This window comes from Aquabacterium sp. T101 (assembly GCF_057219775.1).
Genome location: NZ_JBXVVZ010000001.1, coordinates 1 through 55,514 on the forward strand (window position 1 = coordinate 1; position 55,514 = coordinate 55,514).

Below are 55,514 nucleotides of genomic sequence, written 5' to 3' on the forward strand. Positions count from 1 at the left end.
CTTCGTGTGAGACTTCACTCTGGTGGCTCCTTCGGTTGCTTGTGAGGCAACCCGCATGCTCGCGCATGCGGGTCGAAGGAGCCGCCACCTCAGCTCATGCGTTCAACAGACTCCGGGACATCGCCCGCATGGGTGGGGCTGTCCCTGGATGGCCCTGTCCTTGGCCTGTCGATGTTGCCGGTGCTGACTGAACTGCCGGCGACTCCCATGGCGGTTCCGGCCGCAGCAGAGGTTCCGGCTGCCGGCTGGATCCAGCTCGATGACTTGGGGTCACTCGACCGCATGCTGCTGCACGCTTGGCGCTTGTCGCGAGCCCTGCCTAACCAACTTGAAGTGCGCTACACGGAACTGCTGGCGACTGTATCTGCCACTGAGCGCGAGGCGACGGTCCGCCAGCGCGTCGGGCAGGACCTGTTTCGAGATGGCCTGCTGACCCTTTGGCGTGGCCGTTGCGCTATCTCGGGCCTGGATGTTCCGGAGCTCTTGCGCGCCAGCCATGCCAAGCCTTGGGCAGCCAGCACTGATGCCGAACGCCTCGATGTATACAACGGACTGCTGTTGGCGGCGCACCTGGATGCTGCGTTCGATTGCGGGCTCATCACTGTTGATCCTGAAGGCACCGTCGTGCTTTCAGCTGCTCTATCTAGCGAAGCTGTGAAGCTGCTCGGACTTGAAGGAACGGCACATGTGAACCTATCCGCGAGACACAAGCCGTATCTCTCCTGGCATCGACAGCACGTGTTCGATCAGTAGATGTGCACTGCCTACGCCAGGCAGAGGCCTACCGTCCCAATCGCCTGAATGAATTGCCGCATGTATGTAATTGGCCTTGATCCGGGCGGGTCTCTGAGCTTCGGTTGGGCCGTCATGGAGTTTGGTTCGTCCAAACTTGTCTCGTTGAAGACGGGGACGAGTTCGACCGCGCGTGATGCCGTTGCCGACGCTTGGCTGCATCTAGGTGGTGAGCTCTGTGCTGTTGGGATCGACGCGCCACTCTTTTGGACCCAGTACGGTGACAGGCAGGTCGACCTCACCGTTCGGCGCATGGTCAAGAAAGCCGGCGGCCATTCGGCAACCGTCAGCCACATCAACTCATTGCGCGGAGCCTGCCTGGTTCAGGGGGTGTTGGCTGCCGTCGAGGTGAAGAAGCGAGAGCCCTCGCTGTTGGTCACTGAAGCCCATCCGAAAGCGCTCCTCCGGGTCTCCTCTGCACCAAAGCGCTTCATTGACATGGTTCCACATCGCTACGGTAACGATCATGAGTACGACGCCGCCGTTGCTGGCTTTTCTGCGTGGGCGGCCTTTACGAGGATGGATGGCTGGCACGACCTCGCCACAACTGAAAGGAATCCGTTCTTTCCAGTGGGGGCAAGTGTTCAATACTGGTTTCCGCGTGAGCTAGCCCAGTTGGGCGAGGATCATTGAGGATTGTGGGTGCCGATTGCCTGGAGGGTCGAATGACCGCTCACTGCCGGTTGATGGCATTTGCGGCCGTGTACCGTTACGGCTGTGGCAGCGCTTCCTTGCGATCCTTGTGCCGATAGCGCGGATGCATGTGACCGCCGTAGACCAAGGAATCGGTGGATAGCGGACGCCGGGTCGGAGCAGTGGGCGCGAGTTTGGGATGTCGCCCAACTGACTGGCTGAAGACACGATTCGCACAGACCTCGTAGGGTGACGAAGTACGCCCCAGGCGCTGCTGAAGCCCATCACATGGAGTCCGACGCCCGATGACTGCTTGCACTGGTCCTCCTGTGCTGGTGTCGCATCTGGCTCATCTGGTGAGCTTCTGGGTGCCTAGGCTGGCGCGCACGACTGAACTGGTCAGTCGCCTGCGACGAGCTGCGGGCACGATGGTCAAGGACCCGTCCAACCGTAGAGGCCACCGCTGAGGAGTCTGCATGCCCGCACCCACCCCCCGCTACCTCACCAAGTCGCGATTCACGCTCGCCGTCGAATGCCCGACCAAGCTCTTCTACACGGGCAAGAAGCACTACGCCAACACCAAGCTCGACGACGAGTTCCTGGCTGCGCTGGCCGAGGGCGGGTTCCAGGTGGGCGAGCTGGCCAAGGTGATGCATCCGGGCGGCGTGGAGGTCACGGCTGCGGGCAACGCGGAGGCCCTGGCGCAGACGGCGCAGCTGCTGCAGCAGCACACCGTCACGCTGTACGAGGCGGCCATTGCCCACGGGCCGTTCCTGGTGCGTGTGGACGTGCTGCGCAAGGTCGGCAACGCGGTGGATCTCATCGAGGTCAAGGCCAAGTCGTTTGACTCCCGCAACCCGCATGCCTTTCGGCTCAAGCGCGGGGGCATCGACAAGGCCATGCTGCCCTACCTGCTGGACGTGGCTTTCCAGCGCTATGTGCTCGGGCTCGCGCATCCGGATTGGACCGTGCGGTCTTTCCTGATGATGGCGGACACCTCCAAGGTGGCCACCGTGCCCGGGCTGAACCAGCGCTTTCGCATCCAGCGCTCAGGTAGTTCCCGCCAGCGGGTGATCGTGCGGCCGGGCACCACGGCGGACACGATCGGCGAGCCGGTGCTCACCGCCGTGTGCGTGGACGAGTACGTGGCCGAGCTGCTGCGCGCGCCGCTGGGTGCCGCCGGCAGCACCAAAACGCTGGACGAGCTGGCCACGCACTGGGCGCAGCACTACGTGGCGGACCGCAAGATCGCGCCCGACTTGGCAGGCCGCTGCGCGAAGTGCGAGTTCCGGTCCGACGGCACCCACGGGCTCGCCAGCGGGTTTCACGAATGCTGGCAGCAGGCCATGGGATGGCCCCGCGAGGTGCTGGACCAGGGCACCGTGCTCGACATCTGGGGCTTCCGCCGCCGCGACGAGCTGATTGGGCAGGGCATCGTCCGCCTGGCCGACGTGAAGGCGGAGGACATCCGCGTCAAGGAAGGGGATGACGGCCTGTCCCCGTCCCAGCGGCAATGGATGCAGGTGAGCGGCCAGTGGCCCGGCGGTGGCGAGTTCTATCTCGACCGCGACCTGATGCGGGCCCAGATGGCCACCTGGGCCTACCCGCTGCACTTCATCGACTTCGAAACCGCCCGGGTCGCGCTGCCGTTCTACGCGGGGCAGGGGCCCTACGCCAACATCGCGTTCCAGTTCTCGCACCACCGCGTCGACGCGGACGGCACCGTCACCCACGCGAGCGAATACCTCAGCCTGGAGCGTGGCGTGTCGCCGAACTACGAGTTCGTGCGCCAGCTGCGGGCGGCCGTGGGCCCGGCCGGCACCATCTTCATGTGGACGCCGCACGAGAACACCACCCTGCGGGCGATCCTGCAGGAGCTGGAGGCTGACCCCCAGCCGCCGGCCGATGCCGACGTGCTGCGCACCTTTTTGCTGGACATCACGCGCGAGCCCGGCGTGCGCGAGGGCCGGCGGGCGATGGATGACCTGTGCGAACTGGCCAAGCGCGCCTTCTTCCATCCGGCCACGAAGGCCAGCTCGTCGCTGAAGAAGGTGCTGCCGGCGGTGCTGGCATCGTCGGCCTACCTGCGGGCCCGCTATCAGCTGCCGATCTACGGTGCCGCGGGCGGCATCGCCAGCAGGAACTTCCAGAACTGGGTGTGGTGGCAGCCCGGCCCCCACGGGCCGGTGAACCCCTACGACCTGCTGCCCCCCGTGTTCAGCGACATCCCGCAGGAGCTGCTGCAAAACCTGGACTCCGACGAAGACATGCAGCTCGCCGAAGGCGGCGCCGCCACCACCGCCTGGGCGAGGACGCAGTTCGAGGAGACCGACACACTGGAGGTGGACCGCATCCGCGCCGCGCTGCTGCGGTACTGCGAGCTGGACACGCTGGCGATGGTGATGGTGTACGAGGCGTGGCGGGATTGGCTTAAAGGCTCTTAGGCAAGTCGAGTCGCCGCCGGCTCGACGGACACGATCCGAAGGTGAAGATCGCTGCTGCCGCCACCCCACCGTCTGAGTCTTGGAGACGGCAGTGCCCGGCCGGAACAGGCCCATGCGGGCTCGCGGCGGCTATCCTTCCGCTCGTGCATCGCTCCTGCTCCCAGGCCGTCTCCCCCGGCCCTCATTCGCTCGCGCAGCGGCCACGGCGTAGCCAGTCCCCGGGCCGCCAGCGCGGCTTCGCCGCCCTGATGCTGACGATGCTCGTGCTGATGCTGGTGCTGGTGCCGGCCATGTGGCTGTACCAGTCCGCCGCCGACCGCCAGCGGGTGCTCGACGCGCAGGTGCGGGCGATGCTCAAGGCCGCACCGCGGCCCGCTCCGGCGGCGCCGGCGCCCGCGCCGCCGGCCGAGGCCGCGTCGGGCAACGGCGCGGGTTCGGGCGAAGCGCCGGCTCAGAGCCGGTAGATCCGCACCGCGTTGCCGCCGAGCACGGCGGCGCGTTCGTCTTGGGGCCGGTGGGCCAGCAGCTCCTGTGTGTCGTCCCACCAGCGGCCGTAGTCGGCCGCCAGTTCCAGCACCGGCCAGTCGCTGCCCCACAGCACGCGCTGCGGGCCGAACACGTCCAGCAGGTGGGCGGCCCATCGCCGCGCGGCGCCGGGGGGCGGCTTGGGCCCGGCCTCGGTCAGCAGGCCGGACATCTTGCACGCGGCCTGCGTGTCCTGCGCCAGCTGGCGCAGGTCGTCGGCCCAGGGCTGCCACTGGCCCTGGGCGATGGCCGGCTTGGCGCCATGGTCCACCACCACGCGCAGCGTGGGGTGGCGCTGGCACAGCAGGAGGATTCGGTGCAGGTGCTGCGGCAGCACCAGCGCGTCGAACACCAGGCCGCAGGCGGCCATCGCCTGCAGGGCGGGGGTCAGCGCGGGCTGCAGGATCCAGTCGGCATCGGCGATGTCCTGCAGCATCGGCCGCAGGCCCTTCAGGCGCGGCCGGGCCGCGGCCAGGGCCTCGATGCGTTGCGGCGCGTCCGCGGCCAGCAGGTCCACCCAGCCGACCACGCCGCGCACGTCGTCGTGCGCGTCGGCCTGGTCCAGCAGGAAGGCCGTCTCGGCCTCGGTGGGCGCGGCCTGCACCAGCACGCCGGCCTGCACGCCCCGCGGCCGCGCCTGGGCGCGCCAGTCGTCGACGCTCACGTCGCGGTGGATCGGCGCCAGCGCCGGCGTGAGCCAGCCGTAGTCGCCGCGCGCAAGACGCCAGCAGTGGAAGTGCGCGTCGACGATCATGCCGCGGGCACCGGCGCGTCATTGGGCACCGGAGCGTTATCCGGCAGCAGGCCCTCGGCGCGCAGCTCGCGCCAGTAGTCGGCGGGGATCGGGTGCCGGGCCATGGCCACCGCGTCGTGCCATTCGGCGGCGCTGCGGGCGCCCACCACCACGGTGTCCACCGCCGGGTGCGCCAGCGGAAACTGCAGCGCCGCGGCGCGCAGCGGCACGCCATGGCGGTCGCCCACGGCCTCCAGACGCGCGGTGCGCTCCACCCATTCGCGGGCGGCCGGCGCGTAGTTGAAGCGGGCCGCCGCGCCGCTGCGCGTGCCGGTGGCCAGCAGGCCGGAATTGAACGCACCGCCCAGCGCCACGCGCACGCCGCGCGCCACGCACTCGGGCAGCAACCGGGGCAGGGCGCTGTGGTCGAGCAGGCTGTAGCGCCCGGCCAGCAGCAGCACGTCGAGGTCGGCCTCGCGCAGCACGTCGCACACGATGTTCACGTCGTTGACGCCCAGGCCCACGGCGCGGATCGTGCCTTCGCGGCGCAGCGCGTGCAGCGCGGGCAGGGCCTCGTCGATCACCTGGCGGCGCACGGCGTCGGCGTTGGCGCCGTGGGTCAGGGCGTCGCAATCGTGCACGTAGGCCACGTCCACCCGCGCCAGGCCCAGCCGCTGCAGGCTATTGTCCAGGCTGCGCTTCACGCCATCGGCGCTGTAATCCCAGTGCTGAGCGAACGGCAGCCCGCCCACGTAGCCGTGCTGCTCGCGCGGAGCGTGGCGGTCGGGCGTGAGCAACCGGCCCACCTTGGTGGACAGCACGAAGGCGTCGCGCGGCTGATCGCGCAGCGCGTCACCGACGCGGCGTTCGGACAGGCCGTGGCCGTAGTGCGGCGCGGTGTCGTAGCTGCGGCAACCCGTCTGCCACGCCGCGGCCAGCAGGGCCCGCGCGTCGGCGTCGGCCACCTCGGCGAACAGGTTGCCCAGCGGCGCGCCACCCAGGCCCAGGCGCGGGCCGGACGCCGCGCAGGGCGGGAAGTGGAATCGCGGTGGGGTGGCGGAGGCTGCCAAGGGTTTGCACGGGTGATTGCGCAGCATGCTACGACTAACATGTCAGTGTGCGCATGGGGACAACCCGAGCCCTCGTCGCGCACTTCCTGCCCGTTGCCCGCCATGCTCAAGCACATCCCGCCGCTGCTCACGCCCGACGCGCTCCACGCGCTGGCGAGCATGGGCCATGGCGACGTGCTGGCCATCGTCGACGCGCACTTCCCGGCCGCCCGCATCGCCGCGCGCGCCGGTGCGCGCCTGGTGCACCTGCCCGGCGCGGACACGCCGGCCGTGCTGCGCGCGGTGCTGGCGCTGATGCCGCTGGACGAGGCCACGTCCGAAGCCGCCTGGACCATGCAGGTCATCGGCGAGCCGGCCACCGTGCCGCCCGCCGTGGCCGAGATCCGCGCCGTGCTCGCCGCGGCCGGCGAGCGCGACGCCGGCACGCTGGAGCGCCATGCCTTCTACGACGCGGCGCAGCAGGCCTTCGCCGTGTTCCAGTGCGGCGAGGCACGCACCTACGGCAACGTGCTGCTGGCCAAGGGGGTGGTGCGATGAGCCTGTCGGGCCGCTGCCGGGCGCGCGGGCCTGAGCGCCAAGCGCGAGGGCTCGTCGGATGAGCGCGCCGCTGTCCCAGCGCGCGAAGGCGTACGAAAGCTTCCAGCAGCAGATCCTGCAGGCCAACATCCGCCCGGGCCAGTTCATCTCGCAGCGCGAGCTGGTGCAGCTGCTGGGCATGCCGCTGGGCGCCGTGCGCGAACTGATCCCGCGCCTGGAAGCCGAAGGCCTGCTGCGCACCGTGCCGCAGCGCGGCCTGCAGATCGCGCATGTCGATCTGGCGCTGATCAACAACGCGTTCCAGCTGCGCCTGATGCTCGAGCGCGAGGCCGCGGTGCGCTTCTGCAGCACCGTGTCCGACGCGGACCTGTCGGCGATCGAGGACGCGCACCTGCGCATCGTCGAGCGCGCCCGCAGGGGCCCGGTCGACGAGGCCCTGCTCACCGACGCGCAGACGGTGGACTGGGGCCTGCACGACCTGATGATCGACGCCCTGGGCAACGCCCTGGTGTCGGAAACCTACCGCGTCAACAGCCTGCGCGTGCGCCTGATCCGCCTGGAGCGCGCCATGCTGTCGGACGACGCGCTGCTGCCCGCCATGGAGGAGCACCTCTGGTTCATCGCCGCGCTCAAGCGCCGCGACGCCCAGGCGGTGGCCGCCCGCCTCACCCACCACGTCGAGAGCGCGCACCGCCGGGTGCTCGGCCTGCCGCGCCCGCCACTTCCCCAGGACACCCCATGACCACCGACTCCCAGGGCGCGCCCGGCCTGCACGGCATTTGGCCCGCCCTCATGACCCCGCTCGACGCGTCGCTCGCCATCGACCATGCGCGCTTTGCGGCGCTGGCACGCTCGCTCATCGAGCGCGGCTGCGGCGGCGTCACGCCCTTCGGCACCACCGGCGAAGGGCCGGCGTTCTCGGTGGCCGAGCGCCGCGCCGCGGTGGAAGCGCTGGTGGCCGGCGGCGTGCCCGCGTCGCGCGTGCTGGTGTCGGTGAGCTGCGTCGCGCCCACTGACACCGTGGCCCTGGTGCGTCATGCGCAGGACGTGGGCGCCTGGGGCGTGCTGCTGATGCCGCCGTTCTTCTTCAAGGGCGTGTCCGACGCCGGCATCGTGGCGGCCTACCGCTACATCCTCGACGCCACCGCCGATCGGCCGCTGCGCGTGGTGCTGTATCACATCCCCCAGGTGGCGGCGGTGGGCGTGTCGCAGGACGTGATCGCCGAGCTGATCCGCCTGTACCCGCAGCGCATCGTCGCCATCAAGGACAGCGCCTGCGACCGCGCGCACTCGGTGGCGCTGGGCCAGCGCTTCATGGCGGGCGCCGGCCCGCGCATCGGCGTGCACGTCGGCAACGAGCTGGACCTGCCCACGCTGGCCGCGCTGGGCAGCCGGGGCGCCGTCAGCGGCCTGGCCAACTTCATGCCGCGCGTGGTGCACCGCCTGGCGACCGAGCCCGACGCCAGCCGCGCGCTCGCCGACCATGCGCTGGTGCAGCGCCTGCTCACGTGGCTGGGCGGCTACGCGTTGATCCCGGCTCTCAAGGCCGTGATGGCGGCGCAGACTGGCGACACCGCGTGGCTGCGCGTGCGGCCCACCCTCGCGCCGCTGGAAGCGGCGCAGTTCGACAACTTCCGCCGAGAGCTGGCTGCGATCGGCCTGGACCCTGCCAACAACTGACCCAAAGAAGGAGACCCCCATGACCCCGAAGTTCCTGCGCCGCAGCCTCGTCGCGGCCACCGCCGCTCTGGCCACCGTGCTGGCCGCCCCGGCCGCCCTGGCCCAGAGCAAGGTCACGCTGCGCATTTCCACGCCCGCGGTGCCCGACGACTGGCACGGCAAGATGTGGACCGTGTTCAAGGACACGCTCGACAAGAGCGCGCCCGGCGAGTTCGACGTCCAGATCAACCTGAACGCGTCGCTGTTCAAGCAGGGCACCGAGCCGGCCGCCATGGCGCGCGGCAACCTGGAGCTGAGCTCGATCTCGGCCTTCGACATCGCCAAGCTGGTGCCGGAGTTCTCCATCTTCACCGCCGGCTACATCATCCGCGACCCCGACCACCAGCAGAAGGTGTTCAACGGCCCGATCGGCGAGGAGCTGTACAAGCTCGTGTCCGAGAAGATGGAAGTCACCGTGCTGTCGCCCATTTACCTCGGCACGCGCCAGGTGAACCTGCGCGAGGCGCGCAACGTGCGCACGCCGGCCGACCTCAAGGGCGTCAAGCTGCGCATGCCCGGCAGCAAGGAGTGGCTGTTCCTCGGCGAGGCGCTCGGCGCCACCGCCACGCCGCTGGCCTTCGGCGAGGTCTACCTCGGCCTCAAGACCGGCACCATCGACGGCCAGGACAACCCGCTGCCCACGGTGCGCGCGGCCAAGTTCTACGAGGTGACCAAGCAGCTCGTGCTGACCAACCACCTCGTCGACGGCATCTTCATCGCCATCTCCAACAAGAGCTGGAACGCGATGACGCCGGCCCAGCGCGACAAGGTCCGTGCCGCCGCCCGCGCCGCCGCCGCGTTCAACAACGACAACCGCATCAAGGAAGAGGCGCAGATCGTCGACTTCTTCAAGCAGCAGGGCCTGCAGGTGACCACGCCCGACGTGGAAGCCTTCCGCAAGGCGGTGCAGGCGGCCTACGCGCCGTCGGACATCGCCAAGACCTGGCCCAAGGGCCTGCTCGAGCGCATCAACAACACCCGTTAAGCGTCTCCCATGCGCCGCTGGCTCAAGGCCGGCGCCGACGCGGTCGGCGCCGGGCTCTTCGCGACCCTGTTCGTCGTCTTCCTGATCCAGATCGTGGCGCGGTTCGGCTTCGGCCGGCCGCTGCCCTGGACCGACGAGCTGGCGGTGGTGCTGTACGTGTGGGTCATCCTGTGGGCCGCGGCCTTCATGGTGCCCGCGCGCGAGCATGTGGCGTTCGACCTGCTGTACCACCTGATGGGGCCGCGCACGCGGCGCGCCATGCAGTTCACCGGCGCGCTGCTGATCGGCGTGCTGGCGGCCTGGGCCCTGCCGGGCAGCTGGGACTACGTGCGCTTCATGGGGCGTGAGGGCACGCCGGTGCTGGGCCTGCCGTTCTCCTGGGTGTACGTGCCGTTCGTCGCGCTGCTGGTGGCGCTGGTGGTTCGCAACGCCTGGCTCGCCTGGCGTCTGGTGCGCGGCGCCCCGCTGGAAGAAGCCGGCCTCACCGAGGGCCGCAGCGCATGACGCCGGGGCTTGCAGTGCTGATCGGCGTGCTGGCGCTGGGCATGCTGCTGCGCGCGCCGATCGGCTTTTCGATGCTCGCGTCGGGCATCGCCTACCTCGCGTTCAAGCGGCAGGACATGGGCCTGGCCGCCGAGCAGGTGCTCAACGGCCTGTACAACAGCTACGTGCTGCTGGCCGTGCCGCTGTTCATCCTCGCGGCCAACCTGATGAACGCCGGCACCATCAGCGAGCGCATCTTCGACTTCTGCCGCATCCTGGTGGGCCGCCTGCGCGGCGGCCTCGCGCAGGTGGACATCCTCGTCAGCGTGGTGTTCTCGGGCATGAGCGGCAGCGCCATCGCCGACGCCGCCGGGCCGGGCCTCGTCACCATCAAGCAGATGCTCAGGAAGCCCGGCTACTCGCCCGGCTTCGCGGGGGCGGTGGTGGTGGCCAGCGCCACCATCGGGCCGATCATCCCGCCGTCGATCCCGATGGTGATCTACGCGCTGGTGTCGGGCACGTCGGTGGGCGCGCTGTTCCTCGGCGGTGTGGTGCCGGGGCTGCTGATGGCGCTGGTGCTGATGATCGCGGTGCACATCATCGCGATCCGCCGCAACATGCCGCGCGACGAGCCGGTGCCGCTGTCGCAATACCCGCAGATCCTGCTGCGCGGCGCGCTGCCGCTGTCGCTGCCGGTGGTGCTGCTGGGCGGCCTGTACAGCGGCGCCTTCACGCCCACCGAGGCGGCGGCCGTGGCCGCGCTGCATGCGCTGCTGCTGGCCGGGCTGGTGTACCGCGCGCTCAGCCTGCGCACGCTGTGGGCGGTGCTGGTGGAGTCCACCCGCTCGTCGGCGGTGATCACGATGATCATCGCCGGGGCCTTCCTGCTCAGCTACGCCTTCACCGCCGAGGGCGTGCCCCAGGCGCTGGCGCAGTGGGTGTCGGGCATGCAGCTCGAAGCCTGGCAGTTCCTGCTGCTGGTGAACCTGGTGTTCCTGGTGCTCGGCTGCTTTCTCGACACGGCGGTGATGCTGCTGGTGTTCGTGCCGATGCTGCTGCCCGCGGCCAAGCTGCTGGGCATCGACCTCGTCCACTTCGGCGTCGTCGTGGTGATCAACATGATGATCGGCCTGGTGACGCCGCCGTTCGGCATGCTGCTGTTCGTCACCAACGCGCTCACCGGCATCCCCATCAAGGACATGCTGCGCGAGGGCTGGCTGTTCCTGGTGATGCTGATGGGCCTGCTGCTGCTGCTGACCCTGGTACCGGAGATCGTGCTGTGGCTGCCGCATTCCATGGGCTACGGCAAGGGCTGAGCCCCAGGCGGAGCCGATGACATGACCATCGACGTCGTCTGCGTGGCCAGCTTCAACGCCGACCTCGTGTCGCGCGTGACGCGGCCGCTGGCGCGCGGCGAGACCGTGCTGGCCTCGGGCTTCGACATCCAGCCCGGCGGCAAGGGCTCCAACGCGGCCATCGCCTGCGCGCGGCAGGGCGCCCGGGTGGCAGTGCTGGCGCGCCTGGGCGACGACGACTTCGGCCGCATGGCGCTGGCGCTGTGGGCGCGCGAGGGCGTCGACGCGTCCGCCGTGGAAGTGGCCGCGGCCGAGCGCAGCGGCGTGGCGCAGATCCTCGTCTACGACGACGGCGACAACAGCATCGCGGTGGCGCCCGGCGCCGGCGCGTCCCTGGGCGCGCGCCATGCGCAGGCGGCCGCCGCGCTGCTGCGCGGCGCCAAGGTCGTGATGGCGTCGTGCGAGGTGCCCTTCGACGCCACGCAGGCCGCTTTTGCGCTGGCGCGCGAGGGCGGGGCGGTGACGCTGCTCAACCCGGCGCCGGCGCGGCCGCTGCCGGAGGGCCTGCTCGCGCTGACCGACCTGCTCACGCCCAACGAGACCGAGCTGCAGGCGCTGGCCGGCACGGCGGACACCGAAGCCGCGGCGCAGGCGCTGCTCGCGCGCGGCCCGCGCGCCGTGCTGGCCACGCTGGGGGCGCGCGGTGTCGCGCTGTTCCAGCGCGGCCGGCCGCCGCTGCGGCTGCCCGGGCATGCCATGGCCGTGGCCGACACCATCGGCGCGGGCGACACCTTCACCGGCGCGCTGGCGGCGGCGCTGGCCCGCGGCGAGCCGATCGACACGGCCGCACGCTGGGCCAATGCGGCCGCGGCGCTGTCGGTCACGGGGCACGGCGCGATCGGCGGCATGCCGACGCGCGACGCGGTGGCGGCGCTGCTGGCGCCGCCGCCTTCTGAAACCTAGAACGAGGAGACAGCAATGGTTCGGTTCGGCAGGACAGCGGTCGCCGTGGCGGCCCTCTGGGGCGCCGCGCTGGCGGCACAGGCGCAGACGACGGTGCTGCGCTGGGGCGACGTGGTCGGCGGCACGCACCCGCAGGTGCAGATGATCGAGCGCGTGGCGGCGGAGGTGAAGACCAAGACGGGCGGCCGGGTCGAGATCCAGGGCTTCCCGGGCGGCCAGATCGGCGGCTCGCGCGACATGATCGAGGCGGTGGCCAACGGCTCGCAGCAGCTCGTCACCGAGGGCGCGGCCAACTTCGGCGCCTGGATCCCGAGCATCTCGGTGGTGGAGGCGCCCTACATCTGGCGCGACCCGCAGCACCTGATCAAGGCGCTGAACGGCCCTCTGCTGGCGCAGTACAACGACCAGCTCGTCAAGGCGCGCGGCATGCGCATCCTGGGTGCGGTGTACTACGGCACTCGCCACGTCACCACGTCGGCCAAGCCGGTGCAGTCGCTCGACGACATGAAGGGCCTGAAGCTGCGCGTGCCCGAGAACGACGTGTTCCGCGCCATGGCCGAAGCCTGGGGCGCGCGTCCGACGCCGATGAACTTCAACGAGCTGTACCTCGCGCTCAAGCAGGGCGTGGTCGACGGCCAGGAGAACCCGCTGCCGACGATCAAGTCGGGCAAGTTCCATGAGGTGCAGAAGTACATCGTGCTCACCGGCCACATCATGACGCCGCGTCTGGTGGTGGTGAACGACGCCGCCTGGCAGAAGATCGCCGCCGCCGACCGCAAGGTGGTGGAAGACGCGATGCGCTCGGCCATGAACTGGGCCGACGAGCAGATCCAGGCGCAGGAGAAGACGCTGCTCGACGAGTTCAAGGCCGCCGGCGTGACCATCGTCGCGCCGGATGTGGCCGCGTTCCGGCGCGCCACGCTCGCCGCGGTGCCGCCCAAGTTCGAGGCCAAGTGGGGCAAGGGCACCTATGAGTCCATCGCGACGATGAAGTGATGGGCGCGTCCGCCGCCCGCTGGGCCCGCGCCGCGCTGCACGGCAGCGCGGCGCTGATGTTCGCGCTGATGGTGGGCCTGGTGCTGGCCCAGGTGGTGGCGCGCAAGTTCTTCGAGCCGCTCGTGTGGAGCGAGGAACTGGCGCGCTACGTGTTCACCTGGGTCGCCTTCCTGGGCTGGGTCATCGCCACCGACCGGCGCAGCCACATCGCCATCACGCAGGGCCTGGACCATGCCGGCCCGCGGCTGCGCCGCGCGCTGCGGGCCTTCGGCGACCTCGCCACGCTGCTGTTGATGGCGCTGCTGCTGTGGCAGGGGCTTCGGCTGGTGGCCAACAACGTCGGCATCGACGCGGTGAGCCTGCCGCTGTCGATCGCGCTGGTGTATGCCGCGGTACCGCTGGCGGCCGCCGGCGTGGCCGCCGTCGTCGTGGCCCGTCGCTTCGCCCCGGCGACTCGGGAGCCCGCATGACCACCGTGATGCTGGTGATCCTGGCGCTGTGGTTCGTCTGCCTGTTCACCGGCGCGCCGATCTACGTGACGATGGCGCTGGCGGCCGCGGCCTTCGTCTTTGCGGCGGGCATCAACCCGGTGGTGGTGGCGCAGCGCCTGGCCAAGGCGGCGGACAGCTTCCCGCTGCTGGCCGCGCCCATGTACATCCTGATGGGCTCGCTGATGAACTCGGCCGGCGTCACCGAGCGCATCTTCCGCTTCGCCACGGTCTGCGTCGGCTGGTGGAAGGGCGGGCTGTGCCACGCCAACATCCTGGGCAGCGTGATCTTCGCCGGCATGAGCGGCTCGGCGGTGGCCGACGCCGGCGGCATCGGCACGATCGAGATCAAGGCCATGCGCGACGCCGGCTACGACCCGGAGACGGCCGCCGCGATCACGGCGGCGTCGGCCACCATCGGCCCGATCATCCCGCCGTCGCTGCCGATGATCATCTACGGCGTCGCAGCCGAGGCGTCCATCGGCGATCTCTTCCTCGGCGGCGTGGTGCCGGGCCTGCTGATGGCCGCCGCGCTGATGGTGATGGTGCGTGCGATCGCGATCCGCAAGGACCTGCCGCGCGCCCCGTTCCCGAGCCTCGCCGACGTCGCGCGCGCCTTCGGCGGTGCGTTCTGGGCCCTTCTGTGTCCGGTGGTGCTGTTCGGCGGCATGCTCAGCGGCGTGTTCACCGCCACCGAGTCGGCGGCGGTCGCGGCGCTGTACGCGCTGGTCGTGGGCCTGGGCTACCGCGAGTTCCGGCTGCGCGACCTGCCGCGCATCCTGGTGGACACGGTGGAAACCACCGGCGTGATGATGGCGCTGGTGATGAGCGCCGGCCTGCTCGGCTACGCGCTGTCAATCTCGCGCCTTCCACAGGAGTTCGGCGCCTGGCTCACCGGCACCATCGACTCGAAGCTGGCCTACCTGCTGCTGGTCAACGCGCTGCTGTTGGTGGTGGGGTGCTTCATGGAGGCCATCGCCGCTATCCTGATTCTGGTGCCGATCCTGGTGCCGCCGGCGATGGCGCTGGGCATCGACCCGGTCCAGTTCGGGCTGGTGGTGGTGCTCAACCTGATGATCGGCACGATCACGCCGCCGGTGGGGATCGTGCTGTTCGTCACCGCGCGCGTGTCGGGCGTGCCCTTCGAGCGCGTGTGCCGCGCCACGCTGCCGTTCCTGTGGCCGCTGCTGGCGGTGCTGGCGGCGATCACGCTGGTGCCTTCGCTCACCACGGCCCTGCCGGCGGCGCTGCGCTAGGCTTCGCGCCATGCAGCAAGCCCTGCGTGCCGCGCCGGTGGCCACGGTCGCCGTGGCCGAACTGCTCGGCACCTCGCTCTGGTTCAGCGCCAACGGCGCCGCCGACGACCTGGCGCGCGCCTGGGGCGCGACGCCGGCCGACATCGGCGTGCTCACCGCGGCGGTGCAGCTGGGCTTCATCGCCGGCACCCTGGCGCTGTCGCTCGGCGGCCTGGCCGACCGGTTCGCGGCCAGCCGCATCTTCGCGTTCTGCGCCGTCTGCGGCGCGCTGCTCAACGCCGCCTTCGCGCTGGGCGCGCAGGGCGTGGTCGACGGTGCCGTGCTGCGCTTTGGCGTCGGCCTGTGCATCGCGGGCATCTACCCGCTGGGCATGAAGCTGGTGGTGGGCTGGGCCCCCGACCGCGCCGGCGTGGCGCTGGCGTGGCTGGTGGGCATGCTCACGCTCGGCACGGCGCTGCCGCACGGCTTGCGATGGGCCGGTGCGGCGTGGCCCTGGCAGGGCGTGATCGGCGCGTCCTCGCTGCTGGCCCTGGTGGCGGCGGCCCTGGTGCTGATGCTGGGCGACGGCCCCCAGGCGCCGCGGCCGGCCGTGGCCCGCGCCCGCCCCGGCGAGGTGCTGGGCGTGTTCCGCGTGCCGGCCTTTCGCGCGTCGGCGCTCGGCTACTTCGGCCACATGTGGGAGCTGTACGCCTTCTGGACCGTGCTGCCGCTGCTGGCGGTGCGCACCGGCCTGGACGCGCGCCTGGGCGCGGGCGGCGCCTCGGCGCTGGCCTTCGCGGTGATCGCCGCCGGCGCGCTGGGCTGCGTGCTGGGCGGCCGCGCCAGCCGGCGCTGGGGCAGCGCCCGCGTGGCGGCGCTGGCACTGGCCACGTCCGGCGCGTGCTGCCTCGTCTTCGCCAGCGGGGTGCTGGCCGGTCAGCCCGCGGCGCTGCTGGCGCTGCTGCTGCTGTGGGGCGTGGCCGTGGTGGCCGACTCGCCGCAGTTTTCCGCGCTGTCGGCGCAGGCCTGCCCGCCGCGCCTGATGGGCAGCGCGCTGGCGATGCAGAACGCGATCGGCTTCGCGATCACCGTGGTGTCGATCGGCCTGGCCAGCGCGCTGATCGAGCGCTGGGGGGTCGGCGTGGCGTGGCTGCTGCTGCCCGGCCCCGTGCTCGGGCTGTGGGGCCTGGCCGCGCTGTGGCGGCCGGCCCGGCCCTGAGCCGCTGCGTCAGGCGCCCGCGGCGATGCGGCGCGCGATGGCCTCGCCCATCTCGGTGGTGGAGGCGTTGCCGCCGAGGTCGGGCGTGCGCGGGCCTTCCACCAGCACCTGCTCGATGGCGCGCACGATGGCGTCGTGCGCGGCCCGGCCGGCGCCCTGGCTTTGGGTCAGGAAGTCCAGCATCAGCGCGCCCGACCAGATCATGGCCACCGGGTTGGCGATATTGCGGCCGTAGATGTCCGGCGCCGACCCGTGCACCGGCTCGAACAGCGACGGGAAGCGGCGCTCGGGGTTCAGGCTCGCCGACGGCGCGATGCCGATGGTGCCGGTGCTGGCCGGGCCCAGGTCGGTGAGGATGTCGCCGAACAGGTTGCTCGCCACCACCACGTCGAAGCGGTTGGGCTGCAGCACGAAGCGCGCCGACAGGATGTCGATGTGCTGCTTGTCCATCGCCACGTCCGGGTAGTCGGCCGACAGCGCGTCGGCGCGCCGGTCCCACCACGGCATGCTGATCGCGATGCCGTTGCTCTTGGTGGCCACGGTGAGCTGCTTGCGCTGCCTCGAGCGCGCCAGCTCGAACGCGTAGCGCATCACGCGATCGGTGCCGAAGCGGGAGAACACCGTCTCCTGCACCACGATCTCGCGCTCGGTGCCCTCGTACATCACGCCGCCGATGGAGGTGTATTCGCCCTCGGTGTTCTCGCGCACGATCAGGTAGTCGATGTCGCCCGGCTTGCGGCCGGCCAGCGGGCAGGGCACGCCGTCGAACAGGCGCACCGGGCGCAGGTTGATGTACTGGTCGAACTCGCGCCGGAACTTGATCAGCGAGCCCCACAGCGAGATGTGGTCGGGCACCTTGGCCGGCCAGCCGACGGCGCCGAAGAAGATCGCGTCCATGCCGGTGAGCTGCGCCTTCCAGTCGTCGGGCATCATCTGGCCGGTCTTTGCGTGGTAGTCGCAGCTGGCCCAGTCGATGGGCTGCACCTGCAGGCCGAAGCCGAATCGCTCGGCGGCGGCGTGCACCGCGCGCAGGCCTTCGGGCATCACTTCCTTGCCGATGCCGTCGCCGGGGATCGCGGCGATGCGGAAGGTGGGCTTCATGGGGGCGTCTCCTCGGGGTCGTCCGGCGCGGCGGCATGCGGCGCGGGGGCCCGATGGTAAGCGGCCGTGGTGCGCGGCCGCCGCGCCGCGTGACAGGGTTGGCGCGGCTCGGCCGTTACATGCGGCGCGCCGTGCGGGCGGGCGCGCGCCGGGCTAAGGTGCGCACCATGCCGTCCGTCCAAGCCACCGCGGTCTCCGGCCTGCAGGCCGCCCAGGCGCGCCTGTCGGTGTCGGCGCACAACATCGCCAACGCCGCGACGCCGGGCTTCCGGCGCCAGCAGCTCGCGCTGTCCACCGACGCCGGCGGCGGCGTGGCCACCAGCGTGGTGCGCGCGCCCGCACCCGGTGCCGCCCTCGAACGCGACGTGGTGGACCAGCTCCAGGCACGGCACGAGTTCGCCGCCAACCTCGCCGTGTTCCGCACCGCGGACCGCATGACCGGCACCCTGCTCGACGTGCTGGGCTGACGCCGCCCGGCGCCGGGCTCCGGCGCACGCGCGCCCTATTGGGCCGCATTGGGCGGCGCACCCCGTGACAACCCGGTTGCCACTCCGCAGACCGGGGCGGACGATGGCTTCGTATCGCACGGCATGTTGCTCGTGCACCTACGGAGCCCCTTCATGACGATTCTTCGTTCCCTGGCGCTGCGACCGGCCGGCATGGTCGCGCTGTCCGGTCTGGTCGCCTGCAGTGCGCTGTACCCGGCCTCGGCCGACGAGGGCGACGCGCCCCCACAGGACACCCGCGTCGGCAAGAGCCACAAGCCCAAGGCGCCGCCGCCGCCGCCGCTGGCGTCGGGCACCGGCTACCGCAAGGGCGTGGTGGCGGTGGCCAATCCGTATGCCGCCGAAGCCGGCGCCAAGGTGCTGGAGCGCGGCGGCAACGCGGTGGACGCCGCGGTGGCGATCGCCTATGCGCTCAACGTCGTCGAGCCGCAGTCGGCCGGCGTGGGCGGCGGCGGCTTCATGATGATCCACCTCGCGCACCGGGACCGCACCTTCGTGATCGACACGCGCGAGAAGGCGCCCGCCGGCGCCACGCCGGACATGTTCGTCGGCGTGCCGAACTCCAGCCTGCAGGGCGTGGCGGTGGGCGTGCCCGGCATGGTGCGCGGCACGGCCTATGCCGTGCGCCGCTACGGCCGGCTCGACCTCGACGACGTGCTCGAGCCCGCCATCGTGCTGGCCGACCAGGGCTTCGCCGCCACGCCGCGCTATGCCGCCGTGAGCTGCAACGCGCGCTCGCAAAACTCGCCGCTCGCGGCGTCGGTGTTCTGCCCCGGCGGCGCGGCGCCGGTGGTCGGCACGCTGGTGCAGAACAAGCCGCTGGCCGAGACCTTCCGCCTGATCGCGCGGCACGGCCCGGACTGCTTCTACAAGTACATGCCCGAGAAGGGCTGCGACATCGCCAAGGGCATCGTCGAGGGCCAGAAGTTCGCCAAGCCCGGCACCCTGGGCGGCGTGGTCGTGCCGGGCAAGGGCGGCTCGATGACCTACGAGGACCTCGCCGCCTACCAGCCGGCCGAGCGCAAGCCGGTCGAGGGCACCTACCGCGGCTACCGCATCAAGGCCGCCGCGCCGCCGTCGTCCGGCGGGCACACGGTGATGCAGATGCTGAAGATGCTGGAGCGCTTCCCGATCGGCGACGCCGCGCAGGGCTACGGCTTCGGCAGCCCGCGCACGGTGAACGTGATGGCCGACGCGATGCGGCTGGCGTTCGCCGACCGCTCGATCTGGCAGGGCGACGCCGACTTCGTGCCGGTGCCGGGCAAGGGCCTGCTCGACGACACCTACACCGGCCTGCGCGGCGCGGCCATCGTGCCGGGCGCGCGCATCAACCCGAACCCGCTGCCGGGCGACCCGCGCCCCTACGAGGTGGCGGGGCTGAAGACGGGCACGCGCCTGGCCGTGGCCGAGCCGGTCACCGGCCCGGGCGAGACCACCACCCACTTCGTGGTGGCCGACCGCTGGGGCAACCTGGTGTCCTACACCAACACCATCGAGTCGTCGCACGGCATCGGCGTGTTCGCCGGCTACACGCAGGACGACGGCACGTTCAAGAGCCACGGCTTCCTGCTCAACAACGAGCTGACCGACTTCAACACCGTGCCCAGCACGAACCCGTTCACCGGCACGGTGGGCTACAACGACGTGCAGCCGGGCAAGCGGCCGCGCAGCAGCATGACCCCGGCGATGATCTTCACGCCCGACGGCAAGCCGCTGGTGGCCTACGGTTCGCCCGGCGGTGCGACCATCATCAACTCGGTGCTCAACGTCACGCTGAACCTGATCGACCACCGCATGACGCTGCAGGACGCCGTCAACGCGCCGCGCGTGTCGGTCACCAGCACGGCCAGCAGCATCGCGCGCGACAACGGCATCGCGCCGGCCGCGCCGCTGCCGCAGGCCACGGTGGACGCGCTGGTGGCGCTGGGCTACACGGTGGGCAACCCGGCGGACATCGGCTCGGTGCAGGCGGTGTTTGTCGACCCGCGCACGCGGCTGCAGTACGGCGCCGCCGACGCGCGGCGCGAAGGCACGGTGATCGGCCTGCCGCGTTGATCGAAGGGCCGGCGGGCGCCCGGGCGCCCGCTGCGCCCGCGGATCAGGGGTCGGTGGGCGGCCGCAGGCAGGGCCGCCACACCGGCCAGGTGAGCGCCAGGGTGGCCAGGCCGCAGGCCGTGCTGATCACGATGGCGACCGGCGCGCCCAGGCGCTCGGCCAGCGCGCCCACCATCAGGAAGCCGATCGGCGCCATGCCGATGCACATCGTCAGCAGGCCCATCGCTTCCATGCGGCGCGGCGGCGGTGCCGCCACGTACACCAGCGTGGTCTGCATCACCGCGAAGCCGGCCTGGGCCATGCCCACCATCAGCAGCGCCGCGCCGGCGGCCACGGGGTTGGGAGCCCAGGCGAACAGCGGCAGCAGTCCGAAGAACAGCGTCACGCCGCCGACGTAGAACCAGCCGTAGTGCGCGCGCCGCGCCTGCGACGTGAGCACCAGGGCGCCGATCAGCGACCCCACGCCGTCCATGCTGGCCAGCGCGCCGGTGCCCTGCGCGCCCAGGCCGAACTGGTCCTTGGCGATCACCGGCACGAGGCTCAGCGCAGGCCAGCCGAACAGGTTGAACACCACCGTGATCCACAGCGCGGCGCGCAGCGGTGCGCTCTCGCGCGCGGTGCGCAGGCCCGTGGCCAGCATCGCCCACACGCCGCCCGCGGCGGGCCCCGCGGGATGGGTCGGGCGGGCGCGCAGGCCCAGGGCCGCCACCAGCACCGGCAGGTAGAGCAGGGCCGCGAACAGGAACACCGCGGGCATGCCGCCGCCGGCCAGCAGCAGGCCGCCGAGCCCGGGGCCGGCCAGACGGCAGCCGTTGGTGGCCACGGTGTCCATCGCCATCGCGCGGCCCATGCGCTGCGCGCCGGCGATGTCGCCCATGAAGCCGCGCCGCATCGGGTTGTCGGCGGCCCAGACCACGCCGCCGATGAAGCTGGCCAGCGCGAGGTGCCATACCTGCAGCGCACCGGCCGCCGACACGCCGAGCAGCACCAGGGTCATCGCGAGCATGACGGCATACGACACCACCAGCGCATTGCGGCGCGACACGCGCGAGGCCAGCGCGCCCATCGCCACGCCGAACAGCGCCATCGGCAGCATGCGCAGCAGCGTCATGCTGGTGACCCACATCGCCGAGCCGGTCTGCTGGTAGGTGAACACGCCGAACACCAGCCATTCCAGCCAGCGCACCAGCGACCCGAGCAGCCCGGCCACCCACAGGCGGCGGAAGTCGCGGTCGAGGTGGATCGGCGGCCCGGCGCCGTGCCGGTCGGTGTCGTCGCTCACCCGGCCGCCTGGCTCCAGGCGCCGCTGGCGCTGCGCAGCCGCTCGCTGAGGTGGCGCGCGAGGTTGCGGTGCACCTTGGCCGCCAGCGCCGGATGCTCGCGCTCGATGCGCGCCATCGCCGGCACCGACAGCGCATGCACGGTGCTGGGCATGTCGGCCTCGGCGTTGGCGGTGCGGCCGCCGCCGTCGAGCATGGCCATCTCGCCGAAGGTCATGCCGGGCGAGAAGCTCACGAAGCGCGGGCCGCGCGTGCGCCCGACCACGCTGATCGAGCCCTGCGTCAGCACGAACAGCGCGTCGCCGGGGTCGCCCTCGGCGAACACCAGTTCGCCCGCGGCCAGGCTGCGCGGCTGCATCGCCGCGGCGAGGTGCTGCGCCTCCTGCGCGTCGAGCCCCTCGAACAGCGACGAGGCCGACAGGTCGATCGGTTCGTGGTCGGCGCCGGCATGCTCGGCCTGCAGCAGCGCCTGCTCGGCATGCTCGGTGGCATGGTCGGCGTCGAGGAAGAGACGCCACGCGCCGGTGCCGTTGGCGTCGTCGCGCAGCACGCCGTGGGCGCGCAGGGCCAGGCCATGCCGGTTGCCCGGCGTCACGCCGGCCAGCAGCAGCGTCGTGCCGAGCGCGGCGAGCCGGTCGCGCAGCCGCGCCAGGCCGACCGCGCCCGACGCGTCGAGCGCGCTGATGCGGCGCAGGTCCAGCACCAGGAACGCGGCGCCGGCGGCGACGCGCTCGCTTTCCTCCTGCAGGCGGTCGACGTTGCCGAAGAACAGCGCGCCTTCGAGTTCCAGCACCTGCACCCGGTGGCGCAGCGGGGCCAGCCGGGCCTCGGCGGCGCGCCCGCGCACGCGCCGGCTCGGCATCCGGGCCGCGGTGTACCGGGCGCGCACCAGCGACCCATGCAGTGCGCGCACGAACAGCACCATCGCCAGCAGCACGCCCACGGCCACGCCGGTGACGAAGCCGGCCACCACGGTGACGGCACACACCACGGCCACCACCAGCAGGCTCCAGGTCAGCTCGCGCTGGGTGGGGTCGTCGTCGCCCTGGCGGCGATGGCGCCACCACTGGCGCAGCCGGTCGAGCGTCCAGTCGTCCACCAGGGTCCAGGCGAGCATGACCACGATGCCCGCCACCACCGCGGTGGGCAGCTGTTCCATCAGCGGCAGGCCGAGCGTGAACACCAGTGCGAGCAGCACGCAGCCGGCCACCACCGAGCGCCAGGTGCGTCCGCCGCCGGCGTGGGTGGCCAGGGCGCGCAGCCGCATGTACACCACCGGCAGGCCGCCGAGCGCGCCCATCAGCAGGTTCACTGCGCCCATCGACATCAGCAGGCGGTTGGGGTCGGTGCGCTGGCCGAGCTTCTGGTCGACCGCGGCGACGTTGAGCACGGTCTCCAGCGCGCCGATCAGTGCCAGCAGCAAGGCGGTGACGAGCACCGACGGCGCATGGCGCCACAGCAGGTCCGACTGCGCCGCGTCGAACCACGCGCCCAGCGTCTGCACGCTCGGCAGCTCGAACTGCAGCGCGCCGATGTGCACCAGCGGCGAGGTCACGCCACGCGTCTGCAGCCACGCTTCCAGGGCCAGCACGGCCATGGCGGCGACGACCAGCGCGATCAGCGGTGCCGGCGCGCCCGGCGCCAGGTGGCGCACCACCTGTACCAGCACGGCCGTGGCCAGCGCCGTGGCCAGCGCCGCCGCACTCGCCGGCCCGAGGCTGGCCAGGGCGGTGAGGCTGTCCGCCTGCACGCCCAGCAGCGGCGGCAGCTGCGACAGCACGATCAGCGCCGCCACGCCGTTCATGAAGCCCGCCAGCACCGGCTGCGGCACGTAGCGCACGAGCTGCCCGGCACGCAGCTGACCGAGCAGCAGGTAGCACACGCCGGCCAGCGCGGTGGTGGCGCCGCTGAGCGCCAGCAGCTGCGGCAGGGCCTGCGGCCCGCTGCGCAGGGCAGGGTCCTGCAGCCAGCCCAGCACGGCAGCCCCCAGGATCAGGCAGCTGCTGGCGCTGGGCGACGCCGACGCCAGGGCCATGCGGCCGAACAGCAGCAGGGCCAGGCCTCCGATCACCACCGCCTGCACCGACGCGGCCAGGCCCACCTGCGCCGCCGAAGGCCCCAGTGCGCCATAGACGATGAAGCCGTAGCTGAGCACGAACGGCAGCATGGCCGCCGTGGCGTTGAGCGCGCCGCGCAGTTCTGACGCCCAGCCAGACAACGGCACAAACGGGGACTGGCTGGGGAGGGCGGACATGCGGGCAGGCAGGGCGGCGGGCGGTACGACCAGGGGCGCCGCAGTTTAAGGGGCCGCCTCGAAACCGTTGCGCTCTACACGAAGCGGGCGATGCCCTCGACGTCTTCCGGAAACAGCTGCCCGGCTTCGCTCATGACGACGCGACCGTCGCGACCGATCACCACCGTGACCGGCAGTCCCCTGGGCTTGGGCAGGGCGCGGGCCAGCGCCGGCGACACCCAGGCGGAGGCGAACGTGTAGCCCTTGCGCGCGAGGTGGGCCGTGGCCTCCTGCGCGGTCTTGTCGATCGACAGCCCGATCACGCGCAGACCGCGTGCGGCCTGCGTGCGCGCGAGGTGGTCCACGTGCGGCGACTGCACCGCGCAGAACGGGCACCAGCTGGCCCACCAGTACAGCACCACCACCTGGCCGGCCAGGTCGGCGGGCCGAACGGTGCGGCCGTCCAGCAGCGGGAACTCCGGCAGCGACAGCCGCGAACCCACGGGCGGGGGTGGAAGGGGCTGGGCTTCGCCGGAGGGCGCGGCCGGGGCCTGCGCCCAGGCCGCGCCGCTGCCGGACAGGCCGATGGCGCCCAGCAGCAAGGCCCGCCGGGGTGTCGACGGGCACGTCGTGGGCGCGGCATGCGCAGGCGGTCTCATGTCGCGGATGATGGCACGCCGACCTCGATCCGGCGAGCGGGGCGTGACCTATGCGCGCGTCGGGTGGGCTGCTGCCGCCTCGTCGAAGGCCTTGATCGCGCTGGCGGCATACATTAGCGACGGTCCGCCGCCCATGTAGACGGCCACGCCGAGGGTCTCGTCCACTTCCTGCCGGGTGGCGCCCAGCTTGACCAGCGCCTGGGTGTGGAAGCCGATGCAGGGGTCACAGCGAACCGCGACGCTGAGCGCGAGTGCGATCAACTCCTTGGTCTTCTTGTCGAGCACGCCGTCCGCGGTGGCCGCTCGGCCGAGCTCGCCGAAAGCCTTCATCACTTCGGGCGTGCTGGCACGCAGGCCGGCCAGCTCCGCCGAAACCGCCTGTGTCAGGCTCTTGTACGAGTCGTTGGTCAGGGGCATGAACGGCCAGCTCAGCGCGGTTCGCCCTGGCCCGCCCGCGCTGCGTCGCCGCGGATCTGGCGCAGGAAGTAGAGCAGGTAGAACACGCCCATGCCGAGCGTGATGGCGATGACGGCCAGACTCATGATGCCGACGTCGGACGTGAACAGCTCCTTGAGTGCTTGCATGGCAGGCTTTCAGTGACTGTGGAGGCCCCATTGGGCGCCCGCGTCGTGGCGGCCGGCTTGCACTGCATCAATGTTGCGGTGCGCCGAGGTCCTCGAGCAACAGGGCGGCGCCCCGCTCGCCGATCATGATGCTGGCCGCGTTGGTGTTGGACGAGACGATGCGCGGCATCACCGACGCGTCGATCACCCTCAGGCCCTCGACACCCTGCACGCGCAGGCGGGCGTCGACGACGGCCCGGTCGTCGCTGCCCATGCGACAGGTGCTGGTGGGATGGAACACGGTGCCGCCGAAGTGGCGGGCGAAGGTCTCCAGGTCGGCGCTGCCGGGCAGCTTCTCCTCGACCCATCGGCCGGCGAAGGCCGGCTGCCGGTAGATGTCGCGGCAGATCTGCAGCCCCTCGACGAGGGTGCGAACGTCCTTCGCTTCGCGCAGGTAGTTGGAGACGATCTGCGGCGCCGCGGTCGGGTCCGCGCTGCGGATGCGCACCGAGCCTGTCGACTCCGGCCGGCACTGGCACACCGACACCGTGAAGCCCGGATAGCGGTGCAGGGGCGTGCCCGGCTTGTCGACCGACAGCGGCATGACATTGAACTGGATGTCGGCGCGGCCGCTGGTGGCCTGCGACGTGCACGCGAAGCCGCCGACCTGACCCGCTCCCACGGTGAGCGGGCCGCGTGCGTCCGCCGCCCACTGCCACGCCATCCGCGCCAGCCCGATCGGGCTGCGCACCTGGTTGTTCAGCGACACCGGGTCCTTCAGGCGCACGATCGTGCGTGCCTGGTAGTGGTCCTGCAGGTTGGCGCCCACCTCGGGGCTGTCGTGCCGCACCGCGATGCCGAGCCCGCGCAGGTGATCGGCCGGGCCGACGCCGGACAGCTGCAGGATCTGGGGCGTCTGAAGGCTGCCCGCGCACAGGATCAGGTCGGACTCGCAGCGCCATTCGGTGCGCTGCCCGTCGTGAAGGCACTCGATGCCCACGGCCCGGCTGCCGTCGAAGAGCACGCGGGTGACCAGCGCACCGGTGCGCAGCGACAGGCCCGGATGCCCGAGCACCGGCCTGAGGAACGCGGTGGCCGCGCTGGAACGCCAGCGGCCGCTCAGGGTGAGCTGATAGCGGCCGACCCCGAGCGACGAGGCCCCGTTGAAGTCGGCATTGGCCGGCAGGCCGAACTGGCGTGCGGCGTCCAGCCAGGCCAGGCAGCTCGGGTCGTCGTTGCGCAGCTCGCTGACGCCGAGTTCGCCTTCGGTGCCGTGGTAGTCGTCCGCCGGGCCGTCGAATCGTTCCGAGCGACGGAAGCAGGGCAGCACCTCGCGGTAGGACCAGCCGGTCGCGCCCGCATGCGCCCAGTCGTCATAGTCCTCGTGCTGCCCGCGGATGTAGAGCAGCCCGTTGATCGAGCTCGAACCGCCGAGGATGCGGCCGCGTGGCCAGACGATGCGCCGGTCACCGGTCTCGGCCTGGGGCTCGACGTCGAACTGGCGCGAGAAGCGCGGGTCGAAGATCGAGCGGAAGTAGCCCACCGGCAGGCGCAGCCAGAGCGAGCGGTCGGGCCCGCCGGCTTCCACCAGCAGCACGCGCCGGCCGGCACGCACCAGCCGGTTGGCCAGCACGCAGCCGGCCGACCCGGCGCCGACGACGATGTGGTCCCACGCCTGGCCGGCGCCCGCGGCCATGGCTCAGGTCTTGACGTTGTCGACCAGCAGCTTGGTGTCGAAGTACGTGCGGGCCGGCACCGGGTTCTGGATGCCGCCGAAGCGGACGTAGAAGTCCGTCACCTGCTGCAGCCAACCCAGGGCGGTGCCGTCCTGGTAGAGCTTGTGCCACTCGGCCGACGTGTAGTACTTGGATGCCTTGAACTGCTCCTGCAGTTCGGCCAGGGGCACCTGCGCGTAGTTCTTCTCCTGGATCACGGGCAGGATGTTGGCCGAGTCGCGGATGAGGTCGTCGTTGGACGCCGCCCAGCCCCGCACCACCTGCGCCAGGATCGCGCGGTTCTTCTCGTAGTAGTCGGCCCGCGTGGCCCAGCCGCCGACGATGGCCGACTTGGGGAAGTAGGCCGACGCGTCGACGAGCATCCGGGCCGTGGGCACGCGCTGGCGCACCTGGATGTTGAACGGCACCCACAGCGCCACGGCCGGCACGGCGCCGGAGATGAAGCTGGTCACCGCCACCGCCATGCCCTGGTTGACGAGTTCCACGTCCTTGGCCGGGTCCAGGCCGTTGGCGCGCAACGCGGCGTCCAGGAACACGTGCGCGGTGGTGCCCAGCGTGGTGGAGATCTTCTTGCCCTTCAGGTCGGCCCAGGTCTTCACGCCCTGGTCCTCGCGGATCCACAACTGCGCGGTGGCGAACTCGATGTTGTTGATCAGGAAGGCCTTGCCCTGGCCGCGCGCGGGGAAGTTGGAGATCACCGCGCCGGTGCTCAGCATGTCGAGGCTGCCGCCGATCATGGCGTTGAACAGATCCAGGCCGGTGTTGAACTTGACCGGGTCGAACTCCAGGCCTTCCTTGGCCCAGTGGCCTCGATGCATGCCGGTCCACAGCTGGCCGGTGACGGCGAGCGTGTCGACGTAGCCGATGCGGATGCGGGTGCGCTGCTGAGCGATCGCGGGGGCGCCGATGCCGGCCAGGCCGACGCTGGCCAGGCCGGCGGCCACGAGGGTCCGGCGGCGGGGGTGGAAGTTCCTGTCCATGGCTGTCTCCTGAGGACGTTTCAAGGGGCGGCGGATCCGAGCTTCTGCTGGGCCTCGTACTCCGCCATGACGAGGTCGCGAACGTGGGCCTTGAGGGCCCCGAACTCCGGGGTTTCGTGCAGGCCCTCGTGGCGCGGATAGCCGAAGGGCACTTCGATGACTTCCTTGATGCGCGCCGGGCGCGCCGTGACCACGACGATGCGCGACGCGAGGTACACGGCCTCGTCCACCGAGTGCGTGATCATCACCACCGTCTTGCCCTCGCGTTCGAGCACTTCCAGCAGCAGGTTCTGCATCTTGGAGCGCGTCTGCGCGTCCAGGGCGCCGAAGGGCTCGTCCATCAGCAGGAACTCGGGCTGGGCGGCGTAGGCACGGGCGATGGCCAGGCGCTGGCGCATGCCCCCCGACAGGGTCTTCGGGAACGCCCGCGCGAAGTCGCCCAGACCCATCAGGTCGAGGTAGCGGCGGCAGATCTCCGGGTGCTGCGACGAGGGCACCTTGCTGCTGCGCAGGCGCAGACCGAACAGGATGTTCTGTTCCACCGTGAGCCAGGGGAAGACGCCGTACTCCTGGAAGATCACGCCACGGTCGCGGCCCGGACCGGTGATGGGGCGGCCGTCCAGCGCGACGCTGCCGGCCGTGGGCTGCACGAAGCCGGCCACGATGTTCATCAGGGTCGTCTTGCCGCAGCCCGAGGGGCCGACGATGCAGATGAAGTCCTTCTCGCGCACGCTGAAGGACACGTCGTCAACGACGCGCAGCGGCCCCTGGTCGGTGGGGAAGTCGACCGAGACGTGGTCGAAGACGATGCGGGTGGTGTCCATCGGTGCCGGCCTCAGTGGCCCTCGACCCGGTCCTGCCAGCGGATCAGCCGGCGGGTCAGGGCGCGCAAGGCGAGGTCCATGCTCAGCGCGACCGCGCCGATGCAGACGATGCCGACGTAGATGACGTCGATCTGGAAGAACGATCCGGCGCTCTGGATCAGCGCGCCCAGGCCGTGTTGCGCCGCGACCAGTTCCGACGCCACCAGCGTGGCCCAGGCCACGCCCAGCGCGACCCGCAGCGCGGTGAGGATGTGCGGCGTGGTCATCGGCACGATCACGCGCACGAAGATCTCGGCATCGTTGGCGCCCAGGGTGCGGGCCACCTTGATGAAGATCGGGCTGATCTGCGCCACGCCCTCGTACATGACGATCACGCCGGCGAAGAAGCTCGCGTAGAAGAGGATGATGACCTTGGCCGGCTCGTCGATGCCGAAGTACACCACCACGAGCGGGATCAGCGCGATCGGCGGCAGCGCCCGGAAGAAGTTGATCAGCGGGTCGAGGAAGGTCCTCACGCCCTTGTACCAGCCGATCAGGAAGCCCACCGGCACCGCCACCAGGATGCCCAGCGCGACGCCGATCGTGACGCGCTGCGTCGAGCGCAGGATGTCGATGGCCAGGCGGTCGGTGGTGAGCAGCTGCCACAGCTTCGTGGCCACCTGCCATGGCGTGGGCATCAGGCCGGCGTTGACCAGCCCCGACACCGCCACCGCGTGCCACAGCAGCACGAGGATGCACCAGGGCAGCAGGACCAGGCCCAGATGACGCAGGCGAGCGGCGATGGGGGACTCCGACCGGTTGATGTTTCTCGGAGACTAGATACTATTGTTGGAACTTTAAAGTTCATCCCAGGTTTTCCCGATGACCGTGCTGGATCCGGCCGATCCCGTGCCCCGCTATGCGAGGCTGGCGCAGCTGCTGCGCCAGCGCATCGAGAAGGGCCAGTGGAAGCCCGGCGAACGCCTGCCGCGGCTCGAGGACCTGATGACCGAGTTCGACGTGGCGCGCGTCACCGCCCGGCAGGCCGTGGGCATCCTGGCGCGCGAAGGGTGGGTCGACGTCGGGCGCGGCCGCGGCACGCTGGTGCGCGACCGCGCCGCCGCGGGGCGCACGCTGCGCCTGGAGACCTCGCTCGCGGCGTTGGCCGAGGCCTACCGCAGCGACAAGCCGACCCTGAGCCTGATCGACGAACGCCGCACCGAGCCGCCGCAGGCGGCCCGCGAGTGGGGCACGCCGGCGGCGGCCTACCGTCACCTGCGGCGCGTCCACTCGCGCGACGGCGAGCCCTACTGCGTGATCTCGATCCACCTCGACGAGCAGATCTTCCGGCTCGCCCCGAAGCGCTTCCGCAAGGAGACGATCATCCCGGTGCTGGTGGAGCTGCCGCAGGTGAAGATCGCCCATGCGCACCAGACCCTGCGCATCTCGGCGGCCGACGTCGAGACGGCGCGCCTGCTCGGCATGCCCGTGAACTCCGCCGTGGCCGAGGTGGTGCGCGTGTTCCGCGACGCCGACCAGCGCGTGGTTTACGTGGCCGAGATCGCCTACCGGGCGGACTTCATCCGCTTCCAGATGGACCTCAAGGTCTGAGCGAGGCCCGCTGATCCCCACCATGCCGCGCATCGCATTGACGGTTCATCCGCACGACAACGTCGCCACCTTGCTGGACTCCCGGGTCGACGATCCGGTCACGCGCGACGGGCTGCCATTGCTGGCCGCGGTGCCCTTCGGCCACAAGGTGGCCCTGCGGCCCATCGACCAAGGCGAGGCGGTGGTCAAGTACGGTGTCGCGATCGGCGTGGCCACCGAGCCGATCCCGGCCGGAGCCCATGTGCATGTCCACAACTGCCGTTGACGACTCGACGTTCCACGGCTACGTCCGCAGCGACGGGCGCGTGGGCGTGCGCAACCACCTGGCGCTGGTGTCCACGGTGGCCCTGACCAACCGCACGGCCGAACTGGCTGCCGCCCAGCACGACGCCCGCCGCGAGCCGGGCGATGCGCCCGCGCTGCTGGTGCGCGGTGAGTTCCAGCGCGGGCTGCAGGCGCCCGACGCGCGCCTGCTGGATCAGGTGCTTGCGCAGCTGGCGACACATCCGAACGTCGGCGCCGCGGTGGTGCTGTGCCACGACCGTCGCGCTGCGCGCGCCTGGCAGGAGCGGCTGGCCGGATGCGGCCGGCCGGTCGAGGTGCTCGCGCTGATGGACAGCCTGGGCGTGCAGCGCGCGATCGACCGCACTGCCGAAGCGCTGGCGCGGGCGGCGCTGGCTCTGCGCGGGGCGCAACGCGTGCTCTGCCCGCTGTCGTCGCTGACCTTCGCCCTCGAGTGCGGCGGCTCGGACGCTTCCAGTGCGGTGTGCGCCAACCCCGCCATCGGCCGCTTCGTCGACCGGGCGGTGGCGCTGGGGGCACGGGTCATCGTGTCGGAGACAGCCGAGTTCATCGGCGGCGAGGCCGTGGTGCGCGCCCAGTCGGCCCGGCCCGAGGTGGCCGAGGCGATCGTCAGGTGCATCGCCGCCACCGAGGCGCGCATGGCGGGCGACGGTGACCACTATCGCGGCGTCAACCCCACGGCGGAGAACATCGACGCGGGCCTGACGACGCTGGTGGAAAAGACCATGGGCGCCGTGTGCAAGATCGGCGATGCTCGCTTCGTCGGCTGCCTGGACTTCGGCGAGTGCCCCGCGCAGCCGGGCCTGCACTTCATGGACACGCCGTTCTTCAGTCCCTGCTCGATCACCGGCATGGTGGCCGCCGGTGCGCAGCTCACGCTGTTCGCGATGGGTGTGTTCAATCCTTCCGGCAATCCGCTGGCGCCCACGGTGAAGGTGTGCGGCAACCCGGACACCCTGCGCGACTGGCCGGATGGCATCGACGTGGCGCTGGCCGACCTGATCGAAGGCCGCATCTCGCTCGACACGGCGGCCGACCGCCTTGGCGGGGTCGTCCGGCGCGTCGCAGACGGCGCAGCAACGCACACCGAACGCTGGGGCGAGGGTCAGTTCATCGTGCCGCGCATGCTGCCGACGTTCTGACCGCGGGGCTAGGCCACACGCCCGTACCAGCGCAGCGACAGTCCCGCGCCCGTGGCCAGCACGCAGGCCGCCAGCAGGCACAGCAGCGCGGTCAGTTCGGTGTCGCGCTGGCTCACCTGCAGCCGCGAGCCCAGCTTCTGGTAGACCGTGCGCAGCGCCTCGGCGCTGGCGGCATGGTGGTACTCGCCGCCGGTGATCTGCGCCACCAGGCGCAGCGTGGGCTCGTCGAGCTGCAGGAACATGCCCATGCCTTCGCCCATGGCGGCATGGCCGTCCGGCGTGCCCAGGCCCACCACGTAGATGCGCACGCCGCGGTCGGCGGCCAGCTTCGCGGCCTCCAGCGTGTCCACGCCCACGGTGCGACGGCCGTCGCTGAGCAGGATGATCGCGGCCGACTCAAACGACCCGGGCGGCACCGGCGCGATCTCCTTCGGCGGCGGCTTGCCCTTGCCGGCCTTGTCGTCCAGGCCGCGCGGCAGGCCGCGTGCGCCGAAGGTCATTTCGCCCACGTCCAGGCCGTGGTCGGGGAACAGCTCGGCCAGGCTGACCACGATCGCGTTGCCGATGGCGGTGCCGTACTGCATCTGGATCGCGTCGATGGCGCCGACGAGCGCGGGGCGGTCGACGGTGGCGCGCTGCGCCACCTGGGCGGTGCCCGCGAAGGTGACGAGGCCGACCTCGATGTGCCGCGGCACCTCGGCCAGGAAGGCCTTGGCCGCCGCCTGCGCGGCCACCATCCGGCTGGGCTGCACGTCGCCCACGCGCATGCTGCGCGAGATGTCCATCGCCAGCAGGATGGTCGACCGGGACCAGGGCAGCGCCACCGGCGCCGTCGGCCGCGCCAGGGCCAGCAGCACCAGCGCCAGGGCGGTCAGGAACAGGGCGGGGGGCACATGCCGCTGCCAGCGCGGGCCGCCGCCCACGACGCGCAGCGCCGGCAGCGGCGGCGTCGACGCGCGGCGCTGCATGCGCCGCCGGTACAGCAGCGCCAACAGCGGCAGCAACGCCAGGCACCACAGCAACTCGGGCCAGAGGAACTGCATGGCGGGCGGCGTGGGCCGGCAGGTTCAGGGAGCGCGGCCGTCCGCCAGCGCCTGCACCGTGTCGCGGATCAGGTGACCGGAGATGCTGAACCGCGGCGGGATCGAGGGCAAGGCGTCGAGCGCGAACCAGCGCGCGTCCTCGATCTCGCCTTCCTGCGGCACGATGTCGCCGCCGCTCCAGCGCGCGGTGAAGGCCACCATGAGGCTGTGGGGGAAGGGCCAGCTCTGGCTGCCGTTGTAGCGCAGGCCGTCGACCTGCACGCCGACCTCCTCGGCCGTCTCGCGCACGACGCACTGCTCGATCGTCTCGCCGGCCTCGACGAAGCCGGCCAGGGCGCTGTAGACCCCCGGCGGGAAGCGTGGCGAGCGCGCGAGCAGCACCTCGCCGGGCCGCCACACCAGCACCATCATCGCCGGCGTGACGCGCGGGTAGGCCAGGTGCCCGCACGCCGGGCAGCGCCGCGCGCGCTCGTGGCCGACGGTGTCGGTGGCCGTGCCGCACACGCCGCAGAAGCGGTGCGTGCGGTCCCATTCGACGAGCTGTGCCGCGCGCGACGCCAGGCCCATGTGCGGGGCCGGCATGGCCATCATGGCGCTGCGCAACGGCACGCGGCGCCAGCCCGGCGGCTCGGCGTCGAGGCCCAGCGCCCAGGCATCGAGCCCGCCCAGGCGGCCGAGGTAGTGGCGCACGGCGGCTTCGGGCAGTGCGCTGGGCGACGGCAGGTCCTCGCCGTCGCGCAGCAGCAGCTGGCCTTCGACGAAGGCGAAGGTCCACGCCAGTTCGGTGTGCGTACCGGGGTGGACGACGGCCGGTTCGTAGATCACGGGTGCAGTCTACGGCCAGCGTGTGTCAGTCGTCGCCGAGCCGCAGCGTGCCGGGCTTGCGGCGCTCGATCGCCCACTTGAGCAGGGCCGCCGACCGGTAGGCCGCGTGGGCGAACTTGCCGTACGGCAGCGTCAGGAACAGGGCCATCACGCCGCCCAGGTGCAGGCACAGCACCACGGTCATGGCGGCGGACGCATGCAGGAAGGGCAGGGCCAGGCCGGTGGCGGCGATCCACAGCAGCAGGCCGATGAAGCCGAGGTCCATCGGCCGCTGCGACGGGTCGCGCTGCAGCGCGTGGCGGCGCAGGCTCAGCGCCAGCAGCCCCGCGCTGCCGATCAGCAGCGCCGTGCCGCCGACCATGCCGAGCAGCTTGGGCAGGGTGTCGAAGGCATAGGGGGCCGGGCGCGCCAGCAGGTAGTGGTACAGCGTGGCCACGGCCGTGGACAGGAAGCAGAGGCCGAAGCCGTAGAACGCGAGGTGATGGAAGCGGCGGCGCGACAGCGTGAAGCGGTCGCTGTCCTCGTTGCAGCCGTCGCCGTGGCCGCCGTCCAGGTAGCGCAGCGTCAGCGCGTCGTGCGCCGCCTGCGCGGCGGCGGGCGCGCTGACCGGGCCGTCCCCGGCCACGCGCCAGAAGCGCGCCACGCCGACGGCCAGGGCCACCATCGCAAAGGCGAACACCGGCAGGAACATCGCGACCATCGTGCCGTGCGGGAACACCGCATAGAACGCCGACGGGTCGCGCACCGGGGCGTACAGGCTGCCCGTGGCCGCGGCCGCGAGCGCCAGGAACAGCGTCAGTGCCAGTGCCAGCACCACGGCCACCACCAGGCCGTTGCGGCGGTACAGGCCGCCCAGCGCGGCAGGCCAGGCGTAGGTGGCATAGGTGTTCACGCGCACGCGCGACATCGCCTGCGGCACGTTGACGGCGAACGCGTGCGGCGGGGCGTACTGGCAGGCGTGCAGGCAGGCGCCGCACTGGTGGCACAGGTTGGCCAGGTAGTGCACGTCGGCACGCGGGAACTCGAGCCGGCGCGTCATGGCCGGGAACACGGCACAGAAGCCTTCGCAGTAGCGGCAGGCATTGCAGATCTGCAGCACGCGGGCGACCTCGGCTTCCGCCGCGTCGGCGTTCTGCGGCGGCCGCTCGTTGGCGCCGAGGGCGGCGGCCTCGCGCGTCAGGGCCTCAAGCGACGGCATGGTCGGTCTGCGCGTGTTGCGCCGGGTCGGGGTGGCGCAGGCCGAGTGCGGCTGCCGCCTGCACGCCGGCGATGCGGCCGAAGGCGGTGCCGATGGACATGCCCACGCCCGCGGTGTAGCCCTGGCCGAGCACGTTGCCCGCCATCATCTCGCCGGCCACGAAGAGGTTGCGGCTCGGCCGGCCGCCGAAGTGCACGCGCGCGCGGGTGTCGGTCTTCAGGCCCAGGTAGGTGAAGGTGACGCCCGGCCGCACCGCGTAGCCGAAGAACGGCGGGGTGTCGATCGGCCGGGCCCAGTGCGTCTTGGCCGGCTCCAGGCCCTGGGTGCGGCAGTCGTCGAGCGTGGTGTGGTCGAAGGTGCCGGGCCGGCAGGCCGCGTTGTAGGCCTGCACCGTCTGCACGAAGCGGGCTTCGTCCAGGTTGAGGGCGCGGGCCAGGGTCGGCAGGGTGTCGGCGCGCACGCCGGGAAACACCGGCGGCATGAAGCGGCCCACGGCCTTGGCGTCGATCACCGAGTAGGCGATCTGCTCCGGCTGGCGGGCCACGAGGCGGCCCCAGATGGCATAGCGCTTGGGCCAGAAGTCCTCGCCCTCGTCGTAGAAGCGCACCGCGTCGCGGTTGACCACGATGCCGAGCGAGACGCAGTCGATGCGCGTGCAGATGCCGCCGTCGTACAGCGGCGCGCGCGCGTCGATGGCCACCATGTGCGCCTGCGTCGGGTCGCCCACGGCGTCGGCACCGGCGTCGAGCATGAAGCGCAGCAGCTCCCCGGTGTTGAAGCGCGTGCCGCGGATCAGGAAATTGTCGGCCGGGCTGCGGCCCTGCGCGTCGACGCCCCAGGCCTCGCGCAGCCACGGAATGTTCGACTCGAAGCCGCCGGCGGCCAGCACGCAGCTGCGCGCCGCGATCTCCTCGGTGCCCACCCGGGCTGCGACGAAGTCGCCGTCGTGCAGGCGCAGGCCGTGCACCGGGCTGTCGTAGCGCACCTGCACGCCCAGCGCCTCGGCGCTGCGGTAGTAGGCATTGACCAGGGCCTTGCCGCCGCCCATGAAGAACGCATTGGTGCGCGCGGTGTGCAGCGCGCCCGACAGCGACGGCTGGAAGCGCACGCCGTGGCGTCGCATCCAGGGCCGGCAGGTCGAGGACGCCCGGATCACCAGGCGCGCGAGGGCCTCGTCCGTGCGGCCGCCGGTCACCTTGAGCAGGTCCTGCCAGAACTCCTCTTCCGGATAGGCGTCCACCAGCACGTCCTGCGGTGCGTCGTGCATGCAGCGCAGGTTGCGCGTGTGCTGCGAGTTGCCGCCGCGCCATTCGCGCGGCGAGCTTTCCAGCAGCAGCACGCTGGCGCCGGCCTCGCGCGCCATCAGCGCGGCGCACAGGGCGGCATTGCCGCCGCCAATGACGAGCACGTCGATCAAGCGTGTCCTCCGCGACCCGGGGCGTTGGCCCCGGCACGACTGTAGCGCCGCCCGCGGGGCGGTCCCGGCCCGGTCTAGCGGAACAGCGCGTCCGCCAGGAACACGAGGCTGCGGCCCAGCGCCCGCGCCGCGCTGGCGGGATGGTAGGTCTGCCGAGCCCAGCAGTTGAAGCCGTGTTCCGCGCCGGGATAGTCGTGGAACTGCGCCTGCGCCCCGGCCGGCGCGCCGGCCATCGCCTGCTTCACTGCGGCGACGGCCTCGGGCGGGATGCTCGCGTCATGCCCGGCATGGTGGAACTGCACCGGGCAGCGGATCGACGCGGCCAGGTCGAGTTGCTTCGCGATGCCGCCGCCGTAGTAGCAGACCGCGGCGTCGACGTCGCAGGTGGCCGCGGCGGTGAACGCCAGCCGGCCGCCCATGCAGTAGCCGATGGCGCCCACCGGCCCCGTGCACTGCGGCAGCGCGCGCAGCGCCGACACGCTGGCGCGCAGGTCGGCCACGGCGTCGTCGCGCGTCACGGTCTGCATCAGCGCGATGCCGCGGTCGCGCTCGGCGCCCACGTAGCCGAGCTGCACGCGGCGCTCCTGGCGCCAGAACAGGTCCGGCGCGAGCACGCAAAAGCCCGCCAGCGCCCACTGGTCGGCCACGCCGCGGATGTGCTCGTTGACGCCGAAGATCTCCTGCAGCAGCAGCAGCCCCGGCCCGCGGCCGGCCGGCGGCAGGGCGAGGTAGGCGTCCATGCGGTCAGGGCCGACGGCGACGCTGATCCAGTCGGTGCGCAGGGGCGAGGGTGGGGTGGTGGTCATGGGGCAGGGCCGTCGGCGGGGATGCGTGGCATTGTGCGTTCATCCTGCAGCCGCCGGAACCTCGTTCAGGAGGCGGACGGCACCGACAGCGCCACTCAGGCGTCGCGCGCCGTGGAGACCAGCACATCGGTGCTGCCCTCGGCCAGCACATGCTTGCTGACGCTGCCCAGCAGGAGATCCTCGGTGGCCGACTGGCCATGCTTGCCGAGCACGACGAGATCGCAGTCCTTCTCCTGCTCGTGCTCGACGATCCGCTGCGACGCCTCGCCTTCGACGACGCAGGGTTCCCACTCGCCAGGCTTCAGGCCGCTCGCGGCAGCCAGCGCGTGCACGCGCCGGGTGGCATCGGCGTGAGCCTGCCGCCGGTAGGTGTCGATGGTTGCGGCATCGACTCCGGCGAAGTGCAGCTTCTCCTCGAACGGCACCTGGTAGGCATTGAAGAGCATCAGCTTCCCCTGGGGTGCCAGCCGCCGCGCCAGCGTGACGGCCTGCGGGGACCAGGGTGAGAAGTCCAGGGCGACCAGCACCCGTCGGTAGGGTTCGTGCGGTGTCTGTCGAACCACCAGCAGGGGCCGCGTGGTGCGTCGGAGCAGCCGCTCGGACGTGCTGCCGAGCACCATGCGGCGCAGGAAGCCGGCCCCTCGGGCACCCAGCACCAGCAAGGCGGCATCCATCGCCTCGGCCTCCCGGCGGATCTCGTCCAGCACGGACCCGCTGGCTTGCACCACCTGCGGGCTCACCTGCCGGCGCGTCTGCAGCTCCGAAAGCAGGGCGACCAGCTCGCGATGCGCTTCGTCGTGCAGCCGCTGTTCCACCGAATGACCGGTGCCCAGCCAATGGCGAAGCTCCTGCAGCGCGTCACCCGGCAGCACATGCATCAGCGTCAGTGGGGCACCGGTTTCCTGCGCCACGAGCGCGGCACGTTCAGCAGCGTGGCGGGCCGGGGCCGAGAAGTCGGTGGCGGCGAGGATCGGGCCGAGACGGCTCATGGGGCCTCCTTGTCGGACGTGGTTCGTGCGGATCGCATCAGTTCGCTGAGATGCTCGACGGCAAAGTCCACCGCGTTGCGCACAGGGTAGAGCACGATCGGGACTCCGGCTCGCTTGAGAGCAGCCCCTGTGGCGTCGTCGCGCGCAACGATGGCCAGGTCACCGCTGTAGCCGCGCGAGGTGAGGGCGTGCAGCAAGTGCCGGTTGGAGTCCAGGTCCGGCATGGTGCTCACGACCCAGGGCGTTCGGGACAGGGGCAGCGACTCAAGGAACTCGGGGTCCTGTGCGTCACCGAAGCGAACATCCAGTGCGCCGGGTGCCGGCGCCCGCACGACCTCGGGGTCGAAGTCCACACCGAGCACACGCACGCCTTCGTCCTGCAGCTTGTGCGCCAGTCGCCGCCCGTAGCGGCCCAGGCCGATGACGATGGCGTCGGGACCGGGTGCGTCGGCTGGCGCGTCAAGCGCTTCGCGGTGGGGCTGACGGCGCTCGAAGATGCGCAACCATGGCGCCAACCGCTCGTACAGCGGCTGTGCATACAGGATCATGTAGGTGGACGCCGTGATCGTCACCAGCCCCACCAGCGTGGTCAGGCTCAGAGCCTGCACGCCCACATGACCTAGCGTGATGCCCATGGCCACGAAGACGATGGAGAACTCGCTGATCTGTGCCACCGTCAGGCCGGCCATGAAGCTCGTGCGCCGACGGTAGCCCATGCCGCCCATGATGATCATGACGATCAGCGGGTTGCCTATCAGCACGAACAGCGACAGCACGATGGCGGGCACCACCTCGGCACCCAGGGCCGAGAGCTCGAGCTTGGCGCCCAGGTCGATGAAGAAGAACAGCAGCAGGAAGTCGCGGATGCCGGTCAGCCGCGCATTCATCGCTTCGCGATACGGCGTGGAGGCCAGCGAGAAGCCAGCCAGGAACGCGCCCGCCTCCTTGCTGAAGCCGGCCCACTCGCCCAGGGCGGCGAGCGCCACGCCCCAGGCAACGGCGAACACCAGCAGCAGTTCCTGCGAGCGCGCCATGGCCGAGACGATCGCCGGCAACACCCAGCGCATGAGCACGAACATCGCCATGGCGGCTGCGCCCAGGCGCCAGCCCAGGGACATCAGGATGTCCAGCCAGTCCGCGCTGTCCGCGCCGGCGTCACCGGCGCCCGTTCCGCGCAGCGCACTCATGGCCATCATCGCGATGACGACCGCCAGGTCCTGGACGATCAGGAAGCCCACCGCGATGCGGCCGTGCAGGCTGTCGAGTTCGCGCTTGTCCGACAGCAGCTTGACGATGATGATGGTGCTGGAGAACGTCAGCGCCACGGCCACGTACAGAGCCTCCAGCGGACCTTTGCCCAGCGCGAGGATCAGCGCAAAGCCGATCACGATGGTGAATGTGAGCTGCCCCAGACCGGTGGCGAGCGCCACCGGGCCGATGTGGCGCACATGGTGCAGGTCGAGCTTCAGGCCCACGGCGAAGAGCAGGACCGCCACGCCGATCTGGGCGAGCAGGTCGATCTGGTCGTGCGCCGTCACGAGCCCGAAGCCGGCGGGACCCACCGCGATGCCCACGACGATGTAGGCAATCAGCACCGGCTGGCGCAGGCGCACGAACATGGCGCCGGCCAGCGCGCAGACCAGCAGCAGCAATGCGAATTCGGAGAACGGTCCGTGCATGAGAGTGTGGTGGGCGTTCGTGCTTGCGGGCGCTCAGACCTCGCCCAGGTAGACCAGCGCCGCGTTGACGACATACGTCGCGGCCAGACCGACACTGATCCAGCTGACCGTTCGCAAGGTACGCCCCTGCGGTCGCATCAGCAGGCCGATGATCACGAGCCCCGTCATGACCAGGGCGGTGACGGCGGTGCCGGTGTGCACGGCCGCGGCATCGGCAAGCAACGGGCCACGGACGTAGAACGCATCGTCCACCGCCAGGATCGCGACGTTGAAGAGGTTGCTGCCCAGCAGGTTGCCTATCGCCATGTCCAGCGCGCCAAGTCGCAGGGCGCCGAGCGTCACGGCCATCTCCGGCAGCGTGGTCACGACGGCCATCAGGACAGTGCCGACGAAGCTGCGCGACAGGCCGAGCGACGTGGCCAGCCCGTCGGCCGCCTGGGGCAGCCAGCTGCCGGCGGCCACCACGACCAGCGCAGCGACGCCGAATCGTCGCCACTCGCGGCGGGTCGCCCCGGCCGGTGCGGGTGGGCGTGTTGCCTCGGCGACCCGCGCCCGGCGCTCGTGCGCATGCACTGCCTTGAGCGCCAGCAGGTACAGCGCCAGCAGCAGTGGGCTGTAGACACCGACATGCAGCACGGCTGGCGCGCGGGTGCCGGTGAGCAGGCTCAGGGCGACCAGGCCCAGCATCACGACGCCGAAGCCGGCCGACAGCAGATGCGTCGCGCTGGCCTCGCGGTACATCGGCTGCCGGCGCTGCAGCGCGTCGACGACGACCAGGAACAGCAGGTTGACAACGCAGGCTCCGAGCGCATTGCCCACGGCCAGGTTGGGGGCGTCGACGAAGGCCACCGCGCTGATCCCCGAGGCCAGTTCGGGCAGCGAGGTCACGGTGGCCAGCAGCGCAAGGCCGACCCAGCCACGCCCCCAGCCATGGGCGTCGGCCAGCGCATCGGCGCTGCGGCTGAGCACGTAGCCCGCCCGTGCGATCAGGGCGGCGCAGCCGGCGAACTGGAGCAGCAGCCAGGCCAGGCTCACGGGCGGCTCCTGCGCGCCGTGCGAACCCAGAGCTTGCGTGCCTCTTCCGCCCACAGCACGACGCTCGCCAGTGCCAGCAGCGGCAGCAGCGAATGCAGCGGCAGCGGCACGGTGTGGAACAGCGCGTTCATCGGCGGCGCGTAGATCACCACGGTCTGCAGCAGCACCGACAGCGTGAGCCCGCCCAGCAGCCACCGGTTGCGCACGATGCGCAGGCCGAGTGCCGAGGCGCGCGCCGACTGGCAGTTGAGCACGTTGAACCACTGGCACATCGCGAGCACGGTGAAGGTCTCGGTGCGCACGATGTCCAAGGCTGCGCCCTGGCCGAGCCGCCAGGCGAACCAGCCGAAGGTGACGCCCGCGATCAACGGCGTCATCAGCGTGACGCGCTTGAGCAGCTCGGCGCCGAGCAGGCGGTCGTTGCGAGGCACCGGCGCGCGGCGCATCTCGTCGCCGTCCGCCGGGTCCATCACCAGGTTCACCGTCACCGTGCCCTCGGTGACGATGTTGATCCACAGGATCTGCACCGCCGCCAGCGGCAGCGGAAAGCCGCCCAGCAGCGCCAGCAGAAGCACCAGCACCTCGGCCATCGAGGTGGCGAAGAGGTAGAGGATCACTTTCTTCAGGTTGGCGTAGACCACGCGTCCCTGCTGGACGGCGCCGACGATGGTGGAGAAGTTGTCGTCGGTGATGACGATCTTGGCGGCGCTCTTGGCGACCTCGGTGCCCGTGATGCCCATCGCCACGCCGACGTCGGCCCGCGCCAGCGCCGGCGCGTCGTTGACGCCGTCGCCGGTCATCGCGACCACCTCGCCGCGCGACTGCAGCGCCTCGACGATGCGCAGCTTCTGCGCCGGCTGGACGCGGGCGAAGACGGCGATCCGCGGCAGCTCGTCGCGAAGGTCGGCCTCGCCCATGCGCTCGAGCTCGGCGCCGTCGACGGCACGTTCGCCGTCGCGCGCGATGCCGAGTTCGCGCGCGATGGCCAGGCCGGTGAGCTTGTGGTCGCCCGTCACCATGATCGGACGGATGCCGGCAGCACGGCATTCGGCGACCGAACGCCGGACCTCTTCGCGCGGCGGGTCGATCTGCCCCACCAGGCCGAGCAGTCGAACCCGCCCGACCAGGGCATCGAAGCCGGCGGACGGATCGAGCCTGTCGTCGTCCACGGTGGCAAAGGCCAGCACGCGCAGCGCCTGCATGGCCATGCTCTCGGCGGCGCTGCGCGCCGCCTGCAGTGCCGTGGCGTCTGCGCCCGGACACAGGCGCAGCACGGCTTCCGGGGCGCCCTTGATCCACACGCGGCGGGGCGCGTCGGCCATGCGGTGCCGTGTCGCCATCAGCTTGGTGTCGCTGTCGAAGGGCAACTCGGCCTCGCGCGGCGCGTCACGGCGCAGACCCTCGATCGCGAGGCCGGTCTTGCGTGCCAGCACCAGCAGCGCTCCCTCGGTCGGATCGCCCAGCACCGACCAGCCCGCGCGTCCATCCTCCGGTGGCAGCAGTTGGGCGTCGTTGCACAGCGCAGCGGCCACGCACAGGTCGCGCAGCGCCGGGTCGGCTGCGTCCGCGGGCCGTGCTTCTTCGGTCAGGCTGCCTTCGGGCACGTACCCGATGCCGCCGACGGCGATCTCCCGGCCACCCGGCAGCCACAGCGCCACCGCCGTCATCTCGTTGCGGGTGAGGGTGCCGGTCTTGTCGCTGCAGATGACGGTGGTGGAGCCCAGCGTCTCCACCGCCGAGAGCCGGCGGATGATCGCCCCGCGCTCGGCCATGCGCTGCATGCCGACCGCCAGCGCGATCGTCATCGCCACCGGCAGGCCCTCGGGCACCATCGAGACCATCTGGCTGATGGCCACCATCAGCACCTCTGACAGCGGCAGCTGGCGCCAAAGGCCCAGCAGCACCACCATCACGAACAGGCACAGCGCCGCCACGACCAGCGCTCGACCGAACTGTTCGAGCCGCAGCTCCAGCGGCGTCCTGGGCTCCTCGGCTCGTTCGGTCAACCCCGCGATGCGACCGACCTCGGTGTGGACGCCGGTGGCGACGACGACGGCACGCGCTCGTCCGGCGGTGACGTGGGTGCCCGAGTACACCATGCAGTGGCGGTCGGCCAACCCGGTGGCCTCCGGCACCTCCAGCACCGACTTCGAGACCGGCACCGACTCCCCGGTGAGTGCGGCTTCGGCCACCTGCAGTTGGGCCGCTTCGACCAGGCGTGCATCGGCAGCGACCGCGTCGCCTGCGGCGAGCAGCACGATGTCCCCGGGCACCAGCTCGCGTGCCTCGATGACCCGTTCACCATCGTCGCGCTGTACCCGTACGTGCAGCGCCGACAGCCGCCGCAGGGCGGCCATCGACCGCTCGGCGCGTCCCTCCTGGAAACTGCCGATAAGGGCGTTGACCAGCACCACAGCGAGGATGACCCCGGCATCGCCGTAGTGTCCGAGCGCCACCGCCAGCACCGCGGCGACGAACAGGATGTAGATCAGCGGGCTCCTGAACTGCCGTGCGAAGGTCTGCCAGAACGGCTTGGGAGGCACCTCGGGCAGAGCGTTGGGGCCATGCCGAGCCTGGGCGTCGCGTATCGCGGCGGCATCGAGGCCGCGCTGCGGGTCGAGCTCGAAGTGGCGAAGCAGATGCTCGATCGACTGGGCGTGCCAGACGGGCTGCAGGGCGTCGGACTTCTTGTCCGTCATCCGCCGCACTCCCGGATGGCCCTGGTGCAGTCCGTCGACGGCAGACGATGGACGGAGGACCGACACCGCGTGCTCGGGTGGCCCGCGCAGACGGGCCGCCGCGAGCGAGAGGTCCTGGTCATCGTGGTCTCCTCCATCCGCAAGAGATGGAGACGACAGCGTGGCGCTCGGTTCCCCGCCTGCAGTTGACGGAGATCAACGTTCGGGGCGGGCCCTCACGAGCCGGCTCCACGTGAGGCCGCGACGGGGGCGCGACGCCGGGGCCTAGTCGCTGCTGCGTTCGGTGGTCGGCGCCCGCGACGACCCCAGCTCATGCAGGCCCAGCGCCCAGGCCTGCCACTGCGCCGCGTGGTCGCGCGTGGCCCGGGACGCGTCGGCCGCGATGTGCGCCATCGTCGTGGCGACGATGCCGCGGATGTGATCGGCCTGCTGCTGCTGGCTGGCATGGGCCGCCACGTCGGCGAGCGCCTTGAGGTTGTCGGCCCTGGCGTCCTGGCCGTTGGCCAGGACAGCGGCCTGCTCGGCCGGGGATGCGTGAAGGTCTTGGGTCATGGTGTCGCCTCGGTGAAGTCGTGTGGAAGGGCCGCCAGGTGACGGTATGGGCGACGCAGGGTCGGGAAAAGCGAGAGGCCCGCAGCGCTCTCGCGTTGCGGGCCTCTTCGGGACTTCGGAATTTGGCTCCCCGACCTGGGCTCGAACCAGGGACCTACGGATTAACAGTCCGGCGCTCTACCGACTGAGCTATCGGGGAATAGCCGCGCATTATAGCTGGCGTTCCAGGGTCGCCTTTCCGGGGGCTAGATCTGGAACTGGGCGGTCAATCGCAGGCTTCTCGGCGCCAGGGGGTACAGGTAGGCGTGGCCGAACTCGTAGGGGGCCTCGCGCCAGGCGCGGCGGTCGGTGGCGTTGTCGATCGCGGCGCGCCAGGTCACGCGCGTGGCGCCCCAGCGCTGCTCGGCGCGCACGCCGAGGTCGAGGCGGGTCCAGCCGGGGATCGACGCGCTGTGATCGGGCAGGGCGGCGCGCGGGCCCTCGTGCACCAGCGCGGCCAGCAGCTGCAGGTCGTCGCCGAGAGAGCGCTGCAGTTCGGCGCGCAGGCTGCGCGAGGGCACGTTCACGGGGGCCAGGCCGTTGAGCGCGGGGTCGGCTGCGCCTTCGCGGCGCGCATGCAGCGCCATCGCGCTGCCCTGCAATCGCCACGGGCCGCTGCGCCAGCCCAGGGCCAGCTCCAGCCCGCGGTGGCGCGCGCTGCCGTCGGTGGTGCGGGTGCAGCTCGCGTCCACGTCACAGGTGCCGCTGTCGCCGGTGTAGGGCCGCGTGATCGAGAACAGCGTGGCGGCCAGGTCCAGAGCGCCCTGTGCATGGCGCAGGCCCAGCTCGGCCTGGCGGCTCTTCAGGGCGGGCAGCGGCCGGCCCGCGTTGGTGTAGAGCGGCAGGTCGGGTGCCACCTCGGTCTCCACACCTTGGCCCCAGCTGGCGTAGACATGAGTCCGGTCGGCCAGGCGCCAGCCCAGCGCCAGCCAGGGCGTGGTGAAGTCCTGCCGCGCCTCGCGGTCCAGTCGCGTGTGGCGCAGGCCGAACCACAGCGTCGCGGCGCTCCACGCGCCGCCCGGCTGCACGCGGTCGCGCAGGTAGAACTCGGTGCTGCGCTCGCGGCGGCCGCCGGCGTCGGACAACGGCAGCGGTGCCGCGGGCAGCGCGACGCTGCCGTCCACCCGGCCCACGCCGGCGTAGTTGAACGCCTGCGGCGGCAGCGTGGCCGAAAAGCGGGTGGCCAGCACGCCGGCGCTCAGGTGATGCATCGCGCCGGCCGCCTGCAGCCGGCCGCTGAGCTGGGCGTCGACGGCGTCGCTGCGCCGGCGCTCGCCGTCGGAGCGGTAGTCGTACACGTCCATCGTGCCGTCGCTGCAGTAGCGGTCGAAGTTGCCGTCCGCGCTGCAGCCGTAGTTGAACGCGATGCGGTCGTCGCTGCGCAGGCGCTGCGCCATCGCATGCACGCGGGCGGTCCAGCCGTCGGCCAGCGGCTGCGTCCAGCGCAGCGACGCGATGCGCCCGTCCATCACCACGGGCAGCGACCAGGGCTGGTTGTTGAGGTTCAGGCGCGGGTCCACCCGGCGCGCGTCGGGCACCACGCTGCCCAGCAGGCTGAAGCCCGACTGGCTGGGCTGGCGCTGGTGCGACACCTCGGCCTCGGCCTCGAGCAGCGCACCGCCGGGCAGGCGGGTGTCTGCGGCCAGGGCGAGCATCCAGCGCTCGCCCTTGGCGTCGCGCAGCGCCGGGGACAGGCGCTCGTGCATCGCGTTGACGCGCAGGCCCGGGCCGCTGGCCGCGTCGCCCAGGCGCCGGCTCCAGTCGGCGGCCACGAGCACGCCGCCATGGTCGCGCACGGACAGCTGGCCCGCAGCCAGCGCCGCCACCGGGCGCTTGACCACCAGGTTCACCAGGCCACCGGGGGCGCTGGTGCCGGCCTGCATGCCGCTGGTGCCCTTGAGCACCTCGAGACGGTCCTTGTTGTCGAGCAGCAGCGCGGTCTCGGCGTTGATCGGCAGGCCGTCGCGTCGGTAGTTGGCGCGGTTGTCGAGGCGGAAGCCCCGCACCGACAGCTGGCTCCAGTAGCCCTCGGCGTTGTAGGCGTCGGACACGCCGGCGTCGATGCGCGCCAGCTCGGCCAGGCTGCGCACGCCGCGGTCGCGCAGCACGGCGTCGTCCACGGTGCGCACGGACAGCGGCGCGGCCTGCGCGTCGATGCCGGGGCCGAAGCCGGCCACGTCGGGCAGCGCGGGCTCGCTGCGCCCGGTGATCACGATGCGCTGCGGGTCGGCCGTCTGCGCGTGGGTGCCCAGCGCGGCCAGAGCCAGCGCCACGGGCGTCAGGGTGTGTCGGAATGCCATCGTCGTCCTTGCGTTGAAGCGGGCGACCCATGGCAGGTCGGCTGCGCGGACAACGGAAAGCGGCGGTGGCGTGCTTTGCGGTTCGGCATGCTTCCCTGCGCGAGGATTACCTCAGTCAGGTTCGAAGGGTTTTTCTCAGCCGGGGCCCTTGCGGGCCGCCAGCACCCCTAGCGGAGCCACGGCACCGTGCCGTGGCGAGACGGATTCTAGGGCCGCCGGAGCGGCCTTGTCGTCACACCGATTTCTCGGTGGTTCTCAATCGTCGAAGGTGGGCGATTCCACGCCCAGCACCTTGTGCAGCTTCGGGCTCGTGGTCGTGTACTGCAGGTGGATGCGCTTGTCCGGGAAGATGATCGGCGCGGCGCCGAACGCGGCCAGCGCCGCCTCGTGGAAGCCGCTGAGGATCAGCTTCTTCTTGCCCGGGTAGGTGTTGATGTCGCCGACGGCGAAGATGCCTTCCACGTTGGTGGAGAAGCGCTCGGTGTCCACCACCAGCTGCTTGCGGTCGATCTCCAGGCCCCAGTTGGCGATGGGGCCGAGCTTGGGCGACAGGCCGAAGAACACCAGCAGCATGTCCAGCGGCACGACGCGCGTGACGCCGTCGCCGCCGGTGACCTTGACCGCCGTGAGGCGGCCGTCGCGCTCGTCCAGGCCGGTGACCTGGCCCACCATGAACTGCATCTCGTAGGCGTCGCACAGCTCCTTCATGCGCGCCACGCTGGCCGGTGCGGCCTTGAAGCCGTCGCGGCGGTGCACCAGGATCACGCTCTCGGCCTTGTGCGGGCCTTCCTGCACGAAGTTCAGCGTCCAGTCGAGCGCGGAGTCGCCGCCGCCGACGATGACGAGGTTCTTGCCGGCGAACTGCGCCGGGTCGCGCACGCGGTAGAAGAGCTGCGAGCCGTCGAACTTGTCCAGGCCCTCCACCTTGAGCGTGCGCGGCTGGAAGGCGCCCACGCCGGCGGCGATGAAGATGGTCTTGGTGAGGAAGCGCGTGCCCTTGCTCGTCTCGACGAAGAAGCGGCCGTCGGCCTGCTTCTCCACCACGCTCACCTCCTGGCCGAGATGGAACGTGGCGCCGAACGGCTCGATCTGCTTGAGCAGGTTGTCCGTCAGTTCCTTGCCGGTGCACACGGGCACGGCCGGGATGTCGTAGATGGGCTTGTCGGGATAGAGCTCGATGCACTGGCCGCCGGGGTAGGCGAGCGAATCGATGATGTGGGCCTTGATCTCGAGCAGGCCCAGCTCGAACACCTGGAACAGGCCCACCGGGCCGGCGCCGACGATGACGGCGTCGGTCTCGATGGTCGTGGTCATGGTTTCCTGGTCACCGGATCAGCTGATCCAGCTTGTCCTTCTTGTCTTTCCAGTCGTCGGCGTCGGGCTGCGGCGCCTTGCGCTTGGTGATGCTGGGCCACTTCTTGGCCAGCTCGGCATTGATCGGGATGAACTTCATCTGGTCCTGCGGCACGTCTTCCTCGGGCAGGATCGCGTTGACCGGGCACTCGGGGATGCACACGGCGCAGTCGATGCACTCGTCCGGGTCGATCACGAGGAAGTTGGGGCCCTCGCGGAAGCAGTCGACGGGACAGACATCGACGCAGTCGGTGTACTTGCAGCGGATGCAGGATTCGGTGACGACGTGGGTCATTGCGGTGACGGAGGTTGCGGTACGGCCAGCGACCTCCGGCCACGGGCCGCCGCAGGGCGCACAAAGCGCGGATTTTATGTCCGGGCGGTCCGGGCTCCGGCCCCGGCCCTGACCGAAACCTTGACTTCCGGCAGGTTTGCCACAGCCTGGGCCCCCACACCCACCGTGACCACGGTGGGTCGCCCGGCGTGCAGCAGGGCCGCTTCGGCCAGGGCGCCGATGCGGTGGTCGGTGGCGATCTGGTCCGGCCAGCCGGCCCGGGACACCACGTTCGCGGGGGTGTCGGCCGGCCAACCGGCGTCCTGCAGGCGGCGCGCCAGCGCCCCGAGCTGGCGCCCGGCCATGTAGAACACCTCGGTGTCGGCACTGCGCGCCGCGCGCAGCTCGCCGCTGCGGGTCATGGCGGTGGTGAGCGCCACGCTGCGCCCCGCGCCGCGCCGCGTCAGCGGTCGCTGCTGGGTGGCGGCCGCGGCCAGCGCCGCGGTGACGCCGGGCACCACCTCGGACGGCACGCCGGCCTCGGCCAGCGCGAGCAGTTCCTCCTCGAGACGGCCGAACACGCTGGGGTCGCCGCCCTTGAGGCGCACCACGGCGCGGCCGGCCAGCGCATGGCGCACCAGCAGCGCGTTGATGCGGGCCTGGCCGGTGCTGTCGCAGAAGCCGCGCTTGCCCACGTCCAGCCACTGCGCCTGCGGCGCCATCGCGCGCAACGCCGGGTCGGTCAGCGCGTCGTGCAGCACCACCTCGGCCTGTGCCAGGCGCTGCGCGCCGCGCAGGGTGATCAGGTCGGCCGCGCCGGGGCCGGCGCCGACGAACACCACCGGCTTCATGCCGCGCCCTCCGACGCGTCCGGCAGCGCCTGCACCAGCAGCGCGCCGCTGGTGCGGTGGCTGGCGGGGTCGACCACGATCAGCGCGCCGCCGACGCGGTTGTCGGTGTAGGTCTGCAGCGGCAGCGGCTGCTGCAGTTCCACGGTCACCTGGCCGATCTCGTTGGCCGCCAGCCGGTGCGCGTCGCCGGGCACCAGGGTGTGGATGTCCAGCACATGCTCGATCGACGCGATGCGGCCCTGCACCCAGCGGTTGCCGTGGCGCAGCAGGTACTTGCGGCCGAGCACGGCGGGCTCGTTGTCCAGCCACGCCAGCGTGGCGGTGAAGCGCCTGGCTTCGCGCAGGGTGCCGGGCGTGCCGATCCAGTCGCCGCGCGACACGTCGAGCTGCCGGTCCAGCACGAGGCCGGCGCTCTGGCCGGCCGCGGCCGAGTCCACGGTGCCGCCGGCGCGGCGCACCTCGGTGACCGAGGCGCGCTCGCCGCTGGGAAACACCTGCACCGCGTCGCCGGCCGCAACGCCGCCCTGGGCGATGCGGCCCCACAGCACGCGGGGCTGGTGGCCGGCGCCGGGAGCGCCGGCACGGTCCTCGCGCGCCACGTACTGCACCGGCAGCGCCAGCGCGCCGTCGGCGCGGTCCTGCGCGGTGGGCAGCGATTCCAGCACCTGCAGCAGCGACGGGCCGTCGTACCAGGGCGCGTCCAGCGGCCGGGTGACGTTGTCGCCGCGCAGCGCGGACACCGGCACGATGGCGGCCACGTCGATGCCGGCCTCGGCGGCAAAGGTGCGCAGCGCGGCGCGCACCGCGTCGAACGCCGGGCCGGGCTCGTCCACCGCGTCGAGCTTGTTGACCGCGAACACGATGCCGGGCACGCGCAGCAGGCGCGCCAGCAGCGCGTGGCGGCGCGTCTGCGGCAGCAGGGCCACGGGGCGCGAGCGCCAGTCGAGCTTGGTCACGTCCACCAGCACCACCGCGGCGTCGCTGCCGGCGGCGGCGGTGACCATGTTGCGCGTGTACTGCTCGTGGCCCGGCGCGTCGGCGATGATGAACTTGCGGCTGCGCGTGGCGAAGTAGCGGAACGCGACATCGATGGTGATGCCCTGTTCGCGCTCGGCCTCCAGGCCGTCGGTCAGCAGCGACAGGTCGATCGGCGCGCCGGCGGCACGGCGCTCGAGCGCGTCGATCTGGTCGGCCAGGATCGCCTGGCTGTCGAACAGCAGGCGGCCGATCAGCGTGCTCTTGCCGTCGTCGACGCTGCCGGCGGTGAGGAAGCGCAGGGCGCGGGCGTTGGCGCTCATCAGAAGTACCCTTCCTTCTTGCGCCGCTCCATCGACGCGTCGCTGGTGCGGTCGTCCATGCGGGTGGCGCCGCGCTCGCTCACGGTGACGGTCAGCGTCTCGGCCACGATGTCGGCCGCGCTGGCGGCGCTGCTTTCCACCGGGCAGGTGCAGGTCATGTCGCCCACGGTGCGAAAGCGCACGGTGGCGGTCTCGACGCTCTCGCCGTCCTGGGCCGGGGTCACGTCGGTCAGCGGCACCAGCAGGCCCTTGCGCCGGATCACCGGGCGCGCGTGGGCGTAGTACAGGTCGGGCAGGGGGATCTGCTCGCGGGCGATGTACAGCCACACGTCGAGCTCGGTCCAGTTGCTGATCGGGAAGGCGCGGAAGTGCTCGCCGGAGCGGTGCCGCGTGTTGAACAGCGTCCACAGTTCGGGGCGCTGCTCCTTGGGCTGCCACTGGCCGAAGCTGTCGCGGTGGCTGAAGATGCGCTCCTTGGCGCGCGCCTTCTCCTCGTCGCGCCGCGCGCCGCCGATCAGCGCGTCGAAGCGGTGCTCCTCGATCGCTTCGAGCAGGGTCACGGTCTGGTGGCCGTTGCGCGACTCGAGCGGATGCGCCAGGCGCACCGTGCCGCGGGCGATGGAGTCCTCCAGGTGGCCCACCACGAGGCGCTCGCCGAGTTCGGCCACCACGCGGTCGCGGAACTCGATCACCTCGGGGAAGTTGTGCCCGGTGTCCACGTGCAGCAGCGGGAAGGGCAGGCGGCCCTCGTAGCGGCCCTGCGCATGGCGCTGCTTGAAGGCCTTCTCGGCCAGGCGCAGCACGACGCAGCTGTCCTTGCCGCCCGAGAACAGCAGCGCGGGGCGCTCGAACGTGGCGGCCACCTCGCGCAGGATGAAGATCGCCTCTTCCTCGAGATGGTCCAGGTGCTGGTGGTCGAGCGCGGGCAGCAGCTGCTCGACCGGGACGCGGGCGTTCATGCGGTCGCTCCTTCGGGCTTCTTCACGTGCAGGCCGCACTCCTTGGCGCCGTCCTGCTCCCACCACCAGCGGCCGGCGCGGAAGTCCTCGCCCAGCGCGATGGCGCGGGTGCAGGGCTCGCAGCCGATGCTGGGGAAGAACTGGTCGTGCAGCGGGTTGTAGGGCACGCCGCGGGTGGCGATGTAGTGCCACACGTCGGCCCAGCTCCAGTCGGCCAGCGGGTTGAACTTGACGCGGCCGCCGGCCTCGGTCTGCGAGAACGGCACCTCGGCGCGGTGCTCGGACTGCTCGCGCCGCAGGCCGGTGACCCAGGCACTGCGCCCTTCGAGCAGGCGGCCCAGGGGTTCGAGCTTGCGCACCGCGCAGCAGGCCTTGCGCAGCTCGACGCTGTCGAACATGGCGCGCTCGCCGTGGTCGCGCACGAAGCGGACGACGGCCGCGTCGGCCGGGCGGAACACCTGCACCGCGACCCCGTAGTGGGCTTCGATGCGCGGGATCAGCGCCAGCGTGGGCGCATGCAGCTTGCCGGTGTCCAGCGTGGCCAGCGCCACCGGCAGCTGGTGACGGGCGATGAGGTCCGTGACGACCATGTCCTCCGCGCCCAGGCTGGTGGCCTGCACGATGCGGCCGGGGTGCGCGGCGGTGGCGTCGCGCAGCAGCGCCAGCGCCTGCGTCACGCGGGCGTCGAAGCCCTCGGTGGCGCGGGCGTGCAGCTCGATCGCGCTCACGTCGAGGCTCCCTCGTCGACGACGCGCCGGGTCGCGTCGGCCACGCGGCGCTCGGCGGTGCCGGCGGGCTGGGCGAACAGCGGACGGTTGTCGTGCACGTCGCCCTGGTAGTGGCCGGGGAAGAAGCCGAGCGCGCGGCGCGCGGAGTCCTCGCGCTGGTCGGCGCGCAGCACCACGGCGTCGAAGCCGGTGCGGTGCAGCAGCGGCAGCATGTCTACCAGCACGTCGCCGGTGGCGCGCACCTGGCCGGCAAAGCGCCAGCGCGAGCGCAGCAGGCGCGCCTGCGAGTAGGCGCGGCCGTCCACCCACTTGGGGAAGTGCAGGGCCACCAGCGCCAGGCGCGGCAGGTCGTCGGCGAGGCCTTCGATGTCCTGGTCGTTGGCCAGCTTCAGCCCCACCGGCAGGGCGGTGGGCCAGTGCGCGCGCACGGCATGCCATTGCGCCAGGTCCAGCAGCAGGTTGGCCGCGGGCGTGATGCTCACGGGCGGGCCGTCGTCGCCGCCGAGGGCGCGCCAGGGGTCGCGGTGCAGGTCGATGAACTTCATGGTGCGGGCTCGTGCAAGGTGCGTCAGGCCGCCACCGGGGCGGGGGCGGTACTGCGGCGCACCGCGTTGGCGGGGGCCTTGAAGGCGTCGACGCCGACGCGGCGCACGGTGTCGGCGAAGCGTTCGCCGGCCGCGCGCCGGGCGCGATAGGTGTCGAGCACGGCCTCCACCGCGTCGGCGATCTCGTCGGCGGCGAACGACGGGCCGATCACCTTGCCGGGCGTGGCGGTGCCGCTGCGCGTGCTGCCGTCGGCGCCGCCGAGCGTGAGCTGGTACCACTCGGCGCCGTCCTTGTCGACGCCGAGGATGCCGATGTGGCCGCTGTGGTGGTGGCCGCAGCTGTTGATGCAGCCGCTGATGTGCAGGTCGATCTCGCCGAGGTCTTCCTGCTCGTCGATGTCGGCGAAGCGCTCGGTGATCTGCGCGGCCACCGGGATCGAGCGCGCGTTGGCCAGCGCGCAGTAGTCGCCGCCGGGGCAGGCGATCATGTCGGTGACCAGGCCGACGTTGGGCGTGGCGAAGCCCGCGTCGCGCGCGGCCCGCCACAGCGCCGGCAGCTCGGCCGCGCGCACCCACGGCAGGACCAGGTTCTGCTGGTGCGTGACGCGCAGCTCGCCGTGGCTGAAGCGGTCGGCCAGATCGGCGGCGGCGTCCATCTGCGCGTCGGTGGCATCGCCCGGCGGCAGGCCGGCGCGCTTGAGCGACAGCGTCACGGCGCGGTAGCCGGGCACGCGGTGGCCGCGCACGTTGCGCTCCACCCAGCGCGTGAACGCGCGCGGCGCGGCCGGGTCGCCGGCCGGCTCGGGCTCGGGCTTCACGCCGGCCGGCACCGTGAACGACGCGGCCACGCGGGCCAGCTCGGCCGGCGTCACGAGGTGCGCCGCGCCGTCGGTGTCGCGGTCGAGGATGGCGCGGAACTCGGCGTTCACCGCGTCGAAGAAGCGCTGGCCCTCGGCCTTGACCAGGATCTTGATGCGCGCCTTGTAGGCGTTGTCGCGCCGGCCGTAGCGGTTGTAGACGCGCACCACGGCCTCGATGTAGACGAGGATCTGCTGCCAGGGCACGAAGGCCGACGCGAGCGAGCCGATGATCGGCGTGCGGCCCATGCCGCCGCCGACGTAGACCTCGAAACCCACCTCGCCGGCGTCGTTGCGCACCAGCTGCAGGCCGATGTCGTGCCAGCCGATGGCCGCGCGGTCCTCGCGCGCGCCGCTGACGGCGATCTTGAACTTGCGCGGCAGGAACGCGAATTCCGGATGAAGCGTGCTCCACTGGCGCAGGATCTCGCAGTAGGGTCGCGGGTCCACCACCTCGTCGGGCGCCACGCCGGCGAAGGCGTCGCTGGTGATGTTGCGGATGCAGTTGCCGCTGGTCTGGATGCCGTGCATGTCCACGTCGGCCAGCGCGTCCATCACGTCGGCGGCGCGGGCCAGCGGGATCCAGTTGAACTGCAGGTTCTGGCGCGTCGTGAAGTGGCCCCAGCCGCGGTCGAAGTCGCGCGCGATGCGGGCCAGCGCGCGCAGCTGGCGCGACGACAGCGCACCGTAGGGCACCGCGACGCGCAGCATCGGTGCATGGCGCTGCACGTACCAGCCGTTCTGCAGGCGCAGCGGCCGGAACTCGTCGTCCGTCAGCTCGCCGCTCAGGTTGCGCTCGAGCTGGTCGCGGAACTGGGCCGCGCGGGCGCGCACGAAGGCGCGGTCGAAGTCGGTGTACTGGTACATCGGAAAACCTAGTGGATGACCTTCAGGCCCGCGGTCACGAGCGACACGCACAGGAGCGCCCGGATCAGCCGGTCGGGCATGCGCCGGGTGAGCTGCGCACCGAGCCAGATGCCGGGCAGCGAGCCGACCAGCAGTGCCGCCAGCAGCGACCAGTCGACATGACCGAGCGTGGCGTGGCCGATGCCGGCCACCAGCGTCAGCGGCACGGCGTGCGCGATGTCGGTGCCGACCAGGCGATGGGCCTGGATGCGCGGGTACAGCAGCAGGATCAGCGTGGCGCCCAGCGCACCGGCGCCGATCGACGACAGCGTCACCAGCGCGCCGAGCAGCACGCCGGCCGTCACGGTGAGCGCGGGCTTGTGGCGCTCGGGCAGCCATTGCTCCAGCCACAGGCCGACGCGGGTCCAGGCGTCGCGGTAGGCCACCACCACGGCGGTGAGCAGCAGGGCGATGCCCAGCGACAGCGTCAGCGCCCCGGCCCAGGCCTTGGTGATGCCGGTGGCGTGCATCAGGGCGATCATGGCCAGCGCCGCCGGCAGGCTGCCGGCCAGCAGCAGCCGGGTGATGCGCCAGTCGACATGGCCGTGGCGCATGTGCGCCACCGCGCCGCCGGTCTTGGTGAGGGCAGCGAACCAGAGGTCGGTGCCGATGGCCACCGCCGGGTTCAGCTTGAACACGCCGATCAGCAGCGGCGTCATCAGCGAGCCGCCGCCCACGCCGGTCATTCCGACGATCGCGCCGACGGCGAAGCCGCTCAGGATGGCAATGGGGTCCATGCCCGGCACTCTATGAACCCCTCATATATTTGAGAAGAACAAAGAAGTGCATAGCTAATTCGCCAATGGCATTAAGCGCAGAGGCGGCCCGGTCGACGCCCGGACAAAGAAAAACGGCCCGGCGTTGCCACCGGGCCGTGAAAGGTACCGTCAGACCTGGTACCGAGGAGACAACCTTGGTTGCGCGCAGGCTTGGGGCCTGCGGGCGGCGCTCAGTTCAGGTGCATCACCTGCGCTCGTTCATCCAGCAAGCAACATGCGGGCCAGACGATGAGCAGCGGCTCTTCACCAGACCGATCAGGCCGAGCGCTTGGCCTTGGTCGTGCCTTGGGACGTGGCCTTGACCGCGGTGGCGGTCATGGCCTGGAAGTTGGCTTCGGCGACATCGGCAGCCTGCTTGGCAGCCTTCTGCACGCTCTCGAACGCGTTGTTGGCGGCGGCCACGGCCGAGCGCACCAGGGCGACGGCGTTTTCCGTGCCGGCCGGGGCGTTCTTGGAGGCGCTGTCCACCAGGCCCAGGAACTTCTTCTGGGCGTCGGCCACTTGCGCCTCGGCCACCTTGGCCACTTCGGCGTTGGTCGCGGCAGCGATGTCGTAGACGTGGCGGGTGTAGGCGGCGGCCTTCTCGGCGGTCGGCTGCAGGAGGCTGGCCTGCAGGCTCAGCAGTTCCTGGGCGTCCTTCACCGACAGGGCGGCGCTGGTGGCATCGCTGGCCTCGCCCAGGGCGGACTTGGCGACTTGCAGGTTCAGTTCGACGAGCTTTTCCACGCCCTCGAAAGCCTTGCCGGTCAGACCGAACAGGGTCTGGACGTTGGCCTTCTGGGCGGCGAGCACTTGTTCAGCGGTCAGCATGATGAGGTTCCTTGGAGAGGGGTTGCAGGGGAAGGTCGAAATTCTTTGCTGCAGTGCAGCATGGATCGAAGTATAGGGGTCTACCCCAGCATTGCAAGCCCTTTTTGCTGCGCTGCAACATTCTAGGGACGTCCTTCTAGAACCGGAGCGCCGGTCACAATCCGGACCCGATGCGGGCCTACTACGCCGACCACTTCGTGCTGCCACTGCCGCCAGGGCACACCTTCCCGATGGGCAAGTACGAGAAGCTGCGCGACCGCCTCGTGGCCGAGTGCCCGGGCATCCGGATGGGCCAGGCCCTGCCGGCCAGCGACGGCGAACTCGCGCTGGCCCACACGCCGCGCTATGTGGACGCGGTGGCGCACGGGTTCCTGAGCGCGGCCGAGCAGCGCGAGATCGGCTTTCCGTGGTCGCCGCGCATGGCCGAGCGGGCGCGGCGGTCGGTCGGTGCCACGATCTCCGCGGCCCGGGCGGCACTGATCG

General features: G+C 71.5%; 54 protein-coding genes, 1 tRNA gene and 1 riboswitch (1 of these 56 running past the window's edge). Of the genes, 21 read left to right on the plus strand and 34 right to left on the minus strand.

The annotated features are described in order from the left end of the window. The first annotated feature begins 180 nt into the window (after positions 1–180). The 4 genes from AC2EAQ_RS00005 (at position 181) to AC2EAQ_RS00020 (ending at position 4,333) form a co-directional block, all read left to right on the plus strand. Positions 181–753, plus strand: a complete 573-nt coding sequence (locus AC2EAQ_RS00005; protein WP_484639612.1) for an HNH endonuclease — start codon at positions 181–183, stop codon at positions 751–753. A 48-nt stretch (positions 754–801) separates the two neighbouring features. Then, entirely contained in the window at positions 802–1,425 is a 624-nt protein-coding gene (locus AC2EAQ_RS00010; RefSeq protein ID WP_484639613.1) for a DUF429 domain-containing protein, read from the plus strand. Between the two features lie 476 nt (positions 1,426–1,901). Then, positions 1,902–3,869, plus strand: coding sequence for a DUF2779 domain-containing protein (locus AC2EAQ_RS00015; RefSeq protein WP_484639614.1), 1,968 nt, complete (start codon positions 1,902–1,904; stop codon positions 3,867–3,869). 248 nt (positions 3,870–4,117) lie between these two features. After that, positions 4,118–4,333 (plus strand): hypothetical protein, encoded by a 216-nt coding sequence (locus AC2EAQ_RS00020; protein WP_484639615.1) that lies wholly within the window; start codon positions 4,118–4,120, stop codon positions 4,331–4,333. On the opposite strand, the gene AC2EAQ_RS00025 is transcribed toward AC2EAQ_RS00020, so the two are convergent. Next, entirely contained in the window at positions 4,321–5,148 is an 828-nt protein-coding gene (locus AC2EAQ_RS00025) for an amidohydrolase family protein (protein WP_484639616.1), read from the minus strand. The genes AC2EAQ_RS00020 and AC2EAQ_RS00025 overlap by 13 nt on opposite strands. After that, a complete protein-coding gene (locus AC2EAQ_RS00030) occupies positions 5,145–6,197 on the minus strand; it encodes an aldo/keto reductase (RefSeq protein WP_484639617.1) in 1,053 nt (350 codons plus the stop codon). Before AC2EAQ_RS00030 ends, AC2EAQ_RS00025 begins: the two co-directional genes overlap by 4 nt. 102 nt (positions 6,198–6,299) lie before the next feature. On the opposite strand from AC2EAQ_RS00030, the gene AC2EAQ_RS00035 reads away from it, so the two are divergent. Genes AC2EAQ_RS00035 through AC2EAQ_RS00085 form a run of 11 tightly spaced genes read left to right on the plus strand, consistent with a single transcriptional unit; the run spans position 6,300 to position 16,117 of the window. Beyond that, positions 6,300–6,734: an RbsD/FucU family protein gene (locus AC2EAQ_RS00035; protein WP_484639618.1), complete on the plus strand. Its 435-nt coding sequence runs from the start codon at positions 6,300–6,302 to the stop codon at positions 6,732–6,734. A 58-nt stretch (positions 6,735–6,792) separates the two neighbouring features. After that, entirely contained in the window at positions 6,793–7,476 is a 684-nt protein-coding gene (locus AC2EAQ_RS00040; RefSeq protein WP_484639619.1) for a GntR family transcriptional regulator, read from the plus strand. After that, positions 7,473–8,414, plus strand: a complete 942-nt coding sequence (locus AC2EAQ_RS00045; protein ID WP_484639620.1) for a dihydrodipicolinate synthase family protein — start codon at positions 7,473–7,475, stop codon at positions 8,412–8,414. The genes AC2EAQ_RS00040 and AC2EAQ_RS00045 overlap by 4 nt, the downstream gene beginning before the upstream one ends. A gap of 19 nt (positions 8,415–8,433) precedes the next feature. Continuing rightward, complete coding sequence (locus tag AC2EAQ_RS00050) at positions 8,434–9,438, plus strand: sialic acid TRAP transporter substrate-binding protein SiaP (protein ID WP_484639621.1); 1,005 nt, start codon at positions 8,434–8,436, stop codon at positions 9,436–9,438. A gap of 9 nt (positions 9,439–9,447) precedes the next feature. After that, positions 9,448–9,942 carry a TRAP transporter small permease gene (locus AC2EAQ_RS00055; protein WP_484639622.1) on the plus strand — a complete coding sequence of 165 codons (495 nt, stop codon included), beginning with the start codon at positions 9,448–9,450 and terminating at the stop codon, positions 9,940–9,942. Further along, the gene (locus tag AC2EAQ_RS00060; RefSeq protein WP_484639623.1) at positions 9,939–11,237 is read left to right on the plus strand and encodes a TRAP transporter large permease; all 1,299 of its coding nucleotides are present in this window, start codon (positions 9,939–9,941) and stop codon (positions 11,235–11,237) included. Before AC2EAQ_RS00055 ends, AC2EAQ_RS00060 begins: the two co-directional genes overlap by 4 nt. A gap of 21 nt (positions 11,238–11,258) precedes the next feature. Continuing rightward, complete coding sequence (locus AC2EAQ_RS00065) at positions 11,259–12,179, plus strand: ribokinase (RefSeq protein ID WP_484639624.1); 921 nt, start codon at positions 11,259–11,261, stop codon at positions 12,177–12,179. Between the two features lie 45 nt (positions 12,180–12,224). Then, entirely contained in the window at positions 12,225–13,175 is a 951-nt protein-coding gene (locus AC2EAQ_RS00070) for a sialic acid TRAP transporter substrate-binding protein SiaP (protein ID WP_484639625.1), read from the plus strand. After that, positions 13,175–13,645, plus strand: coding sequence for a TRAP transporter small permease (locus AC2EAQ_RS00075; RefSeq protein WP_484639626.1), 471 nt, complete (start codon positions 13,175–13,177; stop codon positions 13,643–13,645). Before AC2EAQ_RS00070 ends, AC2EAQ_RS00075 begins: the two co-directional genes overlap by 1 nt. Continuing rightward, positions 13,642–14,919, plus strand: coding sequence for a TRAP transporter large permease (locus tag AC2EAQ_RS00080; RefSeq protein WP_484639627.1), 1,278 nt, complete (start codon positions 13,642–13,644; stop codon positions 14,917–14,919). The genes AC2EAQ_RS00075 and AC2EAQ_RS00080 overlap by 4 nt, the downstream gene beginning before the upstream one ends. A 10-nt stretch (positions 14,920–14,929) precedes the next feature. Beyond that, complete coding sequence (locus tag AC2EAQ_RS00085) at positions 14,930–16,117, plus strand: MFS transporter (RefSeq protein WP_484639628.1); 1,188 nt, start codon at positions 14,930–14,932, stop codon at positions 16,115–16,117. 9 nt (positions 16,118–16,126) lie between these two features. On the opposite strand, the gene AC2EAQ_RS00090 is transcribed toward AC2EAQ_RS00085, so the two are convergent. After that, on the minus strand, positions 16,127–17,218 hold the full coding sequence (locus tag AC2EAQ_RS00090; RefSeq protein WP_484639629.1) for a tartrate dehydrogenase: 1,092 nt from the start codon (positions 17,216–17,218) through the stop codon (positions 16,127–16,129). Between the two features lie 167 nt (positions 17,219–17,385). Here AC2EAQ_RS00090 and AC2EAQ_RS00095 point away from each other — a divergent pair, with 167 nt between their 5' ends. Together AC2EAQ_RS00095 and ggt are read left to right on the plus strand one after the other, a co-directional pair. Next, positions 17,386–17,685: a flagellar basal body protein gene (locus tag AC2EAQ_RS00095; protein WP_484639630.1), complete on the plus strand. Its 300-nt coding sequence runs from the start codon at positions 17,386–17,388 to the stop codon at positions 17,683–17,685. A 153-nt stretch (positions 17,686–17,838) separates the two neighbouring features. Beyond that, positions 17,839–19,779 (plus strand): gamma-glutamyltransferase, encoded by a 1,941-nt coding sequence (ggt, locus tag AC2EAQ_RS00100; RefSeq protein ID WP_484639631.1) that lies wholly within the window; start codon positions 17,839–17,841, stop codon positions 19,777–19,779. A 43-nt stretch (positions 19,780–19,822) separates the two neighbouring features. Here the strand turns inward: ggt and AC2EAQ_RS00105 are convergent, their stop codons facing one another. The 9 genes from AC2EAQ_RS00105 to AC2EAQ_RS00145 all read right to left on the minus strand — a co-directional run bounded on the left by AC2EAQ_RS00105 (position 19,823) and on the right by AC2EAQ_RS00145 (position 28,782). Further along, entirely contained in the window at positions 19,823–21,061 is a 1,239-nt protein-coding gene (locus AC2EAQ_RS00105) for an MFS transporter (RefSeq protein ID WP_484639632.1), read from the minus strand. After that, positions 21,058–23,313, minus strand: a complete 2,256-nt coding sequence (locus AC2EAQ_RS00110; RefSeq protein ID WP_484639633.1) for an SLC26A/SulP transporter family protein — start codon at positions 23,311–23,313, stop codon at positions 21,058–21,060. The genes AC2EAQ_RS00105 and AC2EAQ_RS00110 overlap by 4 nt, the downstream gene beginning before the upstream one ends. Before the next feature lie 74 nt (positions 23,314–23,387). Further along, on the minus strand, positions 23,388–23,951 hold the full coding sequence (locus AC2EAQ_RS00115) for a TlpA family protein disulfide reductase (RefSeq protein ID WP_484639634.1): 564 nt from the start codon (positions 23,949–23,951) through the stop codon (positions 23,388–23,390). 48 nt (positions 23,952–23,999) lie between these two features. Next, positions 24,000–24,368 (minus strand): carboxymuconolactone decarboxylase family protein, encoded by a 369-nt coding sequence (locus AC2EAQ_RS00120; protein ID WP_484639635.1) that lies wholly within the window; start codon positions 24,366–24,368, stop codon positions 24,000–24,002. An 11-nt stretch (positions 24,369–24,379) separates the two neighbouring features. Next, entirely contained in the window at positions 24,380–24,535 is a 156-nt protein-coding gene (locus tag AC2EAQ_RS00125) for a DUF3149 domain-containing protein (protein WP_484639636.1), read from the minus strand. A 67-nt stretch (positions 24,536–24,602) separates the two neighbouring features. Next, positions 24,603–26,210, minus strand: coding sequence for a GMC family oxidoreductase (locus AC2EAQ_RS00130; protein WP_484639637.1), 1,608 nt, complete (start codon positions 26,208–26,210; stop codon positions 24,603–24,605). Positions 26,211–26,213: 3 nt separating this feature from the next. Continuing rightward, positions 26,214–27,230: an ABC transporter substrate-binding protein gene (locus AC2EAQ_RS00135; protein ID WP_484639638.1), complete on the minus strand. Its 1,017-nt coding sequence runs from the start codon at positions 27,228–27,230 to the stop codon at positions 26,214–26,216. 20 nt (positions 27,231–27,250) lie between these two features. Then, the gene (locus AC2EAQ_RS00140; RefSeq protein WP_484639639.1) at positions 27,251–28,054 is read right to left on the minus strand and encodes an ABC transporter ATP-binding protein; all 804 of its coding nucleotides are present in this window, start codon (positions 28,052–28,054) and stop codon (positions 27,251–27,253) included. Positions 28,055–28,065: 11 nt separating this feature from the next. Then, positions 28,066–28,782, minus strand: coding sequence for an ABC transporter permease (locus AC2EAQ_RS00145; protein ID WP_484639640.1), 717 nt, complete (start codon positions 28,780–28,782; stop codon positions 28,066–28,068). 133 nt (positions 28,783–28,915) lie between these two features. Between AC2EAQ_RS00145 and AC2EAQ_RS00150 the strand changes: the two genes are divergently transcribed. Genes AC2EAQ_RS00150 through AC2EAQ_RS00160 form a run of 3 tightly spaced genes read left to right on the plus strand, consistent with a single transcriptional unit; the run spans position 28,916 to position 31,089 of the window. Then, positions 28,916–29,644, plus strand: a complete 729-nt coding sequence (locus AC2EAQ_RS00150) for a GntR family transcriptional regulator (RefSeq protein WP_484639641.1) — start codon at positions 28,916–28,918, stop codon at positions 29,642–29,644. Between the two features lie 22 nt (positions 29,645–29,666). Then, positions 29,667–29,909 (plus strand): UxaA family hydrolase, encoded by a 243-nt coding sequence (locus AC2EAQ_RS00155; protein WP_484639642.1) that lies wholly within the window; start codon positions 29,667–29,669, stop codon positions 29,907–29,909. After that, positions 29,890–31,089, plus strand: coding sequence for a UxaA family hydrolase (locus tag AC2EAQ_RS00160; RefSeq protein WP_484639643.1), 1,200 nt, complete (start codon positions 29,890–29,892; stop codon positions 31,087–31,089). Before AC2EAQ_RS00155 ends, AC2EAQ_RS00160 begins: the two co-directional genes overlap by 20 nt. An 8-nt stretch (positions 31,090–31,097) precedes the next feature. On the opposite strand, the gene AC2EAQ_RS00165 is transcribed toward AC2EAQ_RS00160, so the two are convergent. The 22 genes from AC2EAQ_RS00165 to AC2EAQ_RS00270 all read right to left on the minus strand — a co-directional run bounded on the left by AC2EAQ_RS00165 (position 31,098) and on the right by AC2EAQ_RS00270 (position 55,031). Then, positions 31,098–32,132: a VWA domain-containing protein gene (locus AC2EAQ_RS00165; RefSeq protein WP_484639644.1), complete on the minus strand. Its 1,035-nt coding sequence runs from the start codon at positions 32,130–32,132 to the stop codon at positions 31,098–31,100. Positions 32,133–32,156: 24 nt separating this feature from the next. Further along, complete coding sequence (gene nudC / locus AC2EAQ_RS00170) at positions 32,157–32,957, minus strand: NAD(+) diphosphatase (RefSeq protein ID WP_484639645.1); 801 nt, start codon at positions 32,955–32,957, stop codon at positions 32,157–32,159. Between the two features lie 25 nt (positions 32,958–32,982). Beyond that, positions 32,983–34,155, minus strand: coding sequence for a tricarballylate utilization 4Fe-4S protein TcuB (gene tcuB / locus AC2EAQ_RS00175; protein ID WP_484639646.1), 1,173 nt, complete (start codon positions 34,153–34,155; stop codon positions 32,983–32,985). Further along, positions 34,142–35,572 (minus strand): FAD-dependent tricarballylate dehydrogenase TcuA, encoded by a 1,431-nt coding sequence (tcuA, locus tag AC2EAQ_RS00180; protein WP_484639647.1) that lies wholly within the window; start codon positions 35,570–35,572, stop codon positions 34,142–34,144. Before tcuA ends, tcuB begins: the two co-directional genes overlap by 14 nt. 74 nt (positions 35,573–35,646) lie before the next feature. Then, entirely contained in the window at positions 35,647–36,354 is a 708-nt protein-coding gene (locus AC2EAQ_RS00185) for a dienelactone hydrolase family protein (RefSeq protein ID WP_484641126.1), read from the minus strand. Positions 36,355–36,473: 119 nt separating this feature from the next. After that, on the minus strand, positions 36,474–37,367 hold the full coding sequence (locus tag AC2EAQ_RS00190; RefSeq protein ID WP_484639648.1) for a universal stress protein: 894 nt from the start codon (positions 37,365–37,367) through the stop codon (positions 36,474–36,476). After that, positions 37,364–39,046, minus strand: coding sequence for a cation:proton antiporter (locus AC2EAQ_RS00195; RefSeq protein WP_484639649.1), 1,683 nt, complete (start codon positions 39,044–39,046; stop codon positions 37,364–37,366). Before AC2EAQ_RS00195 ends, AC2EAQ_RS00190 begins: the two co-directional genes overlap by 4 nt. Positions 39,047–39,079: 33 nt before the next feature. Then, on the minus strand, positions 39,080–40,081 hold the full coding sequence (locus AC2EAQ_RS00200; RefSeq protein WP_484639650.1) for a sodium:calcium antiporter: 1,002 nt from the start codon (positions 40,079–40,081) through the stop codon (positions 39,080–39,082). Beyond that, a complete protein-coding gene (locus AC2EAQ_RS00205; RefSeq protein ID WP_484639651.1) occupies positions 40,078–42,780 on the minus strand; it encodes a cation-translocating P-type ATPase in 2,703 nt (900 codons plus the stop codon). The genes AC2EAQ_RS00200 and AC2EAQ_RS00205 overlap by 4 nt, the downstream gene beginning before the upstream one ends. 264 nt (positions 42,781–43,044) lie before the next feature. Next, entirely contained in the window at positions 43,045–43,332 is a 288-nt protein-coding gene (locus tag AC2EAQ_RS00210; RefSeq protein WP_484639652.1) for a hypothetical protein, read from the minus strand. Positions 43,333–43,455: 123 nt separating this feature from the next. Beyond that, a tRNA-Asn gene (locus tag AC2EAQ_RS00215) sits at positions 43,456–43,531 on the minus strand. Between the two features lie 46 nt (positions 43,532–43,577). Further along, entirely contained in the window at positions 43,578–45,671 is a 2,094-nt protein-coding gene (locus tag AC2EAQ_RS00220; protein ID WP_484639653.1) for a TonB-dependent siderophore receptor, read from the minus strand. A 75-nt stretch (positions 45,672–45,746) separates the two neighbouring features. Then, positions 45,747–45,850: riboswitch (TPP riboswitch) on the minus strand. Positions 45,851–45,926: 76 nt separating this feature from the next. After that, on the minus strand, positions 45,927–46,985 hold the full coding sequence (locus tag AC2EAQ_RS00225) for an NAD(P)/FAD-dependent oxidoreductase (protein ID WP_484639654.1): 1,059 nt from the start codon (positions 46,983–46,985) through the stop codon (positions 45,927–45,929). 10 nt (positions 46,986–46,995) lie between these two features. After that, the gene (gene fdxA / locus AC2EAQ_RS00230) at positions 46,996–47,319 is read right to left on the minus strand and encodes a ferredoxin FdxA (RefSeq protein WP_484639655.1); all 324 of its coding nucleotides are present in this window, start codon (positions 47,317–47,319) and stop codon (positions 46,996–46,998) included. A gap of 74 nt (positions 47,320–47,393) precedes the next feature. Further along, positions 47,394–48,149 carry a uroporphyrinogen-III C-methyltransferase gene (gene cobA / locus AC2EAQ_RS00235; RefSeq protein WP_484639656.1) on the minus strand — a complete coding sequence of 252 codons (756 nt, stop codon included), beginning with the start codon at positions 48,147–48,149 and terminating at the stop codon, positions 47,394–47,396. Next, a complete protein-coding gene (locus AC2EAQ_RS00240) occupies positions 48,146–49,447 on the minus strand; it encodes a sulfate adenylyltransferase subunit 1 (protein WP_484639657.1) in 1,302 nt (433 codons plus the stop codon). The genes cobA and AC2EAQ_RS00240 overlap by 4 nt, the downstream gene beginning before the upstream one ends. After that, positions 49,447–50,406, minus strand: coding sequence for a sulfate adenylyltransferase subunit CysD (cysD, locus tag AC2EAQ_RS00245; RefSeq protein ID WP_484639658.1), 960 nt, complete (start codon positions 50,404–50,406; stop codon positions 49,447–49,449). The genes AC2EAQ_RS00240 and cysD overlap by 1 nt, the downstream gene beginning before the upstream one ends. Beyond that, positions 50,403–51,134: a phosphoadenylyl-sulfate reductase gene (locus AC2EAQ_RS00250; RefSeq protein WP_484639659.1), complete on the minus strand. Its 732-nt coding sequence runs from the start codon at positions 51,132–51,134 to the stop codon at positions 50,403–50,405. The genes cysD and AC2EAQ_RS00250 overlap by 4 nt, the downstream gene beginning before the upstream one ends. Beyond that, the gene (locus AC2EAQ_RS00255) at positions 51,131–51,679 is read right to left on the minus strand and encodes a DUF934 domain-containing protein (protein WP_484639660.1); all 549 of its coding nucleotides are present in this window, start codon (positions 51,677–51,679) and stop codon (positions 51,131–51,133) included. Before AC2EAQ_RS00255 ends, AC2EAQ_RS00250 begins: the two co-directional genes overlap by 4 nt. A 23-nt stretch (positions 51,680–51,702) precedes the next feature. Then, positions 51,703–53,403 (minus strand): nitrite/sulfite reductase, encoded by a 1,701-nt coding sequence (locus AC2EAQ_RS00260; RefSeq protein ID WP_484639661.1) that lies wholly within the window; start codon positions 53,401–53,403, stop codon positions 51,703–51,705. An 8-nt stretch (positions 53,404–53,411) separates the two neighbouring features. Beyond that, the gene (locus AC2EAQ_RS00265; protein WP_484639662.1) at positions 53,412–54,179 is read right to left on the minus strand and encodes a sulfite exporter TauE/SafE family protein; all 768 of its coding nucleotides are present in this window, start codon (positions 54,177–54,179) and stop codon (positions 53,412–53,414) included. Positions 54,180–54,476: 297 nt separating this feature from the next. Further along, positions 54,477–55,031 (minus strand): phasin family protein, encoded by a 555-nt coding sequence (locus AC2EAQ_RS00270; protein ID WP_484639663.1) that lies wholly within the window; start codon positions 55,029–55,031, stop codon positions 54,477–54,479. Positions 55,032–55,201: 170 nt separating this feature from the next. On the opposite strand from AC2EAQ_RS00270, the gene AC2EAQ_RS00275 reads away from it, so the two are divergent. After that, a protein-coding gene (locus AC2EAQ_RS00275; RefSeq protein ID WP_484639664.1) for a histone deacetylase family protein crosses the window boundary here: on the plus strand, positions 55,202–55,514 show its beginning. The gene runs 644 nt beyond the window's last position; the window shows 313 of its 957 coding nt (coding positions 1–313); the start codon lies at positions 55,202–55,204; its stop codon lies beyond the right edge, outside the window.

Excerpts from the sequence above, each read along its gene's own strand:
- AC2EAQ_RS00015 (WP_484639614.1), top strand. The coding sequence starts at position 1,902 with ATGCCCGCACCCACCCCCCGCTACCTCACCAAGTCGCGATTCACGCTC.
- AC2EAQ_RS00155 (WP_484639642.1), top strand. The coding sequence starts at position 29,667 with ATGCCGCGCATCGCATTGACGGTTCATCCGCACGACAACGTCGCCACC.
- fdxA (WP_484639655.1), bottom strand. The coding sequence starts at position 47,319 with ATGACCCACGTCGTCACCGAATCCTGCATCCGCTGCAAGTACACCGAC.
- AC2EAQ_RS00055 (WP_484639622.1), top strand. The coding sequence starts at position 9,448 with ATGCGCCGCTGGCTCAAGGCCGGCGCCGACGCGGTCGGCGCCGGGCTC.
- AC2EAQ_RS00195 (WP_484639649.1), bottom strand. The coding sequence starts at position 39,046 with ATGCACGGACCGTTCTCCGAATTCGCATTGCTGCTGCTGGTCTGCGCG.
- AC2EAQ_RS00260 (WP_484639661.1), bottom strand. The coding sequence starts at position 53,403 with ATGTACCAGTACACCGACTTCGACCGCGCCTTCGTGCGCGCCCGCGCG.
- AC2EAQ_RS00190 (WP_484639648.1), bottom strand. The coding sequence starts at position 37,367 with ATGAGCCGTCTCGGCCCGATCCTCGCCGCCACCGACTTCTCGGCCCCG.
- AC2EAQ_RS00265 (WP_484639662.1), bottom strand. The coding sequence starts at position 54,179 with ATGGACCCCATTGCCATCCTGAGCGGCTTCGCCGTCGGCGCGATCGTC.
- AC2EAQ_RS00090 (WP_484639629.1), bottom strand. The coding sequence starts at position 17,218 with ATGAAGCCCACCTTCCGCATCGCCGCGATCCCCGGCGACGGCATCGGC.
- AC2EAQ_RS00130 (WP_484639637.1), bottom strand. The coding sequence starts at position 26,210 with ATGGCCGCGGGCGCCGGCCAGGCGTGGGACCACATCGTCGTCGGCGCC.
- AC2EAQ_RS00120 (WP_484639635.1), bottom strand. The coding sequence starts at position 24,368 with ATGCCCCTGACCAACGACTCGTACAAGAGCCTGACACAGGCGGTTTCG.
- cysD (WP_484639658.1), bottom strand. The coding sequence starts at position 50,406 with ATGAACGCCCGCGTCCCGGTCGAGCAGCTGCTGCCCGCGCTCGACCAC.
- AC2EAQ_RS00160 (WP_484639643.1), top strand. The coding sequence starts at position 29,890 with ATGTCCACAACTGCCGTTGACGACTCGACGTTCCACGGCTACGTCCGC.
- cobA (WP_484639656.1), bottom strand. The coding sequence starts at position 48,149 with ATGAAGCCGGTGGTGTTCGTCGGCGCCGGCCCCGGCGCGGCCGACCTG.
- AC2EAQ_RS00115 (WP_484639634.1), bottom strand. The coding sequence starts at position 23,951 with ATGAGACCGCCTGCGCATGCCGCGCCCACGACGTGCCCGTCGACACCC.
- AC2EAQ_RS00150 (WP_484639641.1), top strand. The coding sequence starts at position 28,916 with ATGACCGTGCTGGATCCGGCCGATCCCGTGCCCCGCTATGCGAGGCTG.
- AC2EAQ_RS00210 (WP_484639652.1), bottom strand. The coding sequence starts at position 43,332 with ATGACCCAAGACCTTCACGCATCCCCGGCCGAGCAGGCCGCTGTCCTG.
- AC2EAQ_RS00125 (WP_484639636.1), bottom strand. The coding sequence starts at position 24,535 with ATGCAAGCACTCAAGGAGCTGTTCACGTCCGACGTCGGCATCATGAGT.
- AC2EAQ_RS00095 (WP_484639630.1), top strand. The coding sequence starts at position 17,386 with ATGCCGTCCGTCCAAGCCACCGCGGTCTCCGGCCTGCAGGCCGCCCAG.
- AC2EAQ_RS00010 (WP_484639613.1), top strand. The coding sequence starts at position 802 with ATGAATTGCCGCATGTATGTAATTGGCCTTGATCCGGGCGGGTCTCTG.
- AC2EAQ_RS00025 (WP_484639616.1), bottom strand. The coding sequence starts at position 5,148 with ATGATCGTCGACGCGCACTTCCACTGCTGGCGTCTTGCGCGCGGCGAC.
- AC2EAQ_RS00205 (WP_484639651.1), bottom strand. The coding sequence starts at position 42,780 with ATGACGGACAAGAAGTCCGACGCCCTGCAGCCCGTCTGGCACGCCCAG.
- AC2EAQ_RS00220 (WP_484639653.1), bottom strand. The coding sequence starts at position 45,671 with ATGGCATTCCGACACACCCTGACGCCCGTGGCGCTGGCTCTGGCCGCG.
- ggt (WP_484639631.1), top strand. The coding sequence starts at position 17,839 with ATGACGATTCTTCGTTCCCTGGCGCTGCGACCGGCCGGCATGGTCGCG.
- AC2EAQ_RS00060 (WP_484639623.1), top strand. The coding sequence starts at position 9,939 with ATGACGCCGGGGCTTGCAGTGCTGATCGGCGTGCTGGCGCTGGGCATG.
- AC2EAQ_RS00225 (WP_484639654.1), bottom strand. The coding sequence starts at position 46,985 with ATGACCACGACCATCGAGACCGACGCCGTCATCGTCGGCGCCGGCCCG.
- AC2EAQ_RS00240 (WP_484639657.1), bottom strand. The coding sequence starts at position 49,447 with ATGAGCGCCAACGCCCGCGCCCTGCGCTTCCTCACCGCCGGCAGCGTC.
- AC2EAQ_RS00045 (WP_484639620.1), top strand. The coding sequence starts at position 7,473 with ATGACCACCGACTCCCAGGGCGCGCCCGGCCTGCACGGCATTTGGCCC.
- AC2EAQ_RS00140 (WP_484639639.1), bottom strand. The coding sequence starts at position 28,054 with ATGGACACCACCCGCATCGTCTTCGACCACGTCTCGGTCGACTTCCCC.
- AC2EAQ_RS00165 (WP_484639644.1), bottom strand. The coding sequence starts at position 32,132 with ATGCAGTTCCTCTGGCCCGAGTTGCTGTGGTGCCTGGCGTTGCTGCCG.
- AC2EAQ_RS00065 (WP_484639624.1), top strand. The coding sequence starts at position 11,259 with ATGACCATCGACGTCGTCTGCGTGGCCAGCTTCAACGCCGACCTCGTG.
- AC2EAQ_RS00255 (WP_484639660.1), bottom strand. The coding sequence starts at position 51,679 with ATGAAGTTCATCGACCTGCACCGCGACCCCTGGCGCGCCCTCGGCGGC.
- AC2EAQ_RS00035 (WP_484639618.1), top strand. The coding sequence starts at position 6,300 with ATGCTCAAGCACATCCCGCCGCTGCTCACGCCCGACGCGCTCCACGCG.
- AC2EAQ_RS00135 (WP_484639638.1), bottom strand. The coding sequence starts at position 27,230 with ATGGACAGGAACTTCCACCCCCGCCGCCGGACCCTCGTGGCCGCCGGC.
- AC2EAQ_RS00110 (WP_484639633.1), bottom strand. The coding sequence starts at position 23,313 with ATGTCCGCCCTCCCCAGCCAGTCCCCGTTTGTGCCGTTGTCTGGCTGG.
- AC2EAQ_RS00085 (WP_484639628.1), top strand. The coding sequence starts at position 14,930 with ATGCAGCAAGCCCTGCGTGCCGCGCCGGTGGCCACGGTCGCCGTGGCC.
- AC2EAQ_RS00040 (WP_484639619.1), top strand. The coding sequence starts at position 6,793 with ATGAGCGCGCCGCTGTCCCAGCGCGCGAAGGCGTACGAAAGCTTCCAG.
- AC2EAQ_RS00080 (WP_484639627.1), top strand. The coding sequence starts at position 13,642 with ATGACCACCGTGATGCTGGTGATCCTGGCGCTGTGGTTCGTCTGCCTG.
- AC2EAQ_RS00270 (WP_484639663.1), bottom strand. The coding sequence starts at position 55,031 with ATGCTGACCGCTGAACAAGTGCTCGCCGCCCAGAAGGCCAACGTCCAG.
- tcuB (WP_484639646.1), bottom strand. The coding sequence starts at position 34,155 with ATGCCGTCGCTTGAGGCCCTGACGCGCGAGGCCGCCGCCCTCGGCGCC.
- AC2EAQ_RS00075 (WP_484639626.1), top strand. The coding sequence starts at position 13,175 with ATGGGCGCGTCCGCCGCCCGCTGGGCCCGCGCCGCGCTGCACGGCAGC.
- AC2EAQ_RS00020 (WP_484639615.1), top strand. The coding sequence starts at position 4,118 with ATGCTGACGATGCTCGTGCTGATGCTGGTGCTGGTGCCGGCCATGTGG.
- AC2EAQ_RS00050 (WP_484639621.1), top strand. The coding sequence starts at position 8,434 with ATGACCCCGAAGTTCCTGCGCCGCAGCCTCGTCGCGGCCACCGCCGCT.